The organism is Bradyrhizobium sp., from assembly GCF_035935975.1.
Taxonomy (GTDB): domain Bacteria; phylum Pseudomonadota; class Alphaproteobacteria; order Rhizobiales; family Xanthobacteraceae; genus Bradyrhizobium.
Genome location: NZ_DASYWN010000037.1, coordinates 1 through 57,671, shown reverse-complemented (window position 1 = coordinate 57,671; position 57,671 = coordinate 1). Strand labels below are relative to the sequence as shown.

Here is a 57,671-nt window from a genome sequence, read left to right as displayed (position 1 = left end):
GGCCACGGCAGGAGATGGCAGCCGGAGCAGAAGGTTAACTAACAACGGAACTTATCATTACCGTGACTGATCGAGATGGTGCGCGAGGCTGGGGGCGGCGTTTGCAGCGCTATTTCTGGATACGCCGTTCTTCGACATTCCTTCGACCGAGCCACCACGCGACGCCGCGATCAATCATCAGACCGACGCGTGATGGCCCCATGGTGTTTCGCTCGATGATCACGTCGCGGACGCCGGGGGAGGTGACTTCAAAACCTTTTACTTCGATGTGGGCGTCTTGATCGAGCCGATTGCCTCGAACGATCACCGCCTGCACCATTGGCGGTCGCCCTGAAGCCCTGGCGGTCTGGTTCGCCTGGACGAGAATTGAGGCCTCGTTGGAGAAGATGCTCCGTTCGGGTCCCGCCCGGTAGACATTGCCCTCGAGTATGTGATTGTCGAGGATCTGAATCCGCCAGCCGGGCTGGAAACTGTCGTATGATAGTCCGAACACGGCAAAACCGCTGGTCCTGTTGGATCGATTGCCGGCGATGACATGGCCCAACGCCGTTCCGTACGTCTGCGCGGCGACGCCCGTGTCTTCGAAGAAGTTGTCGATGATCAGGTAGTTTTGCTGCGCCTGGGTGATCGTGATCTCCGAATCCCGGTCCAGGGCCACCTCGAGCGGTCGGTCGAGCACCACCGACGAGCCGGACAGCTTCTTCTCGAATGCTTTGACCCTGGCGTATTGACCGGCACCGCGCCCGTTGACCACCATAACGGCAGCGCCCGTCCAGTCCGTGCCGGCCGGATACGGATTGGCGGCATCCAGCAACAACAACCGATCCGGCCCGGCGTTGTCTGCGTGACCGAAATAATATCCGCCCGGTCCGTCCGACGTCATAGCTTCACGATCCCAACCATAAATGGCCTTGAACGTGTTGCCGCCGATGAAAATGTTCTCGGATGCGCTGACCCATTTCGACAGCGTCGATATTCCTCCGCCGGTTCCCTGGAGGTCGGCAGCAGTCACGGTATTTCCTTCAAAGACAACCTGACGCGATCCCACGATCGCGTAGGAGCCATAGCGGCCGTTGGTCAGGATATTGCGGGCCACAATCGCGTTGGTCGCCTTGAAGAGGCGAAGCGAATGCCCGGATCCGAGAATGTCGCAATCGGACACTTCGATTCTGTTTCCGGTCAATCGAATGGTGTCGGGGGATCCGTCGGGATAAATCCGATGGAAGTCATTCATTCGCTGTACGGTGGCTTCAGCCTTCATGAGGCCCCGAAAGGCCGAACCACGAATGCGGACATGTCGGATGGCGATATCGGCCGCGTCAGGAACCGGGGCGTCGCCGAACTGAAAGCCTCCCGATATGATGTGCGGGTGGTTTGATGCGTATATTGTGAGGTCTTCGACCGAAAACTGCGACCTTCCCTGTATCAGCGCGACTGGGGGTGTTGCCAGATCCGGCCACACCAGATTGACCAGATCGATGCGTTCTCCCTGCAATGTGACGCGAGGCGGAATGACGATCATGTCCGAAATCAGATAGCGCCCGCGCGGGAAGTACACGGTTCCGCCTCCGGCCTGGCTCGCCGCTTCGATGGCGGCCCTGACGGCGCGCGTGCAATCAAACCTGCCGTCGCCGTTTGCGCCATATGCCCGTACGTCGAAGGATTGCACAGCGTTCGGCTCGACGGAGCGCACGACGATGCTGCCCGCATCGACCCATTCGCCGTCGCCGCCATCTCCATTGGAGAGCCGTAGCCTGTAGCGGCCGGGTGAAACCTGATCAGGGATGCGAAACGTACCGCGCCACAGGTCGCCTTTGGTCAGAATGGCTTTCGTCGGTGTATTTCCGACCTCGGGCAGTAGCAACAATTGCGCTCGGCTTGCTTGACGGACGATGTTGCGACCGAACACCTGGAGCCAGCCCGCAGGCGAGACCTCGTCGCCGCGGTTTCCCTGTGTCCAGTAGATTGTCGGCAGATTGATGCGGCCGCTGAGAGCGCCGTGGGCATGGGTCAGGTTGAAGCGGTAGATGCCGGGGGTGAAGTGCTCTGGGATCGTGAATTTGAGGGAGAGGGGATTGGCTTGGAGGATCGGAACGGATGTTTCCTGTCCGGTCTCGCGGGTCGGTCCGTCGCCCATTCGGGCAATCGTCACGGACGTAATTTTGTCGAGCTCGGCGCCGGTGACGAGCACTGTTTCGTCCGGACCGACGGGATCGTTGAACCAGAACATCGCGGACTGAGCGGTTGCCTCCGCCATCCAAAGGAACTGAAACAGGGCAACGATGGCTGCGCCACTACGCGTCATGTACCGCGCCCATCGAGACCATTTTGGCGTTCGAGTGCATGTCGATCAGAGTTCGATGACGAGGCCGGTCAGGCGTCGGAGCTCCGCGCGCATTTCCGCCGGATCTTTGAGATGAGCGATGGCGGCTTCCAGCTCTTCCACTTTTGCGCCGACCAGGAAGCGATACCAGAGACCCTGCAGCCCGTGATAAACAAGGCCTTCCTTGCCGTCGAGAAATCCGAGCTGGATGATCAGGCGAAACAGGAAATAGGCCGGCGCGCTGATTTGATAAGGGATACGGTTGTACAGTCGTTCCTTGATCCAGCGCTTGATGGCCGCCTGGCGCGAGCCTTCTTCCGTTATCAGGTCGACATCGCGCCCGAACAGACGATGACGCGCGTTGATCACGTCGATCGCCTCGCGCGTAGCGTACTTGTTGTGCTTGTCGGTGAAGAACGTCAGATCGTTGAGATTGTGATCGGCGAACCCGCCGTCGAATGTAACGGTCTGGCCGCCCCATAAAATCATGTGCTCGTCCATCCAGCGGTCTTCAATGCGGCCGTGGCCGCGGCGCCAGATCCGCAAGAGGAGAAGCGGGTAGCGACCACCGTGGCGGATCCAGCGGCCAAGGAAGATGTGCTTGCGCTTGAGGTTTATCCCGACGATCTCGTTGCCGAGGCGCGGCAGTTCATCGCGAATTCTGGCGCCGAGATCGGCTTCGATGACCTCGTCTGCATCGAGCCGCATGATCCACGAAGCGGTGATCGGGGCATTCTCGAGCGCCCACTGGAACTGCTTCGCGTAGTTGACGAACCGGTTCTGCAATACGGTCGCGCCCTGGGCGCGCGCCAACTCGACGGTTCGATCGCTCGAGAAGCTGTCGACAACAAAAACCTCGGTTGCAATCGTGGCAACCGAGGCGAGAGCCCGCAAGATGTGGCGCTCTTCGTTGTGCGTCAGGATGATGACGGCCAGGCCCATAACCTACTCACTGCCGGGATGTCGCGGGATTTGGCAGACGGGCAGGCGCTATCTGACGTTGGAGCTTTCCTTGTCTGCCTTATGACCCTGGTCCGGGCGCTCGATCTTCGCCTCGGCGCGCACTTTATCCACGAGTTCGATCTGTGCCGCCGAGGCGACCATCGCGGCCAGGCGGTCGCGGATCTTGTCGTAGTCGGCCGGTTTGCGAGGGCGCGTATCCTCAAGTTTGAGGATATGCCAGCCGACCGCAGTCTTGAACGGCTGTGACACCTCGCCCTTCTTCAGTTTGGCAGCCACGTCGGCGTATTCCTTGCCCATTTCGCCGCGCTGCCGCCAATCGTAGTCGCCACCTCTCGCTTTGGTGACGGGGTCCTCGGACAGTTCGGCAACGACTGCCGCGAAGTCTTCGCCCTTGTTGATCCTGTCCATCGCCGCCTTGGCTTTTTGTTCGGCCGCCTTGACCGCGGCATCGTCCGCGGACGGGCCGATCATGAAGATGAGGTGGCGCAGGTGCAGTTCGGGCTCGGTTGTCACCCCGTTGAGAACGACCTCCTGATACGCCTTGCGCATTGCGTCCTCGGTCACTGCCTGCTGGCCTACGACTGTCAGAAGATGGTTGGTGAGGCCCTGATTGCGCGCGAAAGCGGCGCGGCGCTGAAGATCGGCCTGGTCTTCTATGTGTCGATCCGTCGCCACCTTCGCGAGCAGCACGGCGTCGGTCACCATCTTCAGGAGGGTTTCGCGTCTCTCGACGGGATCCTGGACCAGCAGATTTCGGCCGATGATTTCGTCTGCCAACTCCAGCTCGCTCTCATGGATCGGGCTTCCGTTGACGACAGCGACGACGGGATCGGTCGAGGGCGATTGGCCGAATGCCGGCGCTGCGGCCCCGAGCATGACGGCCAGCCAGACGGTAGCTACGCCGGCACGTGCCGTCGTTACGCGAGAGGGCATGCGGAAACCGGGCAGGGCGTTCATTTCGTCGATCCTTCTTGCTGTTCCGATCCGCGCAGCACCCGCATGACGGCGAACGACAAAGATATGGTGCGAGATATCATGTGCGGCGCGGTCGGCTTGCCGGGGTGCCTTTTAACGATGCGACATTAACGGTGATGTGATGTCGATAAGACAGGTCCGTGAAAGCGGGCGAGGGCTGTCGACGTTCGTTCACGGCACGTCGTGAAAGAGATCATCGATCTCGGCTCTTTCATTTTTCGAAGCAGTTTGGTGTCGGGTCGCTGTGGATAACATTCGGCGCAGGCGGAGGGTCTGTGCTTCTGCTTGCGAAATCCAGAGCTTGTCGCGCTGTGCGGGCGAGGGTCGATAACATCACGAGTGAGATGATTATCATAATTCACAAAATGACAATCAAAGTCTCACATACCGCCGCTAGCTTCCGCCTCGCTCCGGGACCCGGCTGCTGATCGTAGCAGGCTTGGGGTATCCAAACAGGGAGACTGAGGTTATGCGAAACTTGAAGACTTTACTCTTGGGATCGGTTGCGTTCGCCGCGATGGGCGTTGCTTCCGAATCCGCTCAGGCGCAGTCGGTTGCGTTTGGTGCGGGCGCGACGTTCCCGCAGATCGTCTATCGGCAGTTGATGGACTGCATCTACACCCAGGCCCAGGGCAGCACCGGCAAGCCGGGTCCGATGGCGAAGGCTGCGAGCTGCGGTGGCTTCAACACCAGCGGCATCGGCGGCGCGATTCTCTACGCCGCGACCGGTTCGGGCAACGGCAAGACCGTGCTGCGCACCAACGACAAGACCCAGATCGGAACGCCTTCGTCTTCCGCTCCCGCCTACACCAGCAGCAACTTCGGCATCAACAACATCACCGACTATGACGGCGTGCAGTTCATCGGCAGCGACGACGTCGTCAACGCGGCCGACATGACCGCCTGGAACACGGGCGGCGCTTCCAGCCCGCAGTCGAAGTTCGGCAATCTCATCCAGATTCCGGCGGTCGTCGGCGCCGTCGCGTTTGGTCTGAACGGCAAGGACGGCGCTGGCGCCGCCCTGAACATTCTGCCGGCGACCCCGGCCGGCGGCAGCAGCGGCCTCAACCTGTCGCGTAACGCGTTCTGCGGCATCGCGTCGGGCCACATCACCAAGTGGAACAACGCGATCCTGACCACGCTCAACGGTGGCACGCTCGGCACCGGCAACATCACCTTCGTGCATCGTCAGGACGGCAGCGGCACCACCTTCCTGCTCTCCAACGCGCTGGTTGAGCAGTGCCGCTACGAGTTCGGACCGAACAGCGAAACCGACGCGACCGTCGTGTCGTACGCTTTCCCCTGGACCGATCGTTCGCAGGCCTGCACCACCCCGCTTCTCGCGCGCGGTGCGAACCAGCTGAACTGGCCGGATCAGTTCCCGACCGACCAGTGCGGCAACGCGGTGACCAGCCCCGGCACCTTCGCCAACGCCTCGGGCAGCGGCGCCCTCGTCACCCTCGTCACCTCGACGAACGGCGCGATCGGCTACGCCTCCCAGGACTTCTGGCTGCCCGTCAAGGCCGGTGGCCTGAAGACTGCCAACCTCCAGTCGCAGTGGGACATCACCGGCGCGACCGGCAAGTTCCAGCCGCCGACCTTCCAGGGTGCCCAGAAGGCGATGGCGACCGCCATTCCGCAGTTCGACAGCGTCAGCCGTCCGAACCCGTTGACCTGGAGCTTGCAGGGTGTTGCGCCGAACCCGGTGGTTGCCGGTTCGTATCCGATCTCCGGCTTCTCCTGGTTCGAAATGTACCAGTGCTACCAGACGCACACGAACGGCAACAACGCGTTCATCTGGTTCAAGACCTTCCTCGACTACGTCTACGGCAGCGGCTCGGCTGCGATCATGAACGACAACGGCTTCGCTCAGGTTCCGGCGGTCTGGCAGGGCGAAATCTACACGCTCCTCAACGACCCGGCCAACGGCCTGAACGGCAGCTCCTGCTCCGGCAAGGTCGGCGCTTACTGATCGCTGTCAGGTCTCAGCCTGATCGACGATCGACAAACTCTGTGCACCCGGCATTTTTACCGGGTGCATTTTTTTGAATCGCGCCAGGTTTGATCCGCGCTCGTGTGCCGTCGCCGCGAACGCGGGCGATATCGGTGGAGACATGATAGGCAGCTCCGATGATGGCAGCCTCTCGGAAGAGGGCGCTGATGTCGCCATGACCTGCGATCTCGCGCGCCGCGCTTGACCCATCGGATCTCCTCTCGCAAATGTCACATCATTGATAACCATCAACGTTATCGCTCGGGTCCGATCAGGGACGGCCAGTGCCATGTCGATGCGCCTATTCGTTGCTTTGCTCGCTGGCGTCCTTGTCATGGGGAGCGGCCGGGCGTTTGCCGTCAGCGCGTCGGGGTCGATGGATTCTCCCGCCGCCGAGTCGCGCGACGATCTGTTTGCGACGAAGCCCGCCAGCCCGGATCCGGCTCCCGTCGTCGCACCGGCGGCCGCGACGGTCGAACGGCCGCCAGCGCCTCCGCCGGCACAACGCGTGCTCAGTGATAATCCGCTGTGGGCTATCCCGCTCGTGCGTTTGACCGCGAGCCGGGAGCGGCCGCTGTTCGCACCGACGCGACGGCCGCCAGCGCCTGCACCGGTTGCCATGCCGGCGCCCGTGCAAGTCGCTCCGCCGCCGCCGGCCGAACCCGAGAAGCCGCAACTCTCCCTGCTTGGCACCATCGTCGGCAGCGAAAAGATCGGCTTGTTCGTTGATTCAGCCAGCAAGTCCGTGGTGCGGCTGAAAGCGGGCGACAATCACAAGGGATGGACCCTTCGAGCGGTTGAGCGGCGTCAGGTGGAGTTCGCGCGAGGGCTCGATATTGCCGTGCTGGACATCCCGTCGCCCGACATGAAGGCCGGAGCGGCACCGGGCGGGCCGATGCTTGCAGGGCCACCGCCCGTTCCGGTCGCCATGCCGGTCCCGCCGCCGCAAGGCGCGGCAGCCCCACCGTCCTACGTCCATCCCGGTGCCAGCAAGAGCCTGACGATCAACAAGAACGCGCAGCCGGCGAATTTCAAGCTGCCGCCGGGTCTCCTGAGCCCGTTTGCGACCCAGGGGCAGCGCTAGTGACGCTGTGGCCAGGCCGCCGTTCGCTTCGGTCATGATACCGCATTGATAACAAATAATAACATGATGAATCGGCGCGGCCCGGTTGCCGGTGATTAAGGCGATTTTGCCGTGTTTTGCTTGCCCGGAACACAGCGTCGCAGATGGTCCATCGTGCGGCCAATGCTACAAATCTGACATATGAATGTTAGTAAACGATAAGTAAATGCGGGCCGCGAATGCGCCTGCATCGGCGGCGTGCTCGACTGGAACTTGCAATCGGAAAGTGCCGCAGCGTGCCCCATCGCGATATCCTTGTTTCTCCCCCCGGGATGCGGCGTGCGTTTGAGCGGACGCTGCTTTGTGGCGTCAGCCTGCTGGCGCTGTCGGTCGCGGGTGGCTTCGGCCACGCGCGCAGCCTCACGCCCGGTGGCAACACGGTGGTGCCCACTGCGGCCGCGCAGCAGGCGGCGATCCAGGCCGCGCAGCAGGCTGCCGGCGCGGCGAACCAGGCCCAGGCCTCGCTTGCCCGCGCGGCCGCGGCGCTTGCCGCCGCGCGTAACCTCCAGTCGGATGCTGCCGCTGCCGCCCAGGCTGCGGCCTCGTCCGTTCCGAATGGACTGACTCCGGGCGGGTTGATGCCGTTCGGCGGCACCGCGGGCGATCCATTGGCGGGCATCAAGGCCGATGCGTCCAAATGGCTTGGCGCGAATTTGCCGAAGCAGACGACGAGCGGCTCGAAGGTCTCGGTCGTTATCCAGCAGACCCAGAAGAAGAGCATCCTTTACTGGGACACGTTCAACGTCGGTGCCAACACCACGGTCAATTTCAGCCAGTCCGCGTCCGACTGGATCGCGCTGAACCGGGTGCAGGATCCCAGCGCCTCGCCGAGCCGCATTCTTGGCCAGATCAATGCCATCGGCGGCGTCTACCTGATCAACCGCAACGGCATCGTCTTCGGCGCCGGCTCGCAGGTCAACGTTCACACGCTGATCGCGTCCAGCCTCGATGTCGGCAAGCTCGGCAGCGATCTGGCGACACGCGACCAGTCTTTTCTCAACAACGGCATCGCCGATCTCAACTCGTTCTCGATCTATGACAAGGACGGCGGCGCAGCGACCAAGCTGATCGCCGGCGATATCAAGGTCGAGCGCGGCGCGTCCATCACCGGCAATATCCTCTCGGACCAGGTTTCGCTTGGCTCGCCCGGCTCGGTCTACCTGTTCGGCGCCAACGTCTACAATTCCGGATACATCACGGCGCTGGGCGGCGAGGTCGCCATGGTGGCGGCGCGAACGATCGATGTCGTTCCGAACGGCTATTCGGTGCTGCCGGACAGCGTGCTGGGCAAGGACGACAAGGGTAACACCATCCAGTTCCGCGGCACCGAATTCAGGCTGTCGCAGTTTGCGTCGTCGTACTACGACGCCGCAACGGCTGATTCATCGAGACCCCTCGGCTATCCAACCGCGACCAGTGGCACTTATCTGGCCGGCACAGGCGCGGTCAAACATGACGGCTTGATCGACGCCTCTCGCGGCATCGTGGTGATGAACGGCGATACCGTTGCGATCGGCAATCCCACGGATGCAAGCGGTCACGCTCTGACCGACAGCGCCGGAAAACTGATCCAGGGCGTGATCTCGGCCGATACCAGCATCGACCGCAACAGCTTCGTGCTGCTCCGTGCGGCGACCAGCGTCACCATGAACGGCGTGATCTCGAGCCAGCCGCTTGACGACGGTGCGGCGGGACTGCCGAGCACGCAGAGCTTCACGCCGGCCTATATCGAGGCGTCGGCGCAAACCAACGTAACCGTCGAATCGAGCGGGCTGATCTCGGCGCCCGCAGCACAAGTCTCGCTCCGTGCAATCGACTTGGGTAGCCAAAACGCGTCAACGCTGTACCAGAAGACCGGCGCCGCGCCGGACGGAGCAGTAGTTTACGGCCAGCACCTGTTCAATCAAGGTTCAGTAGGCAACGCCGGAGGGAATACTGCGGAGGTCAGGTCCAATTCCAGCGATCCGCAGAGCGTCCTGCTTTCGCCGGGTGCAACGATCGACGTTGCCGGGCTCCAGAACGTCGAGCTGCCGGCGAGCTACAACATCATCTCGTTCCAGCCGCGCGCCGAGTTCGCCGACATGCCGTTGCAGCGTAACGGCGCGCTGTACGGCCAGACGATGTACATCGACATCCGTAACTCCGGCATCCGCAGCGACGGCACCACTTGGGTGGGAACGCCGCTCGCGGACGCCAGCGGCTATGTGGCCAAGGTCCCGCGCAGCATCTACCAGTTGATGACCGTCGGCGGCAGCGTGTCTCTCGCGACGGACCTCTCCACCAGCAACGGTGCTGCTGGCGTCAAGACCGACGGCTCGATCATGAATGTCGCGGGCGGCAGCGTGAAGTTCCTGCCCGGCATGGTGAACACCACGCGTCTGCTCGGCAGCGACGGCCGCATCTATAGCATGACCAACGCCGATCCGAACATGACCTATCTCGGGATCGCCGGTCAGTTCACCGTCAAGCATGCGCGCTGGGGCGTCACGGAAACCTGGTCCACGCAGACCCAGATCTATTCGGCAGGCTTCACCGAGGGGCATGACGCCGGACGCGTAAGCGTCGTGACGGTCAATCCGGCGCTGCTTGGGACGATGTATTTCGGCTCGACAGCCGGCGAACGCCAGATCAGCGGTGGGCAGTTGCCGTTGCAGGGCTCACTCGAGCTGACCACGCCGTCGAGCGTGCAGATCGGCGCGACGGCATCGGCCAATTTCACGACGCAAAGCAAGTATACGACGAATTTGTCGGCCGACATCCTGTCGAACTATGGCCTCAGCTCGCTGACGGTGAAGGCAAACGATTTCGTGCTGTCGAGCGGCAGCACGCTCAATCTCGCCGCTGGCGGCAGCCTTTCCGTCACGGCGGGTGGTGCGATTGACATTGCCGGAACGGTGTCGGCGGCTGGAGGCAGTGTTAGCCTCATTACCGACCGGGGTTCTGTCAGCGGCAGTTTCACCACATCGCTCTTCAAGGCGCCCAACGACTCCTCGGGCACTTCGATTGCCGCCAATGTCTTCGTCGAGGGCACAATCGACGTCAGCGGCCGGTTTGTTAATGACACCGGGCGCATAGCTGGCGTCGATGCGGCTGGCCCTGCCTTCACCAATGGCGGCACGATTTCGATTCGCACGACCAAGGACAGCACAAGTGTCACAGGCGGCAACCTGGACGCGACCGGAAGCATATTGTTGGCAAACGGCAGCCTTCTTGATGTATCCAGTGGCGGTTATATCTCGCCGCAGGGCAGGGCCAAAACCGCAGCCACGGGCGTCATGGCCGGCAAGGCAGGCAGCATCTCGCTCGCCCTGTACGCGGGCGGACTGTGGGATCCTGTCGGTGGTCCGCATCCTCCGACACCAAATCTAGCGACGCCGGCTGTCATCGCGCTCGACGGCACCCTGCGCGGCTACGGCTTCGAGAGCAACGGCAGCTTGAGGCTCGCTGCGGCCGGCACCATCCGCATCGGCGGCGCGCTTCAAAGGGATGAGACATCGTCGATCCGTATCGGCGGCGAAGCCACAACGTTGCCCGTCTCGTTGCTGACGGGCGGCGGCTTCGGCTCCTACATCATTGAGTCAGTGACGGACGACTGGTCCGGCGCGAAAGCTCAAATCATCGTCTCGGCCGGGACGAGTCTGACTCTCAAGCAGCAGAACCTGGCGAGCCTGGCTGACTACGCGGCGACACCGACCGGCACCAAGCTCGGCCAACAGGCTGCGCCGCAACTGGCGCTGCTTCCGGACGACCAACGCAAGCCGGTCAATCTCACGCTCAAGGCCGACTCTATCAAGCTCGATACCGGCTCGACGATCATCACCGATCCGAAGGCCAGCATCACCATGGCCGCGGTTGTCAAGGATCGCAGCACAATCAAGCCAAGCGATCCAACCTGGAACGTGCCAGCGCAGTCGGTCGAGCTGCTCGGCACCATCGTCGATCACGGTGGCACCGTCTTCATCAACGCGCTGCAGACGCATCTTTCGTCGCAAGCGAAGGTCGATCTGTCCGGGACGTTCGTCGCCGACTCGCAGTTCGGCACGATCAAGGGCCCGGCGATCAGCGGCACCTACATCGGCGGCGGCACGTTCGCGGTCGAAGCCGGGGCGATCGCGCTGAACCAGACGGGGACGTCCTACGCCTATTCTCCGCCCAGCGGCTTCAACTACCTCGTCGCCGATGCCGGCGCGCTGGTCGACGTCTCCGGCGCGGCCGGCAATATCCAGGTGGCCGGCGCGCGCGGCGCGACGACGTCGCAATGGTCCTGGAGCGACGCCGGCAAGGTGAGCGCAGACGTCAGCGGATTTTCCTGGGGCGGCAGTTTCGCCGCGGCCGGCGGCCGATATGTCGGCGGCGATGGCACCGTGCGCACCGACTCGCGCGCTAATGGCGGGACCATCCTGCTCGGCGGCGGCAACATATTCCTGCAGCAGGGCGCCGCCGGCGTCATCAATGCGCCGACGGCGCTCACCGTTTCGGCCGATCAGCTCGCGCCGTTCGACAACGTCTATCTCTACGCAGCCGCGGCACAGGGCGGCGCCGCGCGCATCTTCACCGACCTGCCCGGCAACATCTACGGCAACAACGATCCGTTATGGGGAACGCTCACGATTTCCGGTTCGCTGGACTGGACCGTGACCAACCGCCTGCACATTGCGGCAGGCGTCATCAGCGCGCCGGCATCCGGCTCGGTTGATGCACACATTGCGGCGTCCTACGTCGCGCTCACCGGTTCCGGTCGCAATCCGGCGGCCGGCACCAGCACGTTGACGGTGAATGCGCAGACGATCGATCTGGAGAGTGGAAGGCCGTCCAATTTCAAGCCGGGCGACGCTCAGCCGGGCCTCGACTTCTCGGGCTTCAGCCAGGTCAACCTGATCGCGAGCGGCGACCTTCGCCTCGGCACGCTCAAGGTTGTGGACGGTTTCAAGACCGATTCGACGCAGACCGTCCCGACCGAGCAGTCGAGTTTCACCGGCAAGCTGGTCTCGACCGGAGATCTTCTGCTCTCGGCCCAGCGAATCTATCCGGTATCGGCCGTCGACTTCACGATCGAGACGCCGGGGAACGTCAAGTTCGCCGCGCCCGCGAACAGCTTCACCGGAATTCCGCTGTCAGCCGGCGGCGGCATCACCGTGATCGCAAACACCATCGATCAGGCGGGCAATCTGTTCGCGCCGCTCGGCAAGATCGCGCTCGGCAATACCGACAGCGCGGTGTCCAAGATCATCACGCAGTCGGTGGTGCTGGAGCCCGGGAGCCTCACCTCGGTGTCGCTGGCCGACACGACCGTTCCCTACGGCGCGACGGCCGACGGCACCAACTGGTACTACAACGCCAGCCTCAATCCGCTGTCGCAGCCGCCGTCGAAGGGTTTGATCCTCGCCGGATCGAGCGTGACGCGCGCCGACGGCTCGACGATCGACCTGCGTGGCGGCGGCGACATCCAGGCCATGGAGTGGATTGCGGGCAAGGGCGGATCGCGCGATAGCCTGACCACGACGCCTTCAGGCCAGACCGTCTACGCGCTGCTGCCTTCGCAGACCGATCCGATCGCCGCGTATGACATTCACTTTGCGACCGCGCGCAGCGCCGATGCGGGCAAGACCGTCACCGCCGGCGACACCGTGCCGCTCGCGGGCACCCAGATCACGATCGACGGCGGCAACGGCATCCCGGCGGGGACCTATACACTTTATCCGGCGCACTACGCGACGCTGCCCGGCGCAATGCGTGTCGTGGTCTACTCCAGCGACAATACCGGCAAGAACATCGCCACGGGAACCAAACTGCCTGATGGCACCGTTCTGGTGACCGGTCATTACACGCAGTCGACCGCCGCCGGAAAGCAGTCGTCCGGCCAGACGTTGTTCGCGGTGCAGACAAGCGCGGTCTGGCAGCAATACAGCGAGTACAGCTTCAACGGCGCCAACACCTATTATGCTCAACTGGCGGCCAAGAACAATGTCACGGCGCCGCGGCTGCCGATGGATGCGGGACGGCTTTCGGTCTCCGCGCTGCAGTCGATCGTGCTGAACGGCATGGCGCTGACGCGGCCGGGGCAGGACAGCAGCGGCAATATGGGCCGCGGCAGTGAGCTTGACATCAGCGCTCCCAAGCTGGCCGTGCTCGGCCATGCCGCATACGCCAACAATGACATCCCGGCCGGCTATGTCGGCCTCGATCTCACCCAGCTCAGCGGCTTCGAGAGCATACTCATCGGCGGCAGCCGCAGCGATATCCCCACGGGCACGCTGATCATGCCGACCGCCAGCAACGTCGTCGTGGATACGCGCGGCGAGACGTTCAGTGCGCCGGAGATCCTGCTCGTCGCCCAGCAGGTCGGCCAATGGCAGGAAATCCAGCAAACGGTGACGGTCGGCTCGCAGTCCGTCTTTCTGGATCTTCCGGTCTATGTCCCGGAGACCGGCAGCGGCACGGTGACCATCAATTCCGGCAGCATCGTCGAAACCACCGGTGTCGTTCATGCCAAGCTCGGGCGGCATTACATCGTTGCGGCGGACGGGCAGGCGCCTGTCACGCCCGAGAGCCTCGCCGCGGCGCTGGGCGGGACGCTCTCCGGAACGGAGATCGTGGGTGCCGATCTTGCAAAACTCCTCGATCCCCAAAGCCCTGCTCGGTTGGCTCTCGGTTACTACGCGAACGGCGGTGCGCAACAGCCGGGGCGTGGCGCCTTGTTCGTGGCGAGCAACGACCCGACGCTGCAACTGACGGGGCCGACCGCGACCGGAGTTTCGGCGTCGGCGCTCACGATCAAATTCAAGGATGTCGGGACCGCAACGGCCACGCTGCCGGCCGGGCCGGTGACCGGAAGCCTGACATTGGCGGGCGGCGGCACCTCTGACAGCGGCAAAGTGGTGATCGCGGACGGCGCCAAGATCTCGACGAACACGCTGACGCTGCAAGCGACCGCGTCCAACAACGCGATCGTCCTCAAGACGACTGACTTGCACGCCAATCTGGTCAACCTGATCGCGCCGACCATCGGCGTCGGAGCGGCCTCGGCGGTTGCCGGCAAGAGCCTGGTGCTGCCGGCCAACAGCACCCAGTTCGCCGATGTGCAAACACTGGCCCTGCGCGCGCTGTCTGGTCCGGTTACGGTATATGGCGATTTCAATTCCGGTGCGGGCAGTCTGTCGTTGGACGCCAGCGGCATCGCGCTCGGCAGCGAGGTGCTCGATCCCGGCACGAGCCTGAATCTACGTGCGGGATCGGTGCTGGCGTTTTCCTCCTCTGCGACGGTCCAGTTCAGCGTCGGCGTCACGGTCACGTCCGCCGCGGGCGTCGCCACGACCTACGCCGCCAATACCCAGATCGCGCTCGATCCCAACAGCAAGGTTAGCGTTGCGTCCGCCGGAACGATGACCGTGGCGGGTTCGAGTGGCACCACCCTGACGCGGGACGGCCTGATCTCGGCGAGCAACACCATCACGCTCAAGAACACCGGGGCCAGTACGTCCTTCAGCGCTCCGGCGGCGAACGGCAACAGCCTCGAACTGGCCGCAAAGGAAATCGACCTGGGCAGCGGCCCGGTGAATGGGAACGTCGTCAACGGCAAGTTCACCATTGCCGGTTTCTCCACGGTCAAATGGTCGGCCGACGACAGCGTGGTCGTCAAAGGCCCCGGCACGATGACGCTCGGTGCGAACGGCGACAAGGTCGACCTCGCCGTCAGTACGCCGCGCATTCTGGTCACCGGCGCGACCGCGGCGACGCCTCAGGGTTTTGCCCTGACGGCGTCGGGCGATATCTCCATCGTCGATCCGGTGACGCGCGGCTCGGCCGCAGCCGCCCCGGTCGACAGCGACGAGACCGGCGGCATTCTCACGGTTACGGGGGCGAACATTGCCGTCAGCAGCACCATTCAGGCGCAAGCCGGCACCATAACGCTCGGTGCGATCGCGGGGAACGTCACCCTCAATCCCGGCGCTTATATCTCGGCGCGCGGCTACAAGAAGACGCTGGTCGACGTCGACACCTATCTGTCAGGCGGCAAGGTCGTGCTTTATGCCGACATCGGGTCGAACGCCACGGGCGGAGGCCAGGTCATCACCGACGCCAGCAGCACCATCGATGTCGCGACGACGAGCGGTGGTCAGGGCTATGGCGGGACGATCGAGGTGGACGCGCTTCGCGGCGGCGTAACGCTGGCCGGCCAACTGCTCGGCGCCGGCGGTCCCGGCCTCGGCGGCCGGTTCAAGCTTGATACCAACGGTGCGGCCGACCTGACGGCGCTTGCGGACATTCTGCTCGCGGGCGGCCTGACTGGCGCGATCGACATCCACACGCGTAGCGGCAATCTCGAATTGGCGGCAGGGCATACGCTGAAGGCCAATGTCATTACGCTGACGGCCGACGATCCGACCTGGATTCCGATCTTCGCCGAGAAGCAACTGGGCCAGGTTATCATCGCAGGCACGCTGGACGCCGATGGCTATTTCGGAAAGACCGCCGATGGGACCGGGCAGGCGGGCGGGCAGATCGGTCTGTTCGGCCGCAACGCGGTGGTGCTCAAGAGCACCGCGCAGCTTCTCGCCCGGACGACGCATGCCGACGAGCGCGGCGGCGACGTCCTGATCGGCACGGCGTGGTCCGCGGCCGGCAAGATCGATCTGCAATCCGGCTCGCTCATCGACGTCTCCGGGGGCACGAAGGGCGGATTGTCAGGCGGCACGGTGACGCTGCGGGCACCGCTCGACGGCAACGACGATGTCAAGATCAAGGGCCTCGACGCCACCATCATCGGCGCGCGCGCGGTGAACGTTCAGGCGTTCCTGACCATCAATACCGACAAGAGCCCGAACAACGTCAACGGAATCGACGGCAGCCAGCTCAAGACGAAGAACGGCACCGCGGCGGTCTGGGACGGCTATGTCGATCCGAAGGGATCGGTGACGTCGGACGGCCAGCTTATCGACTTTGGGGCTTGGACCAACGTCGCCGGCGTGGCGCTGAATGTGCTGCCGGGCTCCGGCTACCAAACCGTTCCGGCAATATCGGTCGTGAGCAGCGGTAGCAGGATCGACGGCGCCGTCTATGTCGATCCGTCGACGGGCGGGGTCTACAACGAGGTCACGGATCCCGTGACCGGCACGACATTCCGGTCCAGTCTACAGGTTTCGTCGATCAAGATCGACAATGGCGGCATATACACGAGTACGCCGACCGTCATAGTGACTGCATCCGGCAAAGATCTGCCGTCCTGGGGCGGCAAGGCTGTCGCCACGGCCGTGATGAAATACAACGATATCAGCATCACGGGGGTCGCGGTCGACGATTCGTTCAACGGCAGAAACATGCAATTGCTCGATGGGACGGGCAAGTCCATCGCCTCGGGTACGGCTATCGTCGAAAACGGAATGCTGACGAAGGTGACCGTGACGTCCGGAACGACCGGCACCGGCGCCCTTGCGTCGATCCGCTTCGGCGGATTTGGCACCAAACCGCCGGATATCACGTCCGATCATTTTTCCGGCGTGACGCTCAGCGTGGCGGCGGTGACGCTGGCAGCAGGCGGAAGCGGCTATGACAGCGGCGTCAGCATCAGCTTCTCCGGCGGTGGTGCGTCCGTGAGTGCGGCCGCGACCGCCACAATGGGGGCCGCGGTCTCGATCACCGGCGTGACCAAGGGCTACACGGCGGGCAAACTTCCGTCCCTGATCATCACGGGCAACGGCAGCGGCAGCGGTGCGATTGCTTCATTCGCAACTCAGCCGACAGTTTCCAGCGGAGCGACGGACAGCAGTCACGTATTCGTCCCAAGCCCAGGTGCGAACTTCATACCGATAGCCACCAGCAAGCTTTTCGATGGTACCTCTGACAATGCGTCCCTGACCATTGTGCCGAACTACGATCATCAGTTGCTCTATTCCGACGTCCTCGCTGATTTCGTCCAGGGCAACGGCATCCAGGGGGTCGGCCTGACCGGCAGCTACCGCTTCAGCGGCCTGTTCGACAGGCTTCAGAACGGCCTTGTCAAGCAGCTTGGTGCCGATGTCGTGCACGTCCAGCCCGGTATCGAATTGGTCAATACCAATTCCACGAAGAACTCGGGGAACATCACGGTTGCAAGCAACTGGAATCTGGCGGCCGGCACCGCGGGCAATCTGCAAAGCGTCTCCGTGCCGACCAGCGGAGGGCCAGTCACTATCAACGTTTTCGACCCCGCGTCGAGCTACGTGAACTTCACCTATCGTCTGGCGACGCCCTGGGGCGGGCTCGACGCCGGCGCACTGACGCTGCGCACCGCCGGAAACATCAATGTCAACGCCTCGATCTCCGACGGCTTCTTCCAGTTCGGGAATTACCTCGACAAGTCTTACGCTGACGCTGTCAGGTCTTACATCACCTCACGTACGATCGATCCCTCCACGCTCACATACTACCTGAACGACTACACCAGCAGCCAACTCCCGGTCGCCCCGTATCAACTTGGCGATGTCGGCAACAGCATCAGCCCGAAATCGGAAGACCTCGCCAGTGCGGACCTATTCCCGCACGCCTTGCGCGTCTGCACCACCGACTGCAGCCCGGCAAACATCAAGACGGTGATCGCTCCGTCCTCCTGGTCGTATACCCTGACCGCCGGCTCCGACGTCTCGAGTGCCAATCCGACCGCTAGAATTCCGCTCGCGAACGGCGGGGGAGACGTGATCGTCGACAAGCACGGGACCTATTCCCAGCCGCTCAAGACCAGCACCACTCCGGTCCTGGTCAACATTCCGACCATGGTGCGGACCGGCACCGGCAGCATCACCATCGCCGCCGCGCGCGATGTGATTTTGCAGGACACGGTTGCTCCCGGTGTGATCTATGCAGCCGGCGTCAGCACCGAAAAGCTGGCCGATCCGTATAGCCTTCAGACGGTCAATGGCGAGTCGAGACTCGTCGTCTCCAATCCAGACGGCTTCTTCGAGCCAAGGGTTCTGGGTTATGGCGGCGCGGCCGCCAAGGCAGCTCCAGAGCTCTACTATGGGCCACCGACCGCGGCGGCATTTCCGGAAAAGGGCGGAGACGTCGTCGTCGACGCGCAGCGGGACGTCAAGGGCTATAGCGGCAGCGGCAACAAGGTGCTGCAATATTACCAGCCCTGGCTGCTCTCCGATGTGGACGTGACGCCTGGCGCCAACATCTCAGCCTTGGGCGCCGGCGCTTTCGCCCCCTCATCGGCGCAGATCGCGTCGCAAGCGGCGTGGTGGATCCAGTATGGCAGCTTCCAGCAAGGTTTCCTCAGCGCCGGCGGCAACGTGAACGTTCTGGCCGGGCGCGATCTCATCGATGTGTCTGTGTCCCTGCCGACGACCGGCCGGGTCAGCGGCGGCCTGTCGGCCGACAGCCTGCCCGTCACGCACCTCTACGGTAGCGGCAACATGGTCGTTCGCGCCGGCGGCGACATCCGGGGCGGCTCGTTCTACGAAGGATCCGGCCATGCCAGCATCGTAGCCGGCGGTAACATCGGCAAGAACGACACAGTCTCCAAATACCAGTCGAGCACGCTCAAGGCCGACGACGTTCCCTTGCTCGCGGTCGATACCGGACGGATCGCGATGACGGCGAACGGAGCGATCACTATGGCCGGAGTGGTCAACCCTGCCGCGCTGCATGCTCAGCAACCGAGCAGCGCAAATTCCCTGGAGACGACCACCAGCCCGACCACTCCGCTCTACATGGATACTTACGGTCCCGACAGCGGCGTGAGGTTGGTGGCGCAGTCGGGCGACCTGACCATCACCATCGCGCTCCCCACGATCGGCGTGAGTGATGAGTTCAGCCGGGCAGCCGCGGGAACATATCCCGCGAACCTCGAAGCCATCTCTCTGCAGGGCGATCTGATAACGACCGGGATCAGCACGAGCATGAAGGCCGCGGGCGTTACGATTCCGACACCGGGAATCGTATTGAGCCCGTCCGAACATGGCGTGTTCAATCTGCTGGCACAGGGCAGCATCGACCTGACGTTCGGTTACCCGGCGGGCAAGTCGGCGCTGCAATCGATCTCTCGTCCGCTGATTTCCGCCGGGCCATCGTTGATCGATGCGGCTTTCGATCCATTCCGTCCCAACAGCGGCAATGACGATCGCTTCAGCCGTGCGATCCTGGCGCATGAGGACGATGTGGCCGACGGTCTCGATACGACCGCGCGGATCTACGCCGTGACCGGTGACATCACAGCAACCGGCAGCTACGGAAGGAGGAACTTGAACTCTCCGGCGGACGAAAGAGTCTATCAGCACATTGAAATCAACCGCCCGACCAAGGTTTATGCGGGCCGCGACCTCATCGATCTCAACATCATCGTCCAGAATATTCATACCAGCGATGTGAGTTCGATCGAGGCTGGCCGGAACATCACCTACACCGGCTTCAACAATGGCGGCGGCCTGCAGGTGGCGGGACCTGGCTTCCTTGTGGTGCAGGCGGGCGGAGATATCGGCCCGTTCATCCCGGCAGCGCATGACAACGCGACCGATGCTCCCGTGCAGGAAGGCATCGTGTCGGTCGGGAATTCCAGCCTGACACCCGTCGGAAATGCCTATGTCTATAATAGCACGGGAGGCGGTTCGGTCGGCATCTACAACCAGTCGCTGCTCGGCCCGGCGAATAATCCGCGGCGCAATGCGGCGCTGACGGACGCTGCCGGCACGAAGCAGGGTGCCGATATCATCACGATGTTCGGCACCAAGTTTGGTGTTGATTACGCCGCCGTGACGAAGTCCTATATCGATCCGGGAAACGCCGGCGGCATCAATCATAACTATATGTCCGACCTGCGCTCGTTCTTGAGCCGGATCGGCAAGCCGGTAAGCGACGGTGACACCGATGCCAGCGTGTTCGCGGCCTTCCAGGCCTTGCCCGCCGACCTCCAGCATGTCTTCGTCGATCAGGTCTTCTTCGCTGAGCTCAAAGCCGTCGGCATCGCCCAGAAGGGGGGCACGTCGTCAGACACCCAGCGCGGCTACCGCATGATCGAGACCATGTTCCCGGCGCGCCTGGGCTACACGGCAAATGTGCTCGGCAGCGGGAGCAACGGCGCCAGCCAGCTGGACAAGACCGGCGACATGGACCTGCTGCATGCCACGGTCCAGACCAAGCTCGGTGGCGATATCTCGGTCTTCGGACCGGGCGGCAATATCATCGTCGGCTCGCTCGCGGCCGAACCCAATTCGGCCCTGAAGTTGCGGGATATCGGCATCCTCACGCTGGGCGGCGGCGCGATCAACACCTTCACGGATGAGAGTGTGCTGGTGAATTCGAGCCGCGTGCTCACGACCCAGGGCGGCGACGTCCTGATGTGGAGCTCCAACGGCAATCTCGACGCCGGCCGCGGCTCCAAGACGACTTTGTCGGCACCGGCGCTGCAAGTGCTGTATGATCAGGACGATTACCAGTCGATTGATCTTGGTGGCTTTGTGACCGGCGCGGGTATCGGCACGCTGCAGGTGTCGTCCGCGGCAGTCGCGTCCCAGCTCTATCTTCTCGCACCGCGCGGTACGATCGATTTCGGCACCGCCGGCGTGCGCGCCTCGGGCAGCGCAGTCTTCGTCGCACCCGTTATCGCCAATGCCAGCAATTTCCAGGTGCAGGGGAGCACGACCGGAATACCGACCGTATCCGTTCCCAATATCGGCGCGCTCACGGCAGGCTCGAATACGGCCGGCGCGGCCGCCAAGACGGCGGAAACGCCAACCGCATCCGGGGCCCGCAGGCCGGCCTCGATCTGGATCGTCGAGGTGATCGGTTATGGCGGCGACGGTCAAGATGACCAGGCGACGAACAAGAAGGAGTCTGATGCGACGTCATCGGGCAACGACAAGCAATGATGGTCCGCGCGTTCAACTCGAGATTGTTTGGCTTGCGGTCGCGGCAGGCAACTGCGTGCTGCCGTGCCAGCCATCATGATTGAACGAGATACGGGACAAGTTGAGCGCGCCTGCCACCGAATGAACGCATTCCGTCCAGAAATCTGACTTTTTGTTTAGGATCGGTCACAGCAACGATAAGAAACATACCTACAAGGTCGGCAACAGGCTTTTGGGAGACGGGCAGTGGGCTGCTGTCCGTCCCATTTCGGCGACGGCCTGTCTGTAATTTTGTTTTGGGGGTTGAAATGCGCGCGACAAATCCGACCGAACCGGTCTGCTCCGAGTCCGCGCTGCCCAGGTCGAAGGCCAACGTCTACGATCTCGGGCTGAAACAGGATGAAGGCGGCCGGCTTCGCCGCATCAGAGATCTCGAGCACGAGAATGCGTTGTTGATGCGCATGGTCTCCGAAACCCAGATCGAGATCGCGCGCCTGCGCGAGCTGTTGTCCTCGAACTGACGTGATCCGGTGGCCTTCGTTCGACGGCCGGGTCTCTTCCTTGCTGATAAGAGCAACCAATGAACCCGGGCGAATGCGCCGGGGCGTTGACGCGCTTGGCTGACCGATTCCGTCGGATTCGCCGGCAGCACGCGAGACGCGCGGTGGCATCCGTGGGATTTGCGACCAGGAATTCCCGTCGGACGTCGTGTTCGTTTTCGCAACCGCGTGACGCAGAGCGTCTACTCAGCAGGAACCGCACATCGCCTGCGCCGGTGGCGCGGGAGGCATGCACCGCCGCGAGGCGTAAGGCAGGCCGGTCCGGATGTGGGTCAGCTTGGTGTGAAACGAACGGTCATGCGATTTGTTAAGTTCTTGTCGATCGCATGCTGCCTGATCTCGTCGGCCTTGGTCGGCGGCTGTGGGTTCATTCCGATGTCAGGGCCGGCAAGCCTCGACATCAGGAACGAGAACACGGCGACGCTGCCGTTCGCCGTCGTCAAGCTCAATCCCGAGGTGCTGCAGGTGCTCGAGAAATTCGAGCCCAACGGACTGTCCGGAAATCTTGGGGATACGCGGCCGCCCTCGAGTATCAAGTTCGGCATCGGTGACGTCATCAGCGTCACGATCTTCGAGGCCTCCGCAGGCGGGCTCTACGTGCCGCTGGAAGCCGGCGTACGGCCGGGTAATTTTGTGAACCTGCCCGATCAGGCCGTCGACAACGACGGGAACATCACGGTGCCCTACGCCGGTCGGATCCGCGCCGCGGGGCGCACCAATGTGCAGGTTCAGGAGGACATCCTTGCACAGATCAAGAAACGTGCGATCGATCCGCAGGTCGTGGTGACCTCCAGCCAGCAGCGCTCCTCGCTCGTCAGCGTATTCGGCGAGGTCAGGACGCCGGTGCGATTCCCCATGCCGTCGGCCGGCGCGCAGGACCGCATCACCGACGCGATCACGCGCGCGGGAGGCATTAGCGGCGCGGGCTGGGAGACGTGGGTCGTCCTGGAGCGCAGCGGAAAGCGCGCCACAGTGCCGTTCGGCAATCTCGTCTACTTCCCGGCGAGTAACGTCTTCGTGCAGCCCGGAGACCGCCTTTATCTCTATCGTGAGCCGATGAAATTCATCGCCTTCGGCGCCACCGGCCAGCAGGGCGAGTTCAATTTCGATGCCTGGCGGATCAATCTGACGCAAGCGGTCGCGAAGGCGCGCGGCCTGCTCGACCTCCAGGCCGATCCGGCATCCGTCTTCCTCTATCGCCGCGAGCCGCGTGAGGTGGCGCAGCGGCTCGGCGTCGACTGCTCGAAGTTCGACGGCGATTCCGTGCCGATCGTCTTCAACGTCAATTTCCAGGATCCGGCCGGATATTTCATTGCGACCAAGCTATCGATGCGTCCGTTCGACGTACTCTACGCCGCCAACGCAGCGCAAGTGGATGTCACGAAGGTCCTGACCTTCATCAACACGGCGCTTGTGACCGCAGAGAGCGGAGTGAGCCTCGTCAACAATATCCGCTTCCCGGGGCCGACATCCTCGACGACCACCGTCGTGCAGTGAGGCCGCGCCTGACGTCACGACGACAGAGGCGTGGAGACGTCTTGACGGTGGGGCCGCAATTGTTACTCATCGTACGGGAGCGGGTCTGCCGGTATCGAATTATGTTAGTGTTCGCCCACGGCTGATCAAAGAACCTGCCCGCTGGTGGAGGAATAGGCTATGCGCCGAGTTTTGCATTGGTCCGGACGCACCGCCGGCCGCGCTCTCGCGGCCGGTCTCGTCGCGCTCGCGACGGCCGGGGGTGCGGCGGCCCAATCTGCGGGTCCAGGCAATCCGCCGCTCGAGCGGCAGGGTACAATCATTGGCGGGCAGGCGGCAAAGCCGACGTACGAACGCTGTGTCGATGTGCAGATCGGAAACGAGAGCGCGTTCGGTTGCATCAATCAGCAGCTCAAACGCGAGGTTAACAAGGTCAATCCTTCATTTAACCTGCCACCGGTCGATGCGCGCTCGTCCGACGTGCGGGTGGGCAACGCGAACGAGGCGGCCGTTCGCCAGCAATATGGCTCCAACTACGGTCGTTCGGCCACTCCCTTTCGGCCACCCGCTCCCACCATCACCCTGCCGCACCGCTGATGTTTGAAGCTCCACCACATGAGCGGGGCAGTCGGGGTATGCGCCTGTCGTGGAGGATCGCGGTGCTGTGCCTGCTGATCGTCGCGAACGGCGAGGGACGTGCCCAGGAGCATGAAGAGAGCAAGGTCGAAACCGGCAGCGCGGCCTCTGCGGACGATGTCGATGATGGCGCCGTGAAGCCTCTGGCGCTGGAGCCGTTTGCACCGCGTGCGCTCACGGCCGCCGATTTCCCTCCCGCAAATCCGCTGCTCGCCAATTACACGTACCGCACGAGCGCCATGTTCGGCCGCGACTGGCGCGCCGGCCGTGCCGAATACCGGCAACTCGTCGAACGTGAATCGCTGACTTTCGGCCTGCCGCCCGCACTTGTCGATGCCGTCATGGCGGTCGAGAGCCGATACAATCCCGCAGTGGTCGGCATGGATGGCGAAGTCGGATTGATGCAGGTGATGCTGCCGACCGCACGGATGATGGGCTTTGCCGGGACGCCGGCGGAGCTGGCTTCGCCCGAGGTCAACGTGCACTACGGCGTGCGATATCTCGCCGGTGCCTGGCGCCGGGCCAACGGTGATCTCTGTACGACCGCGATGAAATACCGCGCCGGCCATGGCGAGACGCGATTTTCCTATTTGTCGGTCGAGTACTGCACACGCGTTCGCGCGCACCTGACGGCTAACGGCGTTGCCGTCGCGGGCAGCGTTCCACAACCGACGTTCGGACGGACTTCGGCGGGCGGCGCACCGGCACGTGGTCGCGTCGTGACGGCAGGCAGCACGATCAATTTCGCTGCGCTCAACACGCGCCTGCGCAGCGTCGCCGAGCGCAAGACACCATCCGATCTGCGTTGACAGGCTACTGGAAGAAGCGGCTGGGGCCCGCAATTTGGGCCGGACGCATCATGCGCGCGCTTTGCTCTTGGGGGCGCGCCGCCGCCGGCTTGCCGGCGCGGGACGGCTGGTTGCAAGCGCCTGGCCGATGGCGCGCCAGCACTTTACTGCATCGCGGAAAGCGCTTTCATGCGCGGCACTTCGGCCGCGCCAGTCGATGAGTTGTTCGGCATCCGCAAGCGTCGCCTCGCCCGACTTGAGGCGCGTGATCCATGAAAGGGCTTCACGGATTAAGGGATCCAACTGATCGACCTGATGGCTTCGCTTCGTCACGATCCGGCGCTTTCCCGCAGACGCCGACCGTGAGCGGATGCTCGCGATCGGCATATCTATGTAGGTAAGACGAAGCGGGACGCTGAAAACCGAATTTGCCGCGGGGTCGTTTGAGACGATCGGCGCAATGTTCCACAGCTTGCTTGAGATCGGTCTCGACCGTGCGGACGGTGACGCCGAGCAGAGCTGCGATCTCGCGGTTCGGCATGCCGTCGATGCGCGAGAGCATCAGTACGCGCCGGCGGCGCTCGGGCAGCTCGGCGATCGCGTGCCGGAGGAGATTGACCTCCGAACGATCTTCGATCACGCGCGCGGCGTCGGGCCGGTCGTCGGGAATCTCGAGCAGGGCGTCGACCTCATCAGAGGTGAGGCGGCGCTTCTCGGCGCGGCGGCGGTCGGCGGCGATGTTGAGCGCGATGCGGAACAGATAGGCCTTCGGGCTGCGCACGGGCCCGAGCTCGCGCATGCCTTCCAGGCGAAGGTAGGTCTCGTTGAGCGCTTCGGAAGCGAGGTCCGGCGAGCCGAGGCGGCGCGTCAACCGTCGATCGAAGTCGACATACTCCGCCAGCAGAAGAGTCCGCAAGCTGCTGATGCTGTCGATGGTCATGCTACGCCCCACTTCACTCAGTCCCCATTTGACGGCGGGACGGTAGTTAGGCCGCACAACGGTAATGTGACGAACTGTTAGTGAATAACAAGTGCTTCACAGTAGTCGCGTTATGTTGCGCAGAATCATCACATCGATGTCGAGCGGTCGTGAAAAAAGTTTTCGCTGCGGCTGCGTACGCAACGTCTACCGCATAAGGCCCCGCAGACCGCGCGTTTCGGTCGGTTCGGGGTGTCCGAAGGATACTGCGGACCGTGCGCGAGCCGGCCGTAATGCGAGAATGATATCGAGGCCGAGGTGGATTCGCGTGGTCTGTATCATAAGGGCGCGCGTCGCCTTGCGCCGCTGCTGCGCTCGTTGCGGAGAAGCCGCGCCGACGCCGCGTGCGCTTCACGCCTTGCCGTCTGCGGCCTGATCGTCTGCGCGATCTGCACCAGACCTGCGGCTGCGAAATCGGAGGCTGATACGGCCAGCCCGAACGCGAAGCCAGCCGCCGCTGCGCCCGCAGGCGCGAAGCCGGCCAAAGGGGGGGCGGATAAGGGGACTGCGGACAAGAGCGGTGCAGGTAAGGGTGCGGCGGACGCCGCCAAGCCGGCGGCGCCGGAAGCCCACTTCGATATCGACGAGTATCGTGTCGAGGGTGCGGACAATCTGCCGCAGATCGAGGTCGAGGCTGCGGTCTATCCCTTCCTTGGTCCGGACAAGAGTTCGCAGGATGTCGAGAAGGCCCGTGCCGCGGTGGAGAAGGCTTATCACGACAAGGGCCTTCAGACCGTCAGCGTGGCCGTGCCGCAGCAGGATGCGCAGCGTGGCTTCGTCGTGCTCAAGGTCACCGAGAACCGGGTCGGACGCCTGCGCGTCAAGGGCTCGCGCTATTTCGACCTCGACAACGTCAAGAGCGGCGCGCCGTCCCTCAAGGAAGGAACGCTGCCGAACTTTCAGGACGTGACGAAGGACATCGTCGCACTGAACCGCTGGCCCGACCGGCGCGTCACACCGGCGCTGCGAGCGGGCGTCGCGCCCGGCACCGTCGATGTCGATCTCAACATCGAGGACACGTTTCCGCTCCACGGAAGCATCGAGCTGAACAACAAGCAGAGCCCGAGTACCACGCCGCTGCGCACCAGCATATCCATGCGTTACGACAATCTCTGGCAGCTCGGTCACTCCATGACCTGGACATATCAGGTCTCGCCGATGAACCCGAAGGATGCCATGGTCGTGTCGGGTTCGTATCTTGCGCGGACCGAAATCGACTGGCTCAGCGTTCTCGTCTACGGCCTGTCCTCGGACAGCTCGGTTGCGACCGTCGGCGGCTCGAACGTCGTTGGTCCCGGTCAGGTGGTCGGTGGACGCGCGGTGCTGACGCTGCCGTCCAGGGGAGAGTTGTTCCACACGCTGTCTCTCGGCGTCGACTACAAGGATTTCAAGCAGTCGCTCAAGCTCGGCTCCGATGCCTTCGACTCGCCCGTGACCTATGTGCCGCTCGTCGGCACTTACGGCGCGACCTGGCAGGGCGAGGGGCGGCTGACGCAACTCAACGCCACGATCACCGCTGGTCTGCGCGGCATCGGCTCCAGCCGCGACGAGTTCGACGCCAAGCGATTCGACGCGACCGCGAGCTTCATCACGCTACACGCCGACATCTCGCACACCCAGGACTTCGCCGGCGGCTTTCAGCTCTACGCGAAGCTCCAGGGACAGGCGGCCGATCAGCCGTTGGTGTCGAGCGAGCAGTTCAGCCTCGGCGGACAGGACACGGTGCGCGGCTATCTCGAATCCGAGGTGCTCGGCGACTACGGCGTCGCGGGAACGCTGGAACTGCGTACGCCCAATCTCGCGCAATATCTCGAACAGAAGCTGCCCAATCCGCTCGGCGAGCCCATCAAGTACAACGCCTTCGACGACTGGCGGTTCTTCGCCTTCGTCGACGGCGGCAATGTCAGGATTCACGAGCCGCTGGTCGATCAGCAGTCGCATTTCGACCTCGCGAGCTACGGTGTCGGCATGCGTATGAAGACGCTTCGCTATCTCAACAGCGTCGTATTCGTCGGCGTGCCGCTGATCAGCCAGCAGGTCACCATCGCCAATCATCCACGTTTGGGCTTTCGGGTCTGGGGAGAATTCTAGATGTCGCTCCTTCGCTTTGGATCACGTCCCGGATTTCGCCTGAGCGCGCCGGCGATGCTTGCTCTCTTGTTCCTCGTGGCGTTGTGGCCGAGTCCGGCATCGGCGTGGTGGAACGACCAGTGGACGTTGCGCAAGAAGATCACGATCGACACCGGACCGTCCGGCGCGGGCATCAGCGACGCGATCGGCTCGACGCCGATCCTGGTGCGCCTGCATGTCGGCAATTTCCGCTTCGGTGCGGCCAAGGAAGATGGCGGCGATCTTCGCTTCGTCGCCGCCGACGACAAGACGCCGCTCAAGCATCATGTCGAGAAATACGACTCGCTGCTCGGTGAAGCCCTGGTCTGGGTCGGCGTTCCCGATCTGAAGCCGGGCGCCAAGAACGACATCTGGCTCTACTATGGAAACCAGAAGGCGCCCACGGCGGTCGATGCCAAGGGCACTTACGATCCCGACACGCTGCTGGTCTATCATTTCAACGATCGCTCGACGCCGGCGCAGGACGTTACGGCCTGGGCGAACACTGCACAGAATGCGGTGCCGGGTGCGGATGGCGCCATCATCGGCCAGGGCGCACGCCTCGATGGCCAGATCGCACTGATGCTTCCGGGCTCGCCCTCGCTGGTGGTCGCCGAGAACGGCGAGATCACCTGGTCGCTCTGGGTCAAGATGACCGCGCTTCAGCCCGGCGCCGTGCTGTTCTCGCGCAGCGAAGGCGCGAACGACCTCACGGTCGGATTGGATAACGGCATTGCGTTCGTGGAGGTCGCCAATGGCGGCAACACGCAGCGCAGCGCCGGCGGCGCGGCGATCGCGGCGGGGACCTGGCACCAGATCGCCTTCACGGCGAAGGGTGCCCAGATCACGCTTTACGTCGACGGCAACCAGGCTGCGACGCTCGCCGCCGGCCTGCCCACCATGACCGGCGCTGCGCAGCTCGGCCGTGCCGTATCCGCGGCGGCTTCGGCCGCGGATGCAGCCGCGCCTGCGGCTGACGCGGCGACGCCGGCCGCAGCTGCGCCGGCCAGTGCTGCGCCCGGCTTTGCCGGCGACATCGACGAATTCCAGATCGCCAAGGTGGCGCGCCCGGCCGGCTTCATCAAGCTCGGTGCGATCGGGCAGGGGCCGGACCAGGCAAAGCTGATCGCGTTCAGCGTCGACGAGGAGAACGCGGGCTGGTTCAGCGGCGGCTATTTCGGCGTGATCCTGCGTTCGGTGACGCTCGACGGCTGGGTCGTCATCGGCCTGCTCGCGATCATGGCCTTCATCAGCTGGTACGTGATGGTCGATCGCGTCTCCTATCTGAACCGCGTCTCGGCCGGCAACACCATCTTCCTCAAGCATTTCCGCGAGACCTCGACCGACATCGGCGGCCTGCTTCAGCTCGACAGCCAGGAGAACGATCCGAGCTTCGGCGGCGAGCTCGGCAAGAAGCAGCGCAAGGCGGTCCATGCCGCACCGCTCTACCGCCTCTTCGCGGCCGGCGCCCAGGAGATCCGGCGCCGCTTCGCAGGCGGCGGTTACCGCCGGTTGTCGCCGCAGGCGATCCAGTCGATCCGCGCGGTCCTCGACAGCGGCTTCGTGCGGGAGAGCCAGCGCCTCAATCGCCTGATGGTGATGTTGACCATCGCAATCTCGGGCGGCCCGTTCCTCGGCCTGCTCGGTACCGTCGTCGGCGTCATGATCACCTTCGCGGCGATCGCGGCCTCTGGCGACGTCAACGTCAACGCGATCGCGCCCGGCATCGCGGCGGCGCTGGTCGCGACCGTCGCCGGCCTCGGCGTCGCGATCCCCTCGCTGTTTGCCTACAACTACCTGACGATCCGCATCAAGGACGTCTCGAGCGAGATGCAGGTCTTCGTCGACGAGTTCATCACCCGGATCGCGGAATCCTACGAGCTTCCGGACGAGCCGGTGAAGCAGGCGGCGGAGTGAACCGATGCAAGTCCAGTCCGAAAGCAAGCCGTACGACGACATCAACATCACGCCGATGCTCGATCTCGCCTATGTGCTGCTGGTGATCTTCATCATCATGACCACGGCGACCGTGCAGGGCATGAAGGTGAACCTGCCGAAGGCGAGCGCGGCGCCGAGCCTGGCGCAGCAGACCACCAAGGCCATCACGGTCGCCAACGACGGCAAGCTGTTCCTGGACACCATCCCCGTGACGCTGCCCGAGCTCGAGCAGCGCCTCGTACAGCAGCGCGCGCTGACGCCGGAGTTTCCAATCGTTGTGCGCGGCGACAGCCAGACCCCGTACCAGAACGTGGTCGACGTGCTCGATCTGCTCGGCCGCCTCAACTTCACCCAGGTCGGCATGGCGACCAAGCCGTCGGCGCGATGAGACGCAGCGATGGCGCTTTCCGACGACAGCAACGACGACGACGGCACGCCGGCATGGCGGCGCTATCTGCTGCTCGGCGGCTCGGCGCTCGTCGTGGTTGCGCTGACGGTCGGTCTCGTCATCATGGTGATGAGCGGCGACAAGGATCCGCCGCGCAAGGTGAATGAGCTGCAGGTGACGATGGTGCTGCCACCGCCGCCGCCTCCGCCACCACCGCCACCTCCGCCGGAGCAGCAGCCGGAACAGCAGCCCGAGCAGAAGGTGATGGAGCAGACGCCGGTCAAGGATGTCGTCGAGGAGAAACCGGTCGACATCCCGAAGGACGCGCCGCCCGATGCCGGACCGGATGCGACGCCGGGGCCGCCGGATCTCGGTCTCGGCACCGGGCCGGGCAGCGGGGGCTTTGCGCAGGGCAAGGGGCGTGGTGGCGGCGGAGGTGGCGGCGCCGGTCGTTTCGGCTGGTATGCGAGCATCCTTCAGACGCAGATCGCGGCTGCGCTTCAGACAAATGAAAAAACTCGCGAAGCAACGGCGCAGACCGTCATCAGAGTATGGCTCGACAACTCGGGGCGTGTCACGCGCGTGACGTTGTCGCCATCGACGGGAGACAGCGCGCTTGATGCGGCCATTCGCGACCAGGTCGTGAGCGGCATGCGCGTGCGCGAACCGCCGCCGAAGGATATGCCGATGCCGATCCAAACCCGGCTCACGGGTCGAAATCCGACCTGAGCGCGATGAGACGAGTAACTGTGCGCAAGTTGAAAGTAAGAAGAGGTGACGTCATGTGGCGCGAAATGAAGACGCGAGAGCTGGCAGCGACGGCTTTGATGCTGATCGCGTGTGCGGCCCCCGCCGCGGCGCAGGACGACGGGATGCCGCAGGGCAAGCGTCCGACCGTGTCGCGCGATGCACCTCCATCGTCGAATGCGACGGTCAATCTGATCAATCTGCTGGTGAAGCAGGGGACGCTCAGCGAGGAACAGGCGGCTGTGCTGGTCAAGCAGGCCGACGACGAAGCCTATGTCGCCCGTCAGGCCACGCGCGACGCGACGGCGAAGGCGGAAGGCGCGGAGAAGAAAGCAACCAGCGCCGCCGATGCGACCTCGCCGCCCGGCACCAAGCGCGTCACCTACGTGCCCGAGATCGTGCGGAAACAGCTCCGCGAGGAGATCCGGGCCGAGGTGATGGACCGCGCCCACAAGGAGGGCTGGGCCTCGCCAGGTGCGTATCCCGAATGGGCGCAGCGCATCAGGTTCTACGGCGACATCCGCGCGCGGTATGAGGGGATCCACTATCCGGCCGGCAACTATGGTTTCTACGAGAACTTCAACGCCATCAACACCGGAAATCCATTTCTTGAAGACAGCACCAACGCATTCAATCAGTACTTCTTCCCGACTTACAACGCCACGCAGGATCGCAATCGGTTTCGCTTCCGCGCCCGGCTCGGTGCCGACGTCGATCTGTATGATGGATTCACGGCGGGTTTGAGAATTGCGACCGGCGACAGCAGTTCTCCCGTCTCCACAAATCAGACGTTCGGCGGCAACGGCGGCAATTTCTCGAAATACGCGCTCTGGCTTGACCGCGCCTTCATCAAATACCAGCCGGTGCAGGATCTCGTTGCCTCGGTCGGCCGGTTCGACAACCCGTTTTGGTCGCCGACGGATTTGGTCTGGTACAAGGATCTCGGCTTCGACGGTTTCGCAATTCAGGCCAGGCACGAAGTCGCCGATGGATTCACGCCCTTCTTCGCCGGCGGCGCTTTCCCCGTATTCAACACCGAGCTGAACGCGGGCCTCAACACGGCCGACCTGACTGGGCCGGTCAAGCTCGCCAGCCGGGATAGATGGCTGTTCGGTGCGCAGGGCGGCTTCGGCGCGCGGATCGATCCCGAAACGACGCTCACGCTGGCCTTCGCTTACTATGACTTCGCAAATATACGCGGCAAGCTGTCGAGTCCGTGCGTCGTCTACACGGCAAGCGATGTATGTGACACGGATCTGCTTCGTCCGTTGTTTGCGCAAAAGGGCAACACCTATATGCGGCTGCGCGACGTCCCCGTCGTCTTGCCGACCGTCGGATTCCCCAGTGGATCACTGAACTATCAATACTATGGTCTTGCGAGCGACTTCCGGCCGTTCGTCGCGAGCGCCCAGCTTGATCTCGCGCAGTTCAATCCGGTTCACGTCATTCTCGACGCCGAATACGTCTGGAACACGGCATTCGACCGGAGCGCCGTTGCCGCTGTCGCCGTGTTTCCGAACAACTTCGCTGGAACCACGGACGGCAGCCCGGGCCCGTACAACGGCGGCAACCAGGGTTGGCTTGCGCGCATGACCGTCGGCAACAAGGAGATCAAGCATCTCTGGGACTGGAACGCGCATGTCGGGTACAAGTATCTCGAGTCCGACGCGATGGTGGATGCGTTCGTCGATTCCGACTTCGGCCTCGGCGGCACCAACCTCAAGGGTTATTTCATCGGCGGCAACGTCGGCCTCGGCGAGAACATCTGGGGCTCGGTGCGCTGGATGAGCGCGAACAATATCGCCGGCCTGCCGTACAAGGTCGACATCGTCCAGCTCGATCTCAGCGCGAGGTTCTGATCATGCGGCTGTTGCGTCTGTCGTCCCTTGCCGTAGTGGCGCTGCTCGTCTCGCCGGCCGCGCATGCGGATCAGGAAAGCGATCGTCTGCGCGAGGCGCTGCGCAGCGCCACCGCGCAGGCCCGTGCCGCCGAAGACCAGCGCGCCGCGGTTCAGGCCAAGCTGACCGCGGCCGAGCAGGAGCGCGACCGCCTGCGCAAGCAGAACGAGGCCTATCGCGCCCAGGTCAAGGAAGCCGAGCAAGCCTATCGGCAGGCCGTGAAGGATTTCAACGAGCGGATCGCCGAGCGCGACGATTCCCTGGAGAAGTGGAAGGCCGCTTATGGCGAGGCGGCGAGCGTGGCGCGGACCAAGGATTCCGAACGCTCCAAGTTCGAGGGCGAGGCGACGACATGGAAGGCGAGCGCCAAGGCCTGCGAGGCCAAGAACGTCCGCCTCGTCAAGATCGCGGACGACGTCGTCAAGCAATACGAGAACATGGATCCGCTGGAGAAGGTGATCCACCACGATCCCGTGTTCGGACTGAAGCGGGTCGAGCATCAGAACGCCGCCCAGGATGTTCGCGACCAGATCATCGAACAGAAAGCCAAGCCATGACCGGGAATGTTTTCAAGCTCGCGCTGCTGGCCGGCGCGCTGAGCGCCGCCGCGTCGTCGTCGGCACTGGCGCAGACGCGCAATCCGCCCCAGCCCGCAGCTCCGCGCGCGACACCCGCGCCGGCGGTCGTTCCCGCTGCGGCCCAGCCGGTTCCCGCAGCGCAAGACAGTGCGCCCGTGAAGGGCGGTGAGATCATTGCGCGGGTCGGCGACAGTGACGTCACTGCCGAAGAAGTGCGCGCCACCATCCAGCTTCTGGATGCCCGTCAGCAGGCGGCGATGGCGCGCGATCCGGCGCTGCTGAGCCAGACCGTGCGCGCGATCCTCGCCAACCGCCTGGTGCTCAAGGAGGCCACGGCCAAGAAGTGGGATCAGCAGCCGGCCGTGGTGACGCAGCTCGCGCGCGCCCGCGACACCTTGATTGTCGAGACCTATCTGCAATCGGTCACGGCGCTTGGCGACAGCTATCCGAGCGACGCTGACATCAAGAGCGTCTACGAGGCGAATGCCAGCGCATTCCTCGTTCCCCGCCGCTTTCGCCTGGGCCAGATCGTGGTCAACCTCGCCAAGGACGCCGACAGGGCCGCCGAGGATATTGCGCGCAAGAAGCTCGATGACGTCGTGCGGAAGATCAAGCAGCCCGGCGCGGAGTTCGGTTCGATCGCGCGCGCCTCGTCTGACGATGCGGCGACCGCGGGGCGGGAAGGGGAGATCGGCTGGGTCGCCGAGCCGGATATGCGCACCGAAATCCGTGGACAGGTCACCGGCCTGCCGAAGTCGGGCATCACTGATCCGATCCGGCTGGAGGACGGCTGGCACATCCTGAAGCTTCTCGACACCGAGGCATCGCATACGCGGCCGCTGGCGGACGTGCGGGAGGCCCTCGTGCAGCGCATGCGGGCCGAGCGGATCGAGGCCAACCGCCGCGCCTATGTGGCGGAGCTCTTGAAGCAGACCCCTCCCGTGGTCAACGAGATCGCGCTGTCCAGATTGCTTGAGGTCAAATCCGACGCGAAGTCGGACGGCGCACCGCCGCGCTAGATGACGATTAGATGACGGCGTCGATGCGCCGTCATGTGTCGACGATTCGTTGGTTAATCGTCAGTAAAAGTATCATAATTATGGTACAATGCGCGTGATATCGGGATCGCGACATCGACCCCGGGGGCGACATGACCGACCTGACCAATGCGGGTGAATCGGCAGCGGCATTCGAAGGCCGATCACGCGTCCGTCTGGCCATTCCTTTCAGCCTGATTGAGCCCCTGTTCGCTGTGCTCGACTGCTCGATCATCGTCGCGGCGGGGGCAATCGGCGGCATTGCGTATCAGCGCGCCGTCGGCGGCTCGGCCGAAGATGCCTCCTTCTATGCCGGGCTGGGGCTGGTGGCGAGCCTTGCCTATGTGCTGGTCGCGCACTTCCTCGGCCTCTACCGGCTGAACCAGCTATTGGATGACGAGTTCGACGGCGGACGGGTCTGGGCAGGCTGGTGTCTTGCCGCGCTCATCCTCGCCGTCGTGTTGTTCCTTTTCAAATCGGGCGGGGACGCATCGCGCGGCTCGGTCGTCTGCTTCTTCGCGATGGGGAGTGCGGGCCTTCTCGGGGCGCGCTGGCTCGGCAAGCGCCAGCTTCGGTCGGCACTCGTCGCCGGTACGATCCGCGGCCGGCATGCAGTGGTCATCGGGACGCAGGGCGAGCTCGCGCAGTTCGGAAGAGGCGATCTGCTCGCCAGATTTGGCCTGCATGAGGTCGATCGCATCACCTTGCCGTGGGGCGAAGCGCCAAAACTCAGCGCGTCAGGTTCCGTGCTGCAGGACGATGCGCTGACGAAGCGCATCCGGGACGCTTCGGCCGAAGAGATCGTGCTGGCGCTGTCCTGGTCCGGTCCGCAGGACATCGAAGCCTTGCTCGACCGGTTGCGCGTCGTTCCGCTCCCGGTGCGCCTGTTGCCCGATCGCGCGGTGTCGACCGTGCTGCGCCACCAGAGCTCGATGCCGCAACGGCTCTACATGGTGGAGGTGCAGCCGGCGCCGCTGTCGGTTTTCGATCGCCTGACCAAGCGGCTGCTCGACGTGATCGTCGCGGCGACGTCGCTGGCGCTCCTGACACCTCTGCTGATCGTCGTCGCGGTCGCGATCAAGCTGGAGTCGAGGGGGCCGGTGATCTTCCGGCAGCGCCGTCACGGCTTCAACGGCAAGCCGTTCATCATCTACAAGCTGCGCAGCATGAGCGTCCAGGAGGACGGCGGCACGGTCGTGCAGGCGACCAAGCAGGATCCGCGCGTGACCCGCGTCGGACGCCTGATCCGCCAGACCAGCATCGACGAGCTGCCGCAACTGCTCAACGTGATCCAGGGGCACATGTCGATCGTCGGGCCGCGCCCGCACGCGCTGGTGCACGACTACGAGTACGGCAGCATGATCGCGAACTACGCGTTCCGCCATCACGTCAAGCCGGGAATGACCGGCTGGGCGCAGGTCCAGGGCTATCGCGGGGGCACGCCGCGGCTCGAGCTCATGGAGCGGAGAGTTGCACTCGATTTATGGTATATTGATAATTGGAGCCTGATATTGGATGTCCATATCATGCTGAAGACGGCGTTCGAATTGATCCGGTCGCGCAACGCATATTGACGAGATCCTTCCGGTCGCGATTGACCTCGAAGCGGCGGCGTCGCAAAAGTTAACATTGGTACATCCGGGAATGATTCATTGACGTGACCAATTGGAGCAGAGGAGTACCACATCTGTGATGTCTCGTCGCATCGGCGGTCACATGCGCTGGTGGGGGCCGCCGGCCGATAGCCGTCCAGGATTTCTCGCTGGCCTATTGAAAACGTTCACGATTTGCGCTTACTAAGTCCGGACTGGCGAGATTCTGGCCGGAGAGGACCCATTATGGTTGGCAAGAGGCATGCCTCGGGGGAGATTTCGGCCAAGCTGGCGCAGGCCAACGAACTTGCGGCCAAGGGGAAAACCCAGCGTGAGATCTCGAAGGCGCTTGGCGTCAGCATCATGACCTACCACCGCTGGAAGAAGATGCCCGGTTCTTCAGCACCGCTTGATGATCGGGGCAGGGAGAGCGGTGACCGGCCATCCAGTCCGGGCGACGCAAGCACTGTGGACACAATCAAGCGGTTAGAGCTCGAGAACGCGCAATTGCGACGTCTCGTGACGGACATGCTCTTGGAAAAGCTGAAATACGAAGAGGAGCTTCGGGCGCGCCAGGGGACGCGGTTTCGGCGCCCCGACGGCGGTTAGCGCCAGAACCGGCCCTTCCGGTCTGCTCTATCGCCTTCACTCGTTTAGCTCGAAACTTGAGACGGTTGGACGTGCCGCGGCCGGATGGTCCGACAGGTACGCCACATATGCACGCCTCACGCCATCCTCGAGCGAGGTCGTCGCGCGCCAGCCGAGCTTTGCGAGACGACTGACGTCGAGCAGCTTGCGCGGCGTTCCATCGGGACGCGTCGTGTCGAAACTGATCTCGCCGCGATAACCGACGATCTCGGCCACGACGCGCGCGAACTCGGCGATGGTGATGTCCTCGCCGGTGCCGATGTTGATCAGCTCGGCGCCCGAATAGGTCTTCATCAGGTGCACGCAGGCATCTGCCATGTCGTCGACATAAAGGAACTCGCGCCGCGGCGTGCCGGTGCCCCACACGACGACGTTTTCAGCACCGGACAGCTTCGCCTCGTGGAAACGCCGGATCAGCGCGGCGACGACGTGGCTCAGTTCAGGATGATAATTGTCACCGGGGCCGTAGAGATTGGTCGGCATCACGCTGATGAAATCGCATGCATACTGGCTGCGATAGGCCTCCGCCATCTTGATGCCCGCGATCTTGGCGATCGCATAGGGCTCGTTGGTCGGCTCCAGCGGGCCGGTCAAGACCGAATCCTCGCGCAGCGGCTGCGGCGCCAGTTTCGGATAGATGCAGGAGGAGCCCAAAAACATCAGCTTCTCGGCGCCGTTCCGATGGGCGGCCTCAATCACATTCGCCGCGATCGCGATGTTGTCGTAGATGAACTCGGCGCGCAGCGTGTTGTTGGCGACGATGCCGCCGACTTTGGCGGCGGCAAGGAAGATCACCTGCGGCCGCGTCCTCGCGAACCAGTCGAACACCGCGGCCTGGTTGCGCAGATCGACCTCACCCCGCTCCACGATGACGAGCCTGACGTCCTCCGTCGCGAGCCGGCGCGCGATCGCGCTGCCGACCATGCCGCGATGGCCGGCGACGTAGACGCTCTTGCCTCTCAGCTCAAAGGTTGCGTTGGCCACGGCCGGCGTCCTGTTTTGCCTCGGCCAGATCGCTCGTCATCATCTCCTCGACGAGCTGCGCAAAGCTTCGCGTCGGCTTCCAGCCAAGGACCTGACGGGCCTTGCTGGCATCGCCGATCAGGAGATCGACCTCAGTCGGGCGGAAGTAGGTCGGATCGACCTTCACGACCGTCTTGCCGCTGGTCTCGTCGATCCCGGTCTCCTCGACACCCGCGCCGCGCCATGCGATGCGGCGGCCGACATGGGCAAAGGACAGCTCGACCAGCTGACGCACCGAATGCATCTCGCCGGTTGCGAGCACGAAATCGTCAGGCTTGTCGGCCTGCAGGATCCTGTGCATGCCCTCGACGTAGTCCTTCGCATGACCCCAGTCGCGCCTGGCGTCGAGATTGCCGAGATAGAGCGTCTGCTCCAGGCCGACCTCGATCCGCGATACGCCGCGCGTGATCTTGCGGGTGACGAAGGTCTCGCCGCGGATCGGGCTCTCATGGTTGAACAGGATGCCGTTAGAGGCAAACATGCCGTAGGCTTCGCGGTAGTTCACCGTGATCCAGTAGCCGTAGAGCTTGGCCACGCCATAGGGCGAACGCGGATAGAACGGCGTCGTCTCCTTCTGCGGGATCTCCTGCACCAGGCCATAGAGCTCGGAGGTCGAGGCCTGGTAGAACCGCGTCTCCTTCTCCATGCCGAGGATGCGGATCGCCTCCAGCAGGCGCAGCACGCCGATGGCGTCGGCGTTGGCGGTGTATTCCGGGCTCTCGAAGCTGACGGCGACGTGGCTTTGGGCGGCGAGATTGTAGATTTCGGTCGGCCGGATCTGCTGCACCAGGCGGATCAGATTGGTCGAATCCGTCATGTCGCCATAGTGCATCAGGAACGGCACGTTGCCGACATGCGGGTCCTGGTAGAGGTGATCGACCCGCGCGGTGTTGAACGAGGACGAGCGCCGCTTGATGCCGTGCACGACATAGCCGAGCGACAGCAGATATTCGGCGAGATAGGCGCCGTCCTGGCCGGTGATACCGGTGATCAGAGCGATAGGTTTATTCATCCCAAGCTCGCTCCCGCCGAAGCGAGGATCCGGCGCAGCGCCTTTCAAGCGCTCGATCGACGGCATCTCTAGCCGCCATTTCTGTAGTATCCATTCTGATAAACACCCGGCTGCTCAAATCTTTCGAGAACTCTCAGATCGGCCTTGTTCAGCACCACGCCCAGCAGGCGATCGTGAAGGTCCGGGTCGGCCAACAGATGGCGGCGCACCGCCTTGATCCTGGTGCTTCCCCATTCCACCACGAATACCAGGGAGTCGATCACCGGGACGATCGCTCGCACGTCGACGACAGGTGCGATCGGCGGAAGATCGACGATGACATAATCATAGCTTTCGCGCAGTCGATCGAGGAGGGACCGAAATCCCTGCGACGCCAGCACTTCGTCGGAATGGACCGGCGCTTCGGTCAGCAGCAGAGGGAGCAGCGCCAGCCCCGTGGCTGCCTCTCGGCCCGTTGCCTGTGCGAGATCTATCCTGCCATTCAGCACCTCCAGCCATCCGACAGACGGCCGTGGGGTGAGCGAGCGGGCAAGCGTCGGATTACGAAGGTCCGCGTCGATCAGAACCACGCGTCTGCCGGCGTCGGCCAACAGCAGCGCGAGGTTGGAGGCAATCGTGGACTTGCCTTCGCCGGCGACGGTCGAGGTGATGCCGATCAACCTGTTCTCGCGGATGGTCGACTCCAGCCATGCGCTCATTTTGATTGCGCGAAACGCTTCGGTGAATACCGAAATCGGATCGTCGACCGCGCGTCGCTTCAATGGATCGATGAATGAGAAATGGAGTGCATCCGCCGTCATGTTCTCCACGGCTTGCGGCGGCGGGCTCGGTCGACCGATGTCTGCATCGGATCCGGTCGCGATCGACCGGGGAAGCGACGGTGCAGGGGGGGCCTGTCCAGTCGCAAGCGGAATCACCGAAAGACAGCGGACGCCCAATTCCTGTTCGGCCTGTCGTGCCGTGCGGAAGACACTGTCCACCGCTTCGCGCCAGGTCGCAATTCCAAAGCTCGCCATCAGCCCCATGGTGAGCGCGATGGCGAGGACCAATGACGCTACCGGTTTGCTTCTCTTCTTCGGCGCGACGGCCGGACTGATCACGCGCGCATCGGTGATCGGAAACGACTGCTGCTGTATCGCCTCCATGTAGCGCTGCAGGAAAGTATCGTAGAGCGTGTGATATACCTTGGCGGAGCTTTCGAGTTCGGCCAGTCCAAGCCGGTCGCGGTTTGTGAGCTGGCCCTCCGATACCAGACTGGCCAGCGATCGCTCCAAACTCTCTTCGCGCGTCTTGGCGATTTCATAATCGCTCTTGTAGCTTCCAGCGATCCGTCCGAGCTCCCCGCGGATGTTCCGGCGCGTTTCCTCCATCTGGTTGCGCAGATTGATCGCGGCCGAATGGTCATCACCATATTTCGTCGAGATGTTGGCCTCGCGCGCGGACAGGTCGACATACTGGTTACGAAGCCGCGTAATGACCTCGTTTTTCAGGATATCTGCGACCGCGCCCTCGCTGACGTCCATTTTCCGGACTTGCTCGATCCGGTCGAGCCGGGCTTTGGCCTCGCTGGTGGCGCCGCGCGCGGTGGCGAGCTGGCTGTTCAGTTCGAACAGCTGCTGTTCGCCGATAAGCCGGCTCGAAGCGCCGGCCGATACGTTCGGTCCGCCGAGATCGACAATGTTGTTCTTTTCCTTGAATTCCAGCACGGCGCGATCGGCCGTCGTTGCCTTCGACTTCAGCTCGTTGATCCGGTCCTGGAGCCAGGCGCCTGCGCGTGTGACTGTCTGGTATTTCGCGCCGAGCTGGTCGTCGATATAGGCTTCGGCGATCGCGTTGGCGACCCTGGCGGCGGTCGCGGGGCTCCGCGACGTGTACGAGATGTTCAGTGCATAGGTTTTGTCGCCACGCGCGATGAAGCGGTGGGTGAGAAACTCGTCGAGCGCCCTCTGCTCACGGTCTTCCACCGTGTCGGAGGTGACGACCGGGCGCGAGAACAGGCTCCAGCCACCCGCGAATTCCGGATCGTCGGCGAGCTTCAGGCTCCTTACGACGTCGAGTCCCAGCTTGCGCGACGCGAGAATTTCGACCTGCGAGCCCACCTGAAGCGTGTCGAGTGGAATATCCCCCTGCGGCTGCAATTGGTTCTGCAGGACACGCAGCGTACTGCTGTCGATCAGAAGCGTAGCGGTCGCGGTGTATTGCGAGGGGATGACGAGCAGATACAGCAGGCCGATGGCTATTGCCACGGCAGGCACGGTGAGAATGATCCAATATTGCCGCCGGGCCAGTCCGGACAGCTGGTCGATCAAGGCCGATATCGAGGACGAAGCATCGCCCCGCCCATCGCTATAGTCGACACGGGTTCTGTGCGACGGCATATCCATCGTCGATCACATCCTGGGCGAGTGGGCTGCTGCCTGGAGCGAAAAGGTGCTATCGCGACGGCAGGCAGGTCCCACCTGACCGAGGCATCTTGCCCTCTCTGGTTCCAAAGGCAGCGGGAGGGGCATTGATCGTCGCATAACTCTACCGGCTAGGAGTATCTCGGCTCTTGGTCTTGCCACGACCAAGCACCGCCCGCTGAGCCGTGACGCCAGCCCCCGTAACGTTGATTGCCCTCTCTAGCGAACAAGTAATACACATTTGCAACAGTTTGATATGAAGTGATGCAGGTGCATCGTCCGGTATGTTGTGCGTTATCGTAATGGATGACGCTAGATATCACGCGCCGTCCGTCGCCGCGCCAAACGCGACGCATTTATCGGAATGCGCGGAGCACTCGGCTTGAGCCCGTATGAATGGATCACAGGCGGAGCCAGCCTGTGGGGCGTTTGGTTGCGGTCCTCAACCGACCCCCAAACCGAGCGCACCACCTTCATCCCTTATCGTTGTCTGGGCTGGATTTCGGCGGCCGCTTCGTGCGCCGCCCGTTGATCTGACCGGTCATGCGCGCAGCCGCCCACAGGGACGTCCGGCGGGAAGATGCTGTCGTAGATCGCGCGCGCCTCACGGATGAGGCGCTGCCGCTCGAGCTCGGATTTCGGGACGAAGCGGACGACGTTGCTCATTCGTGCACCGCAGCTTCGTTGGCGCGTCGCCAGACCGGAAACGGGTCTGCGAGCTTGGCCCATTCCGTGACGTTCATGGCCGGCTTGCCCGGGACGAGGCAACCGTCCAGGCGTGCGCGCAGCGCGCTCTCGTCCATGCCTGCGCCGATGAACACGATTTCCTGGCGACGATCGCCATAGATTTCGTTCCAGTTCGCCCGCAATCGCTTGCGCCAGAACGGATCGTCCGGCCAGCGTTCCGCAGGCACGCTCGCCCACCAGAATCCAAGGGCCTCCGTGCGCGTGATGGAACCTGCCTGGCTGATCTCGCCAAGCCATTGCGGGCGCGTCGCCAGCCAGAAATGTCCCTTGGCACGAATGACACCGGGCCAGGGTTCCTTCACGAACTTGTCGAACGTTTCGGGATCGAACGGCCGGCGCGCGCGATAGACGAAGCTGGTCACGCCGTATTCCTCCGTCTCCGGCACGTGATCGGCAAAGCCGTAGAGCTCCTTGAACCAGAGCGGATGTGCTTGTGCCTTCTCGAAGTCGAACCGGCCGGTGTCGAGAATGCGGTCGAAAGCGACCCGGCTGTGGTTGGCTTCGATCAGCTCTGCTTCCGGATTGAGCGCCCGGATGATTTTTCGCGCGGCCTCGCGTTGTGCCGGCGAGGCGTCATCGACCTTGTTGAGCACGATCACGTCGGCAAATTCGATCTGCTCGACGAGGAGATCGACCAGCGTGCGCTTGTCGTTCGCCAGCGCTTCGCCGCGCTGGTCGAGAAAATCCGTCGATGAATAATCCCTCAGCAGGTTCACCGCGTCGACCACGGTGACCATGGTGTCGAGGCGTGCGACGTCGGAGAGGCTTTCGCCGTCCTCCGAACGGAATTCGAAGGTCGCCGCAACCGGCAGCGGCTCGGAGATGCCGGTGGATTCGATCAGCAGGTAATCGAAGCGGCCGTTTTCGGCGAGGGCGCGCACCTCCTTCAGGAGGTCGTCGCGCAGCGTGCAGCAGATGCACCCATTCGTCATCTCGACGAGCTTCTCGTCAGTCCGGGACAGGTTCGCACCGCCATCTCGGACCAGATCCGCATCGATGTTCACCTCGCTCATGTCGTTGACGATCACCGCGACCTTCAGGCCGTGCCGGTTGTTCAGGACGTGGTTCAGCAAAGTGGTCTTTCCAGCCCCGAGGAAGCCGGACAAGACGGTGACGGGGAGTTTGCGCATGGAGATCGAAGAGCCTTTTCAAGGGGATAGGACGACGGCGAGGGGGATTGGGCATTGGGACCGGATATGTAATGTTATAACATTACATATGCTGTCGACGCCGACGTCAAGTCGCTTGGCGGCTCAGCCGAAGCGGATCGAGGTCGGGGAAGGACCGGCGAAATCCATCAAGCCGCTGTTTGGTCACGAGAGGGGGGAGGCGTAGCCCAGCGCTGTATCGAACTGCACGCCAGGCAGGTTGCCGATCACTGCGGCAAGACCACCAGCAGCCAGGCGCCCGCGGCCACACATGCGATGCCGGCAGCGCGCGCGATCCATCGTCCGACCGGCGTAAGTTTCTCCAAAAGGACAAGCAGTGACAAAAGTGCAATCCAAAGCACGTTCATCACCCCGCCTACGAATAAGAGCGCCATCAAAACCCAGCAGCAGCCGACACAATAGCCTCCGTGTCGAAGCCCCAGCAGCAGGCAGCCGCGCGGGTGGCTCTGAAAGCCGCCGTGGCGCATCAGGAACAGAAACGGCGACTGGCATTGGGCGAGACAGACGTCCTTCAGCGGCGTCCATTGATAGACGCCCGCCGCGATCAGCACGATTGCGCCGAGAAGGCTGCTGGCGATCGCCATCCGGGAATCCAGCAAGGCGGCCCGCTCGATCACCCATTGGAGAAAGGTGGCGGCCAGCGAAAAGCCGCTCCACGCGATGAGATAACCGGCCGCAAACCAGCCGGTCGCGGCGAACGGCTTGCCCTGCGCTTTGCCCTGCCGGCCCACGCGGGCATACATGAGGATCATGGGCGCTGCCGAGGGGGCCATCATTCCGATCATCATCACCGCCCACATCAGCAACACGTACGCGAACTCGATCGCTCGCCACGGCTCGTTGGCCGGCAGCATGATGCCGATCCCGGCCGGGATCATGCGGAACCCGGTCATGTCCATGCCGCCCATGTCCATGTCGTTGGCGAGCCAGAGCACATAGCTCCATGCCAGCGCGACAATGACGCCGATCGCGCCGCCGACGACCCAGCGGTCGCGCCGCAGCACGGTTTCCAGGGCGCTGTCGGTCATTTGCGATTGACGTTGCCGGCCTCGTCGCAGGGCCGGCATCTGGAGTTGCATCAAGCCTGGTTCGACCAGCGGATCGGCGCATAGAGGCCGTTCTTGCCGGAATTATCCCAGTGCATGCCGTGATCGCTGAACGTATTGCCGGGGGCGCCGACCGCCATGACCATGGCGTCCGGGCTCACCGGATGGCCGATGTTCGCCCACATTTCACCGCTCGGATGCATGGTCGGCAACGGATCAACGGACATGTGCAGAATATCAGGGATTTCCGCGGACCGCGTCTTGCCGTCGATCCGGAATGTGATCGGGACCTTGCGAACCCCCAGGTTCTTGCTGATCAGCGGTGTGAACGCAGCCATCGGACCACCGGCGGCGCCGGTGAAGATCGCAGCTAGAGCCTCGGTCTGCTGATCGTCGGCGCGCTGATCGATATAGGCGGCGACCGACCAATCTCCGTCTGCCATGACCCCAGGTGCGTGGAGGATAACAAGCACATTGAGTCCATCGAGCGCGATGTCACCATAGCGTCCGCTTTCGACGTGGAAGATCAGCGGTACGTTGCAGAAGCCCTCGGTCGGTCGTGCGGTCAGCGGGGGAGCCGCCGACACGAGGCAGGGACACACGATGCTGCAACTGCAATTTTCGAAATAGTCACCGGAAAGGTGCCATGGGACATCTGCCATCGCTCGCTCCCGCTAGGCCGAACCCGATAGATTGCTTTCGAATGAGCTACGTGTAGTTGAAAGCTACGCCGCGCGGCGAAGTCCCGCAATGGGCTCGGCCGATTTACTGGAAAAGATCCCCGATCAGCCGGAAATGCACCTAAACTCTTTGCCCATCTCCGCAAGCCATTGAAATTTCGACAAATGCGACTGCCCTCCGGGCGCGCCACCTTTGATCGCCTGCTGTGGTGAGAGCCGAGCCGCAGTCGAGCCCCCGGTTTCCCTCACGCGCTCCGGGCCGAGCGTCGCAGCGACTGCGGCGGGTGGCCGAAGGCGCGGATGAAGGCGCGGCGCATCCGCTCGGGATCGCGAAAGCCGGTGGATTGCGCGACGCGCTCGATCGCCTCGCCGGAGGACTGCACCCGCTCGCGCGCCACCTCGACCCGCAAGCGCTCGACGGCCTTGGTCGGCGTCGATCCGGTTTCGGCGATGAAGGAGCGCACGAAATGCCGCGCGCTCAATCCGGCGCGCTCGGCAAGCGCGTCGACGGTGAGCTGCGCATCCAGATTTTCACGCACCCAGGACAGCAGGCTGGCGAAGCGGCCGTTCGGCGTCTTGAGTTCGAGCAGGGTGGAGAACTGCGACTGCCCGCCGCCGCGGCGCTGATAGAGCACGAGCTGCCGCGCGGCGGCTTGCGAGATCTCCTCGCCGTGATCCTCGGCGATCATGGCAAGCGCGAGATCAATTCCGGCGGTGATGCCCGCCGACGTCCACACGTGACCGTCGCGGGTGAAGATCTGGTCCGGCTCGAGCCGGATGTTCGGGTAACGTCCGGTGAAGTCGCGCGTGCAGGACCAGTGCGTGGTTGCACAGCGGCCCTCCAGCAGTCCCGCCTCGGCGAGCAGATAGGCGCCGGAGCAGACGCTCGCCATGCGCACGCCGCGCCGCGCCAGTCTCTGGATGAAGGCCATCGTCGTCTTGCAGCGCGCCGCAGCCGCGACGCCTTCGCCGCCTGCGACGAACAGCGTCGTGACCCCGCTTGCCGATCGCAGGCTGCGCGCCAGCATCTCGGTGCCCGACGAGCTGCGCACCGCGCCGGCCTTGGCCGCGACCGTGATCACGCGCGGTGCATGCGGCACATGACGTCTCGCGATCTCGAATACCGAGATCGGGCCCGCTGCGTCCAGCAACTGGAATTCGGGAAAGATCAGGAAGCCGATCATGACGCGTCCAAAAATGAGGGAATTACGCCGTTTCCGATCTCAAGGCCAACATGGCAGGCTGCCATCGTCAAGCGCGATGTCGAGGTTGGTTATGTCGGGTCCGTTGCAGATCGGTCTTCTGGTTTTTCCCCGTGTCACCCAGCTCGACCTGACCGGTCCGGCGCAGGTCTTCTCCAGTCTGCCCGACGTGAACGTGCATCTGATCTGGAAGCGCATCGAGCCGGTGCCGAGCGATTCAGTCATCCTGCTGACGCCGACCGTCACCTTTGCCGATTGTCCGCAGCTCGACGTGATCTGCGTGCCCGGCGGCTATGGCACCGACGAGCTGATGGTCGACGAGGAGGTTCTCGCATTTCTCCGTGAGCAGGAGAGGGGCGCCAAATACGTCACGTCGGTCTGCACGGGCTCGCTGGTGCTGGGCGCTGCCGGCCTGCTGCAGGGATATCGCGCGGCGACCCACTGGACCGCCATAGATGCCTTGCCGTTCTTCGGCGCCACGGTGTCGCGGGAGCGGGTGTGCATCGATCGCAACCGCATCACGGGCGGCGGCATCACGGCCGGGATCGATTTCGCGCTCACGCTGGTCTCGATGCTGCGTGGCCGCGCCGCCGCCGAGATGATCCAGCTCCGCATGGAATACAATCCCGCGCCACCGTTCGAGGCCGGCTCGCCGGATACGGCGCCGGCCGCGATCGTCGCGGCGATGAAGGAGCGCGTTGCGCCGTCGCAGGCGCGGCGGCTGGAGTTCGTCAGGAAGGCCGTGGGTCAACGGGGATAGCGCGGGGTCGTCATCGCCGACATGCGTCGCGATGCCAGAACGGAGGGGGCAATGGCGCCTTGTCATGTTGGAGAGTTGCGGTCGTGGCAGCGGCGGCTTGGCCGGTTGAGCTTTGGCCTTGTGCTGGCGCTGGGGCCGGTCGCGCTCATTGAGCCAGGCGCGGCCGCCGACTTCTCCGGCGGGGTGATTAGGATCGGCATCGTCAATGATCAGGCCGGACCATTGTCCGACCTTGCTGGACCCGGCTCGGTCGTCGCCGCAAAGCTCGCCGTCGAGGATTTCCAGAAGGCATCGCCGGGGGTGAAGGTCGACATCGTCGTTGCCGACCATCAGAACAAGCCGGATATCGGCGCCCAGATCGTGCGCAAATGGTTCGACGTCGACGGCGTCGACATGGTGGCCGATGTCGGCAACTCCGCGGTGGCGCTCGCGATCCAGTCGATTGCGCGCGACAAGAACAGGATCGTCATCTATTCGGCGGTCGGGACCACCGATATCGGCGGCAAGCAATGTTCGCGCACCGGCCTGATGTGGCTGCACGACAATTACAATCTGGTCGCGGGGTCGGTGCGCAGGCTGGTGTCGCAAGGCTACGATAGCTGGTTCTTTATCGCGGCCGATTATGCGTTCGGACGCAACATGGTGGAGGTGTCGCAGCGCGTGCTGGCTGCGACCGGCGCCAAGTCGCTCGGCGCGGTGTTTCACCCGCTCGGCAACGCCGACTACAGCTCGTTCCTGCTGCAGGCCCAGGCCTCGAAGGCCAAGGTGGTTGCCTTCGCCAATGCCGGCGAGCAGCTCGTGACCTCAATGAAGCAGTGGAACGAGTTCGGAATGAATGCCGGGCCGCAGAAGCCGGTCGCCGAGCTGATGTTCCTGACCGACGTGCACGCCATGGGCGTCGAAACCGCAAAGGGGCTGACCACGGTCACGGCCTGGTACTGGAATCTGAACGAGGAGACGCGCGCCTTCGCCGAGCGGTTTTTCAAGCTGCACAAGGCGATGCCGACCGCGCCGCAGGCCGCCGTCTACTCCGCCGTGCTGCAATATCTGAGGGCGGCGGCCGCGGCCGGAACGGACGAGACGAGCGCCGTGCTGGAGAAGATGCGCGCGATGCCGGTCGACGATTTCTATGCGCGGGGAGCGCAGCTGCGTGCCGACAACAAGCTCGTGCACGATTTCTACCTGGTCGAGGTCAAGCAGCCCGCCGACGTCAAAATCCCCTGGGACTACTACAAGGTCGTTGAGACGATCCCCGCCGAGGACGCCTTTCTTCCCCTGAGCCAGAGCGAGTGTCCGCTGCTCAAGCTGTCGGGAAACTAGCGGTGACCGGAGGCCGATGAGGGAACCTGGGTCGGGCTGGCAGGCGGCTGCTTCCCCTCAGCCATATTCATCGCCGATGCCGTATTCCTTGTAGATCTCGAGCGGGTCCGACTCCGGAAACAGGCGGCATTTGGCCTGGGCGAGGTGCAGGCTCACCGCCGACGGCTCCTTGCCGTTCGCCAGCATCTTGCGGATGTCGTCCATATGCGCGCTCGGCTGGTGTTTTGGTTCGAGCTGCTCCAGCGCGACCAGCGCGGTCGCGAGCGCCTCGGTCAGAACCCATTCGTCGTGGCCCGTGATTCCCTTCTTCGGCATCGGCAGACCCCACATGTGGCGGCTGTGCCAGTGTACCGCAGCTTGCCCGGAATCTCCATCGAGCTGGCTGGCAACCTCGCGTTTACGTGGAACACATCGGCCTCTGTACTCTCGCTTGCATTATGACGACGCGCGGCTACAAGGCAGCCGGGACGGGCGTTTCTCTGCTGAAATAAAGTTGGCGTAGACGGCGCTGGGGCGGCATTCGCGCCGGCCGTTCGGTCTGCAACCCCTGATACCGCCGAGTTCGCGAAGCCCAACGGTCGCACCGCTCAAGGCTGGAGCCAGCATGGTTGTTCTTAGCTTCGTCTACCGCTTCTTCACCAATTTCGCGTTCCTGGCGGTGGTCTATTTCAGCCTGAACTTCATGGAGAAGTATCCGAACCGGGCGATCCTGGCGATCCTGGTGCTGGTCTATGCCGGCATGCGCGCGGCCTCGACGCTGCGGGCGTTCTACTTCTTCCAGAAGATCGAGAAGCTGGAAGCCGAGACGAAGCGCCTGCAGGCCCCGATCAACGACGGCTCGGGCGGAACCAACGCGCGCAAGCAGATCGTGGCCGACGTGGCGCGGCTGCGCCGCGACGGCGAGATGAAGTCCTATATGGACCTGTTCTTCCTGGCGCTGATCGTGCTGCTCTGCGTCGCCGCCATCATGCGGCAGTGACGGCTTAGGCGCGCTTCTTCACGCTGGTCGCAACGCGGGTCGACGTACCCTTCGCCTGGCCCTTGGCTTGCGCGGTATGCTTAGGCGCGCCGTGGGCAGCGTGTGCGGTCCGGGCGCCGTTGGCCTTGCTGCCGGCCTTGCCTTTGGCCCCACGGGGCGTCTCGGCCGCCATCGCCAGCCGCGTCGCAGCGCGCCGCGACAGGGTCGTGGACAGCAGTACCTCGACCGAGCCTTCCGGGACGGCAAAGAGATCGCGGTCGGGCACGGGCAGGGTGGATGCGACATCCGTCTGCGCCTTGGTCCGACGCGGCAGCAGCGGCTGATGGGTGGCTTGCGCATTGAGATCGGCCAGCGCGGGCGCCGGCATCGTCTGGGTCTGCGCGAACACGAAGTTCGGGACGGATGGCCAGCGCGCGATCGGCGTCGTCTCGGTCGGCGGATGCAGCAGCCACTCGACCGGTGTGGTCGGCGTCGCCGGACGGTCCGCGGTCGCGGGCACCACATGCACAATGCGATAGCCGCGCGCCTTGAGGTCGCGGATGATCTTGGGCAGCGCCGCAACCGTCCGCGCCTGGATGTCGTGCAGCAGCAGGATGCCCTTGCCCTTGGCCTCCAGCCGCTGCATCGCGAGCTGGTAGACGCGGTCGGACGACACATGGCGCCAGTCGTCGGCGGGGAAGTCGGCGCTCCAGACCTGGATGCCGCGCGAGATCAGATAGTTCTCGACGCCCTCGGCGCGCATCAGGCCGGGAATGCGGAAGAACGGCGCGAGCTTGGTCGGATCGGTCATCGCGGCCGAGGTCCACTGGATGCCGCCGTTGATCTCGGGCTCGTATTTCTCGATCGGCATGCGGTCGAACGTCAGCGGATGGTTCATGCTGTGGGTGCCGACGGTGTGGCCCGCAGCGACCAGCTTGCGCACGCCTTCGGGGTTCGCCTTGGCCTGCTGACCGATGATGAAGAAGGTCGCCTTGATGCACTCGTCGTCGAGCATCTTGAGGACCTGGTTGGAATATTTCGGCAACGGACCGTCGTCGAAGGTCAGGACGACCTCGTGGTCCTTCAGCGGCAGCGTCTCGCGGTACTGCATGGTGCCGATGCGCGGATGCTCGTGCGGATCGACGACGAGGGTACGGGAGGTGCCGAGCGCGTCCGGATGGCCGGGACAGTCGCCCGCGAAGGCCGCCGGCGTACCAACGCTCAGCAGCCCGAGACACAGGACGATCCACGATCGCGTCCGAAAAACAACGCTACTTCCGATCATGAACTCCGTCTGCCCTCATACGCGATTGCCGCCATAGTAGGTCGGAGACGCACCGAAACGGTTCAGGCGCAATACCCCTTCCATCTTTGCATGGCGTATCATGAACAGAGTGTTAATAGGGCCAAAATCACCCCATTTTGCACCGCCGTGACATTCCGGCATCAGCGCGAATCAGCGCTCTTTTGTGTCGTCCCCGCCGGAACCACGTGGACCACGCGATACCCGTTCTCCCTCAGATACCGCAGGAAGGCTGGCATGATCGCGGCCGTGCGCGCCTTGGGGTCGTGGAAGAGGATGATGCCCTTGCCGGCCGCGGCGAGGCGCTCGGTGACGAGCTTCAGTTCCTGCTCCGGCGTCATCTCGTTCCAGTCGCTGGCCCAGAGATCCGCCCCGAACACGACGATACCGCGCGATTGCAGCAGGTCGAGCTGTCCTTGCGTCGCCTCGAAGTAGGGGAAGCGGAAGAACGGCGTCGAGGGCGTCGTTGTCGAGACCCCGTGCAGCGCCATCTCGTCGGCGGCGATGCCGCGGTCGATCTCGCTCTTCGCCTTCTCGAACGGGATCCGCGCCATGAACGGATGCGAGAAGGTGTGGTGGCCGATGGTGTGGCCCTCCCGCGCGATGCGCTTGACCATCTCGGGGTGCTCGGCGGCATGCTGGCCGATCAGGAAGAAGGTCGCGCGCACGCATTCCTGCGCCAGCGCCGCCAGCACCTTCGACGTCGTCGGCGGATTCGGGCCGTCGTCGAAGGTCAGCACGACCTCGTGATCGGCGAGCGCCAGCGTCTGCGGAAAGCTCTTCAATCCCACGCGCGGCGTGGTCTTGGCATCGACGCTCAGGATGCGCGAGGTGCCGAGCGCGTCCTTGCGCGGGCACTCGGCGGCCTCCGCAGAGGCGATGCCGGTGAGGGCCGCGAGCACTGCGCCCAGCGACATCGAGGTCCATTTCAGCCGAAGCATCTTTGTCATTGCGCTCGGAGTTGCCTTGTGGGTATTGCCTGAACCATCAGCCCGGACCACACGTTCCAACCTGTCAAACGGCGAGGCGCACCATGGATGAACATATGGACGGTGCTCCATCCGCTACGGATTCGGTACTCGACCACGTGCCGATGCGCAATGAAGACGGCGATATCAGGCACGAATTCGTCGAGGAAATCGCCCATGCGATCGAGGCCGGCGACAGCGCCGCGCTGCGCGCCTGTGTCGCGGAGCTGCACGAGGCCGACCTCGGCGACCTTATCGGTGCGCTCCAACCCGACGACCGCGTCCGCCTGGTCGAGCTGACGGGGCGCGACTTCGACTTCTCGGCGCTGAACGAGGTCGACGAGAGCGTCCGCGAGGAGATCCTCGACGAGCTGCCGCCGGAGACCGTGGCCGAGGGCGTCCGTGAGCTCGAATCCGACGACGCGGTCGAGCTCCTGGAGACCCTCGACGAGGCGGAGCAGGAGGAGATCCTCGAGAAGCTGCCGCTGCAGGAGCGCGTCGCGCTCGAGCGCAGCCTGCTGTATCCGGAAAACTCCGCCGGCCGCCGCATGCAGACCGAGTTCATCGCGGTGCCCCAGGATTTCACCGTGGGCCAGGCGATCGACTATATGCGCGAGACGCCGGATCTGCCGGACCGCTTCTACGAGATCTACGTCGTCGACAAGGACCAGCACTGGCAGGGTGCCGTGCCGCTCGACGTGCTGCTGCGCGCGCGCCGCCCGGTGCCGCTCACCGAGCTCACAGACGAGGACCGCCGCCGCGTCTCCGTCCTGGAGGACCAGGAGGAGGTGGCGCGCATGTTCGGCAAGTACAATCTGGTCGCGGCCCCCGTGCTCGACACCCAGGACCGCCTCGTCGGCGTCATCACGGTCGACGACGTCGTCGACGTCATCGAGGAGGAGGCCGACGAGGACCTCAAGGCGCTCGGCGGCGTCACCAGCGACGAAGAGCTGTCGGACACCTTTCTCACCATCGCCCGCGGCCGCTTCAACTGGCTGCTGATCAATCTCGCCACCGCATTCCTGGCGTCCTCCGTGCTCGGCCTGTTCGAGGGCCAGCTCGAGAAGATGGTGGCGCTCGCCGTGCTGGCGCCGATCGTGGCGAGCCAGGGCGGCAACGCCGCGACCCAGACCATGACGGTCGCGGTGCGGGCGCTCGCCACCCGCGAGCTCGGCTCCTCCAACGCCTGGCGCGTGGTCGTTCGCGAAACGCTGGTCGGCCTCATCAACGGCGTCGCCTTTGCCGTGATCACGGGGATCGCCGCAGTCGCCTGGTTCAAGATCCCGGGCCTCGGTATCGTCATCGGGCTCGCGATGATCTGCAACCTCATCGCCGGCGCGCTCGGCGGCATCCTGATCCCGATGGCGCTCGAGCGGGTCAGGGCCGATCCGGCGGTGGCGTCGGGCACCTTCGTCACCACGGTGACGGACGTGGTCGGCTTCTTCTCGTTCCTCGGCATCGCGACGTTGTGGTTCGGGTTGAGGTAGCGGCCTCGCCCTCGTGTCCCGGGCGCGCTGCAGCGCGTAGCGCTGCTGCGCAGAACCGGGACCCAGAAAGCGGCACGGTCGGCTGCGGCAACATCGGCCCCGGCTCTGCAGCGCACCGCGAAGACGCGCTGCGCCGCGTCCGGGGCACGGGACCCTCATCTTTAATCCGAACTTAAGCGACCTGTCGCATCATCGCCCTCGCTTGGGGGAATGGACATGCGGTTGCGGCTGAAGGCGGACGGACGGATCGTCGAGTTGCGGGACGGACAGGAAATTCCGGTCCAGCCGGCGGCCAATGCAGCACCAGACGATTCAGCACATGGCGATACCAGCTCGCTCGCGGTGCGCGATCTGCGTCGCCGCGCCTGCCTGACCCAGATGCAGTTCGCCGCCAAGCTCGGCGTTCCCGTCGAGACCATCCGCAACTGGGAGCAGGGCAAGCGCGCCCCGCGGGGACCCGCCCGCGCGCTGCTCGCCGTCATCGCGCATGCGCCGGACACCGTATTCCAGGCGCTCGCCAAAGCCTGACACGAACCTCCTGTTAGCATTGCGCTGAAGATCCGGCCGGGCGTCCGTTGCACTTGGTTGCGCTTGGGCGGACCGGGTCCATAATGACGTTTGGGGCTGCCGCAACAGAGAGGATTCCTCATGCTGTTCGTCGAGGCCAGTGGCGCGAAAATCCCGGCGATCGGGCTCGGGACCTGGGAGTTGAGCGGGCGCACCTGCGCGCGCGTGGTCGAGCAGGCGCTCCGGCTCGGCTATCGCCACATCGATACGGCGCAGGTCTACGAAAACGAACGCGAGGTCGGCGACGGCCTGCGCGCCTCCGGTGTGCGCCGCGACGACATCTTCCTCACCACCAAGGTCTGGACCAACCATTTCGCCCCGAACGACCTCGAGCGCTCGGTCAAAGAGAGCCTGGCGCGCATGCGGCTTCCCTCCGTCGATCTGTTGCTGCTGCACTGGCCCAATCCCCACGTGCCGCTGGCGGAGACGCTGGGCGCGCTGTCGCATGCGAAGCGCATGGGCCTTGCCCGTCACATCGGCGTCTCCAACTTCACGGTGGCGCTGATCGAGCAGGCGGTCGCGCTGTCGGCGGAGCCGCTCGCCTGCAACCAGGTCGAATACCATCCCTATCTCGACCAGACCAAGGTGAGGGCGGCCTGCGACCGGCACGGCCTCGCGCTGGTCGCCTACAGTCCCATCGCCAAGGGCCGCATCAAGTCCGACCAGACGCTCGCAGCCATCGGCCGCGTCCATCGCAAGTCGCCGGCGCAGATCTGCCTGCGCTGGCTCGTGCAACAGAATGTTGCTGCGATCCCGCGCACCTCGCGCGTCGAACGCCTGTCGGAAAACATCGATATCTTCGATTTCGAGCTCTCGGATGACGAGATGGCGCAGGTTGCCGCGCTGGCCAGTCCGAAGGGCCGCCTGACCGATTTCGGCTTCGCGCCGAAATGGGATTGAGGGGCTGTTCCGGCAAGCATGATCCGGAAAAGTGCGAAGCGGTTTTCCGATAAGATCATGCCCAAAGAGGCCTGAAACGCGATGACGGTTGATCCCAACCGCGTCGCGTTTTAGGAGCAGGGCGGCAACCCAAGATCGGGCGATGGAACTGCGGACAATCATACGGGCGGACATTGCAGCGTCGGCGATCGCGCATCTGACGCTGGTGGCGCTGATCATCGTGATCAGCGAAGTCCATCCGTTCCGCAGCCAGGCGCCGGAAACCGTGGCGGTCGACATCGTCACGCCGGAGCAGGTGAAGGAGCAGGAGACCAAGGCGGAGGAGGCCGCAAAGGAGAAGTTGCCGGAGCCGATGCCGACCCCTGAGCTGAGGCTGCCGAAGCTGGATTTCTCCGACAAGGACAAGGCGGAGGCCGCGCAGAAGCCGGCCGCACCGCCATCCTCGCAGCAGAAATCCTCGCCCGAACCGCAACAGCCAGCGCAGCAGAAACAGCCGCAGCCGCAACCTTCACAAGCGCCGAAGCAGCGCGAGGCCGCCGCACAGTCGCAGCCGCCGCACCCGCAGGCTCCGCAGCAACAGCCTCCGCAGCCCCAGCCGCAGCCATCGCAATTTCCGCCGCAACAGCCACAGCCGCAGTCGCAGGCCCAGCCCGCGCCGCAGCCGCCACCAGCGACGCCGGAGCCGCAGGCTGCGCCTCCCGCCTATCTGCCCCCCGAGCCCGACGTCACCGTCAAATATGGCGTCATGCTGGGACTGCCGCCTGAATTGCCCCCCGAGCCGAAAGACGCGCCCAAGGACGACGGCGGCGACGCCAAGGACACGGTGTCAGCCAAGCTGCCGGCCGAGGTTATCGCCGCGCTTCGCCGCCATTTGAGAAGCTGCTCAAAACTGCCGGCCGGGGTCGATCCGGCCGACACCGTCCGCATCAAGCTGCGCACGGTGTTCGCCACCGACGGGACGCTGGCGCGCCCGCCGATCCTGATCGAAGCCCCGCCGTCGGCGAAGGGCGTGGCCATCATGAAATCCGCGATGAGCGCGCTGCAGGCCTGCCAGCCCTACAAGATGCTGCCGCCCAACCTGTACGAGGAATGGAAGGTGCTGGACCTGGCATTCAGCCCGCGGGATTTCGGGTCGTAGTTCGTAGCCCGGATGGAGCGAAGCGCAATCCGGGGCGGCTCGAGCTTGTGGCAAGAACCCCGGATTGCGCTGCGCTCCATCCGGGCTACAAGCTATGCTTCGCCCGCGAGCCAGGTGAAAGCGGCCAAAATTCCCGGCAGATTCAAATCGTGGCGAAGCTTGCCCGACGCCGGCAGGAGACGGTGATCCACGGTGACGCCGACGCCGCGCAGTGCCTCGACATAAGCGGTCTGCACCGAGGCCGAGACGCGCTGGTCGTGCGGGTCGGTCAGCACGATGATCTCTCGCGGGGGATGGCGCGCCACATCAGTGACATGGTCGATCGGATCGAGGAAGTCGCTGTGGCCGGTGATGTCGGCGGTCCAGCCGTTCTCGCGATTGCGCTGCGCCACCGCCGTGTTGCCCGAGGTGATCACCGCGCAACCGATGTCGTCGCGCCGCGCGATCAGCGCAGCCACGAGATGGCCGCCGCCGGACTGCCCGACGAGATTGAGGCGGCGCCAGCCGAAATGCGCCTTGAGCCGGGTCAGCGCCGCATCGACCAGCGCGACCTCCCGCGGCCGCCGCCGGTCGAGATGGTGCCCCGTCGAACCCAGGATGCCGGGACGCGCCAGATGGACATAGGGGCGATGGAAAGTGGCGCTGAACTGTTCGGTCAGCGCCTGCACGTCGTAAGCCGTCGTGGCGACGTACCACTCGTTGGCCACGACCGTGTCGTCGCGCTTCTCCACGGCATCTCCGCGCAGGAAGATGACGGGATCGGCCGGCGCACCTTCGGGCGCGGCACCATAAAAGGCGAGAACGTCGGGCTTGCCGTCCACCTCGACCCGAACGCGCCCCGGACCGTCGCCATCGGATGCGGTGCACTCGACGCCGCGAACGACGTCAGCGCCGGAGAAGGGCGTCGTCGGCAATTCTGCAAGGACTGGAAAGCTGATCATGCCTCCAGTTGCGCCCGATCTCTCCTTCAATGTCAAGTAACGCCCGCGAAATCCGGAGCGCCGCACGCAGCGGCGCGTCATGCGAGCGTCATCGCCTTAGGAGCGTCCGGTCCGTGGCTTCAGCCATGCCATGATCACGCCATACGGCGTTCGCCGGCTGCGCGGCAGGCTGTGTCGTTCGGTTGCGCTTCGTGCAAAGGCGTGCGCCTGCTCTGCAGACCGTCTCCGCTCCGGCGCAAGCGACATCCACTCGCGAATGACGGCACGTCGTATCTTCGATGTCAGCATGATCGGCTCCTCGAGGCGTTATGACTCACGCGGCCTGCTGGACGGGGAGGGCCTGCGAGCGTCGCGCCAGCAGTACGCTGCCGCAGGGATGCTCGGTGCCATGCAGAACCACGAAGCCGCGCTTCGTCACCGCGGCACGCAGGGCTTCCTTCGCCGCCGCCTTTTGAGCATCGAGCCAGATCACCAGCACGGCGCGGGGGCTGAGGAAGTCGTCGAGCCAATGCATCGTTGCCTCGAGCGCGTGAAGCGTGCGCCGTCGCCAATCCACGAGCGCAACGTCATACTGACCGGCGGGGAGGCCGCAATTGCCGGCGGACGCCGCCAGCAGATATCCGCGACGGTGCAGCTCCACCATCAATTCCATGCTCTTTGTCCCGACCACGACGATGTGCTGCCGCGTCGAGCAGTTTGCGATGGCCATCATCGGATCGATGATCCTGTCGCTGACCCCTGAGTTCGACATCATTCCACCAGTTCGCTACGCCGCGCGAGTTTGCGCTGGCGGAGCGGATATGGTGCCGGATGCCGTAGGATTTCGAGATTGGCGCGGTCGCGATGGCATAGGATCGGCATAGGGCCGGCTTCGACGGTGCGCTCCCGGCAACTTATGGCGCGCCTAGAAACAGGTGATGCGATCCCCATCGAATTCAAATGCCGTCGGCGCCATTGTTCAGGTCCGCGCTTGCTATCGCGCCTTGCCTGGAGACTCCAGATGTCCGCCTATCGTGCATTGATCGTGGGAGTACATGATCGTCCGATCAGAATGATTCACATGGATTGCGCCGACGACGAGGCCGCGATCGTCTCGGCGGAGAGGCTCGTCGACGGCCACGACGTGGAGCTCTGGCAGATGGACCGGCCAGTGGCCAGGTTCGATTGCCGGTCAGGGACGATGCGCAGGAAGTAGGCCGGGATATCGCGCGCAGCGAAACCCGTCAGACGGTTTCCATCCGGGCTACGGGGCCCCAATCCGCCCGACGGGCAAAACACCTGCCTGGCCTGTCAATCCATCCGCGCAAAAACATTCCACTTTACCGAAATTCGGATTTGTCGTATCCATCGCCCATCCCGGCTCATCCTTGAGGGGCGATCATGTTGTCGTCACGATGCGCGAGCCGGGCTTGCGGTGGACGCGGCAGCGTCGGGCGCGAGAGGTTAAGGGCAGGGCGGATGCTCTCCGTGGGCCCAA

Annotated in this window: 42 protein-coding genes; 24 read left to right on the top strand and 18 right to left on the bottom strand. The window is 63.9% G+C overall.

From position 1 onward, the window contains the following. Positions 1-109: 109 nt before the first annotated feature. From VGR99_RS20165 to VGR99_RS20155, 3 genes are read right to left on the bottom strand one after another with little or no spacing between them, the layout of a single operon-like run. Complete coding sequence (locus VGR99_RS20165; RefSeq protein WP_326900723.1) at positions 110-2,305, bottom strand: glycosyl hydrolase family 28-related protein; 2,196 nt, start codon at positions 2,303-2,305, stop codon at positions 110-112. Positions 2,306-2,350: 45 nt separating this feature from the next. After that, positions 2,351-3,265: a glycosyltransferase family 2 protein gene (locus tag VGR99_RS20160; RefSeq protein ID WP_326900722.1), complete on the bottom strand. Its 915-nt coding sequence runs from the start codon at positions 3,263-3,265 to the stop codon at positions 2,351-2,353. 48 nt (positions 3,266-3,313) lie between these two features. Continuing rightward, on the bottom strand, positions 3,314-4,243 hold the full coding sequence (locus VGR99_RS20155) for a peptidylprolyl isomerase (RefSeq protein ID WP_326900721.1): 930 nt from the start codon (positions 4,241-4,243) through the stop codon (positions 3,314-3,316). Positions 4,244-4,730: 487 nt separating this feature from the next. Between VGR99_RS20155 and VGR99_RS20150 the strand changes: the two genes are divergently transcribed. From VGR99_RS20150 to VGR99_RS20120, 7 genes are all read left to right on the top strand, one after another. After that, complete coding sequence (locus VGR99_RS20150; RefSeq protein WP_326900720.1) at positions 4,731-6,233, top strand: substrate-binding domain-containing protein; 1,503 nt, start codon at positions 4,731-4,733, stop codon at positions 6,231-6,233. Between the two features lie 397 nt (positions 6,234-6,630). Beyond that, positions 6,631-7,338, top strand: a complete 708-nt coding sequence (locus VGR99_RS20145) for a hypothetical protein (protein WP_326900719.1) — start codon at positions 6,631-6,633, stop codon at positions 7,336-7,338. Positions 7,339-7,649: 311 nt separating this feature from the next. Further along, the gene (locus VGR99_RS20140) at positions 7,650-21,218 is read left to right on the top strand and encodes a filamentous haemagglutinin family protein (RefSeq protein ID WP_326900718.1); all 13,569 of its coding nucleotides are present in this window, start codon (positions 7,650-7,652) and stop codon (positions 21,216-21,218) included. Positions 21,219-21,505: 287 nt separating this feature from the next. Then, positions 21,506-21,718, top strand: coding sequence for a hypothetical protein (locus VGR99_RS20135; RefSeq protein WP_326900717.1), 213 nt, complete (start codon positions 21,506-21,508; stop codon positions 21,716-21,718). A gap of 336 nt (positions 21,719-22,054) precedes the next feature. Then, complete coding sequence (locus VGR99_RS20130; protein WP_326900716.1) at positions 22,055-23,254, top strand: polysaccharide biosynthesis/export family protein; 1,200 nt, start codon at positions 22,055-22,057, stop codon at positions 23,252-23,254. A gap of 159 nt (positions 23,255-23,413) precedes the next feature. Next, entirely contained in the window at positions 23,414-23,830 is a 417-nt protein-coding gene (locus VGR99_RS20125) for a hypothetical protein (protein WP_326900715.1), read from the top strand. 38 nt (positions 23,831-23,868) lie between these two features. Further along, on the top strand, positions 23,869-24,678 hold the full coding sequence (locus VGR99_RS20120; protein WP_326900714.1) for a lytic transglycosylase domain-containing protein: 810 nt from the start codon (positions 23,869-23,871) through the stop codon (positions 24,676-24,678). Positions 24,679-24,726: 48 nt separating this feature from the next. On the opposite strand, the gene VGR99_RS40105 is transcribed toward VGR99_RS20120, so the two are convergent. Together VGR99_RS40105 and VGR99_RS20115 are read right to left on the bottom strand one after the other, a co-directional pair. After that, the gene (locus VGR99_RS40105) at positions 24,727-25,044 is read right to left on the bottom strand and encodes a FecR/PupR family sigma factor regulator (protein ID WP_414645142.1); all 318 of its coding nucleotides are present in this window, start codon (positions 25,042-25,044) and stop codon (positions 24,727-24,729) included. Further along, positions 24,941-25,597: an RNA polymerase sigma factor gene (locus VGR99_RS20115; RefSeq protein ID WP_326900713.1), complete on the bottom strand. Its 657-nt coding sequence runs from the start codon at positions 25,595-25,597 to the stop codon at positions 24,941-24,943. The genes VGR99_RS40105 and VGR99_RS20115 overlap by 104 nt, the downstream gene beginning before the upstream one ends. Before the next feature lie 297 nt (positions 25,598-25,894). On the opposite strand from VGR99_RS20115, the gene VGR99_RS20110 reads away from it, so the two are divergent. The 9 genes from VGR99_RS20110 (at position 25,895) to VGR99_RS20070 (ending at position 36,532) form a co-directional block, all read left to right on the top strand. Next, positions 25,895-27,727, top strand: coding sequence for a ShlB/FhaC/HecB family hemolysin secretion/activation protein (locus VGR99_RS20110; RefSeq protein WP_326900712.1), 1,833 nt, complete (start codon positions 25,895-25,897; stop codon positions 27,725-27,727). Beyond that, positions 27,728-29,662, top strand: coding sequence for a DUF2341 domain-containing protein (locus tag VGR99_RS20105; RefSeq protein ID WP_326900711.1), 1,935 nt, complete (start codon positions 27,728-27,730; stop codon positions 29,660-29,662). A 4-nt stretch (positions 29,663-29,666) separates the two neighbouring features. Further along, positions 29,667-30,071, top strand: coding sequence for an ExbD/TolR family protein (locus VGR99_RS20100; RefSeq protein WP_129274617.1), 405 nt, complete (start codon positions 29,667-29,669; stop codon positions 30,069-30,071). 9 nt (positions 30,072-30,080) lie between these two features. Beyond that, on the top strand, positions 30,081-30,800 hold the full coding sequence (locus VGR99_RS20095) for an energy transducer TonB (RefSeq protein ID WP_326900710.1): 720 nt from the start codon (positions 30,081-30,083) through the stop codon (positions 30,798-30,800). A gap of 53 nt (positions 30,801-30,853) precedes the next feature. Next, positions 30,854-32,677 (top strand): putative porin, encoded by a 1,824-nt coding sequence (locus tag VGR99_RS20090; protein ID WP_326900709.1) that lies wholly within the window; start codon positions 30,854-30,856, stop codon positions 32,675-32,677. A 2-nt stretch (positions 32,678-32,679) separates the two neighbouring features. After that, entirely contained in the window at positions 32,680-33,273 is a 594-nt protein-coding gene (locus tag VGR99_RS20085) for a hypothetical protein (RefSeq protein WP_326900708.1), read from the top strand. Further along, positions 33,270-34,313, top strand: a complete 1,044-nt coding sequence (locus tag VGR99_RS20080; RefSeq protein ID WP_326900707.1) for a peptidylprolyl isomerase — start codon at positions 33,270-33,272, stop codon at positions 34,311-34,313. Before VGR99_RS20085 ends, VGR99_RS20080 begins: the two co-directional genes overlap by 4 nt. A 131-nt stretch (positions 34,314-34,444) precedes the next feature. Further along, entirely contained in the window at positions 34,445-35,905 is a 1,461-nt protein-coding gene (locus tag VGR99_RS20075) for an undecaprenyl-phosphate glucose phosphotransferase (protein ID WP_326900706.1), read from the top strand. A gap of 264 nt (positions 35,906-36,169) precedes the next feature. Beyond that, positions 36,170-36,532 carry a helix-turn-helix domain-containing protein gene (locus VGR99_RS20070; RefSeq protein WP_326900705.1) on the top strand — a complete coding sequence of 121 codons (363 nt, stop codon included), beginning with the start codon at positions 36,170-36,172 and terminating at the stop codon, positions 36,530-36,532. 36 nt (positions 36,533-36,568) lie between these two features. On the opposite strand, the gene fcl is transcribed toward VGR99_RS20070, so the two are convergent. The 8 genes from fcl to VGR99_RS20030 form a co-directional block, all read right to left on the bottom strand. Continuing rightward, complete coding sequence (gene fcl, locus VGR99_RS20065; protein WP_326900704.1) at positions 36,569-37,555, bottom strand: GDP-L-fucose synthase; 987 nt, start codon at positions 37,553-37,555, stop codon at positions 36,569-36,571. Further along, entirely contained in the window at positions 37,536-38,606 is a 1,071-nt protein-coding gene (gene gmd / locus VGR99_RS20060) for a GDP-mannose 4,6-dehydratase (RefSeq protein ID WP_326900703.1), read from the bottom strand. The genes fcl and gmd overlap by 20 nt, the downstream gene beginning before the upstream one ends. 68 nt (positions 38,607-38,674) lie before the next feature. Next, on the bottom strand, positions 38,675-40,915 hold the full coding sequence (locus VGR99_RS20055) for an AAA family ATPase (RefSeq protein ID WP_326900702.1): 2,241 nt from the start codon (positions 40,913-40,915) through the stop codon (positions 38,675-38,677). Between the two features lie 573 nt (positions 40,916-41,488). Beyond that, complete coding sequence (locus VGR99_RS20050) at positions 41,489-41,674, bottom strand: hypothetical protein (RefSeq protein ID WP_326900701.1); 186 nt, start codon at positions 41,672-41,674, stop codon at positions 41,489-41,491. Continuing rightward, the gene (zigA, locus tag VGR99_RS20045) at positions 41,671-42,885 is read right to left on the bottom strand and encodes a zinc metallochaperone GTPase ZigA (RefSeq protein WP_326900700.1); all 1,215 of its coding nucleotides are present in this window, start codon (positions 42,883-42,885) and stop codon (positions 41,671-41,673) included. Before zigA ends, VGR99_RS20050 begins: the two co-directional genes overlap by 4 nt. Positions 42,886-43,130: 245 nt before the next feature. Beyond that, positions 43,131-43,952 carry a DUF2182 domain-containing protein gene (locus tag VGR99_RS20040; protein WP_326900699.1) on the bottom strand — a complete coding sequence of 274 codons (822 nt, stop codon included), beginning with the start codon at positions 43,950-43,952 and terminating at the stop codon, positions 43,131-43,133. 50 nt (positions 43,953-44,002) lie between these two features. Beyond that, entirely contained in the window at positions 44,003-44,632 is a 630-nt protein-coding gene (locus VGR99_RS20035; RefSeq protein ID WP_326900698.1) for a DUF1326 domain-containing protein, read from the bottom strand. Positions 44,633-44,895: 263 nt separating this feature from the next. Then, positions 44,896-45,834, bottom strand: coding sequence for a GlxA family transcriptional regulator (locus VGR99_RS20030; protein ID WP_326900697.1), 939 nt, complete (start codon positions 45,832-45,834; stop codon positions 44,896-44,898). Positions 45,835-45,925: 91 nt separating this feature from the next. Here VGR99_RS20030 and VGR99_RS20025 point away from each other — a divergent pair, with 91 nt between their 5' ends. Together VGR99_RS20025 and VGR99_RS20020 are read left to right on the top strand one after the other, a co-directional pair. Further along, positions 45,926-46,612, top strand: a complete 687-nt coding sequence (locus tag VGR99_RS20025) for a DJ-1/PfpI family protein (protein WP_326900696.1) — start codon at positions 45,926-45,928, stop codon at positions 46,610-46,612. Between the two features lie 105 nt (positions 46,613-46,717). After that, positions 46,718-47,932 (top strand): ABC transporter substrate-binding protein, encoded by a 1,215-nt coding sequence (locus VGR99_RS20020; protein WP_326900695.1) that lies wholly within the window; start codon positions 46,718-46,720, stop codon positions 47,930-47,932. A gap of 57 nt (positions 47,933-47,989) precedes the next feature. Here the strand turns inward: VGR99_RS20020 and VGR99_RS20015 are convergent, their stop codons facing one another. After that, a complete protein-coding gene (locus VGR99_RS20015; RefSeq protein ID WP_326900694.1) occupies positions 47,990-48,247 on the bottom strand; it encodes a hypothetical protein in 258 nt (85 codons plus the stop codon). Positions 48,248-48,536: 289 nt separating this feature from the next. On the opposite strand from VGR99_RS20015, the gene VGR99_RS20010 reads away from it, so the two are divergent. Next, positions 48,537-48,911: a hypothetical protein gene (locus tag VGR99_RS20010; protein WP_326900693.1), complete on the top strand. Its 375-nt coding sequence runs from the start codon at positions 48,537-48,539 to the stop codon at positions 48,909-48,911. Positions 48,912-48,915: 4 nt separating this feature from the next. On the opposite strand, the gene VGR99_RS20005 is transcribed toward VGR99_RS20010, so the two are convergent. Both VGR99_RS20005 and VGR99_RS20000 read right to left on the bottom strand, forming a co-directional pair. Further along, positions 48,916-50,175 carry a polysaccharide deacetylase family protein gene (locus VGR99_RS20005; RefSeq protein ID WP_326900692.1) on the bottom strand — a complete coding sequence of 420 codons (1,260 nt, stop codon included), beginning with the start codon at positions 50,173-50,175 and terminating at the stop codon, positions 48,916-48,918. 161 nt (positions 50,176-50,336) lie between these two features. Beyond that, on the bottom strand, positions 50,337-51,143 hold the full coding sequence (locus VGR99_RS20000; RefSeq protein WP_414645141.1) for a polysaccharide deacetylase family protein: 807 nt from the start codon (positions 51,141-51,143) through the stop codon (positions 50,337-50,339). Positions 51,144-51,226: 83 nt separating this feature from the next. Here VGR99_RS20000 and mgtE point away from each other — a divergent pair, with 83 nt between their 5' ends. The 4 genes from mgtE (at position 51,227) to VGR99_RS19980 (ending at position 55,253) form a co-directional block, all read left to right on the top strand. Next, the gene (gene mgtE / locus VGR99_RS19995) at positions 51,227-52,648 is read left to right on the top strand and encodes a magnesium transporter (protein ID WP_326900691.1); all 1,422 of its coding nucleotides are present in this window, start codon (positions 51,227-51,229) and stop codon (positions 52,646-52,648) included. Between the two features lie 210 nt (positions 52,649-52,858). Next, positions 52,859-53,176, top strand: coding sequence for a helix-turn-helix domain-containing protein (locus VGR99_RS19990; RefSeq protein WP_326900690.1), 318 nt, complete (start codon positions 52,859-52,861; stop codon positions 53,174-53,176). 120 nt (positions 53,177-53,296) lie between these two features. Next, positions 53,297-54,115 (top strand): aldo/keto reductase, encoded by an 819-nt coding sequence (locus VGR99_RS19985; protein ID WP_326900689.1) that lies wholly within the window; start codon positions 53,297-53,299, stop codon positions 54,113-54,115. 142 nt (positions 54,116-54,257) lie between these two features. Next, on the top strand, positions 54,258-55,253 hold the full coding sequence (locus tag VGR99_RS19980) for a hypothetical protein (protein WP_326900688.1): 996 nt from the start codon (positions 54,258-54,260) through the stop codon (positions 55,251-55,253). A 92-nt stretch (positions 55,254-55,345) separates the two neighbouring features. Here the strand turns inward: VGR99_RS19980 and VGR99_RS19975 are convergent, their stop codons facing one another. Together VGR99_RS19975 and VGR99_RS19970 are read right to left on the bottom strand one after the other, a co-directional pair. After that, positions 55,346-56,194 carry a hypothetical protein gene (locus VGR99_RS19975; protein ID WP_326900687.1) on the bottom strand — a complete coding sequence of 283 codons (849 nt, stop codon included), beginning with the start codon at positions 56,192-56,194 and terminating at the stop codon, positions 55,346-55,348. Between the two features lie 313 nt (positions 56,195-56,507). Beyond that, positions 56,508-56,948, bottom strand: a complete 441-nt coding sequence (locus VGR99_RS19970; RefSeq protein WP_326900686.1) for a hypothetical protein — start codon at positions 56,946-56,948, stop codon at positions 56,508-56,510. A gap of 246 nt (positions 56,949-57,194) precedes the next feature. Between VGR99_RS19970 and VGR99_RS19965 the strand changes: the two genes are divergently transcribed. Further along, a complete protein-coding gene (locus VGR99_RS19965; RefSeq protein ID WP_326900685.1) occupies positions 57,195-57,389 on the top strand; it encodes a hypothetical protein in 195 nt (64 codons plus the stop codon). The last annotated feature ends 282 nt before the right edge of the window (positions 57,390-57,671 follow it).

What these genes read in the sequence shown, in the direction of transcription:
- VGR99_RS20165 (WP_326900723.1), bottom strand. Translation starts at nt 2,305, where the DNA reads ATGACGCGTAGTGGCGCAGCCATCGTTGCCCTGTTTCAGTTCCTTTGG.
- VGR99_RS20160 (WP_326900722.1), bottom strand. Translation starts at nt 3,265, where the DNA reads ATGGGCCTGGCCGTCATCATCCTGACGCACAACGAAGAGCGCCACATC.
- VGR99_RS20155 (WP_326900721.1), bottom strand. Translation starts at nt 4,243, where the DNA reads ATGAACGCCCTGCCCGGTTTCCGCATGCCCTCTCGCGTAACGACGGCA.
- VGR99_RS20150 (WP_326900720.1), top strand. Translation starts at nt 4,731, where the DNA reads ATGCGAAACTTGAAGACTTTACTCTTGGGATCGGTTGCGTTCGCCGCG.
- VGR99_RS20145 (WP_326900719.1), top strand. Translation starts at nt 6,631, where the DNA reads ATGGATTCTCCCGCCGCCGAGTCGCGCGACGATCTGTTTGCGACGAAG.
- VGR99_RS20140 (WP_326900718.1), top strand. Translation starts at nt 7,650, where the DNA reads ATGCGGCGTGCGTTTGAGCGGACGCTGCTTTGTGGCGTCAGCCTGCTG.
- VGR99_RS20135 (WP_326900717.1), top strand. Translation starts at nt 21,506, where the DNA reads ATGCGCGCGACAAATCCGACCGAACCGGTCTGCTCCGAGTCCGCGCTG.
- VGR99_RS20130 (WP_326900716.1), top strand. Translation starts at nt 22,055, where the DNA reads ATGCGATTTGTTAAGTTCTTGTCGATCGCATGCTGCCTGATCTCGTCG.
- VGR99_RS20125 (WP_326900715.1), top strand. Translation starts at nt 23,414, where the DNA reads ATGCGCCGAGTTTTGCATTGGTCCGGACGCACCGCCGGCCGCGCTCTC.
- VGR99_RS20120 (WP_326900714.1), top strand. Translation starts at nt 23,869, where the DNA reads ATGCGCCTGTCGTGGAGGATCGCGGTGCTGTGCCTGCTGATCGTCGCG.
- VGR99_RS40105 (WP_414645142.1), bottom strand. Translation starts at nt 25,044, where the DNA reads ATGCCGATCGCGAGCATCCGCTCACGGTCGGCGTCTGCGGGAAAGCGC.
- VGR99_RS20115 (WP_326900713.1), bottom strand. Translation starts at nt 25,597, where the DNA reads ATGACCATCGACAGCATCAGCAGCTTGCGGACTCTTCTGCTGGCGGAG.
- VGR99_RS20105 (WP_326900711.1), top strand. Translation starts at nt 27,728, where the DNA reads ATGTCGCTCCTTCGCTTTGGATCACGTCCCGGATTTCGCCTGAGCGCG.
- VGR99_RS20100 (WP_129274617.1), top strand. Translation starts at nt 29,667, where the DNA reads ATGCAAGTCCAGTCCGAAAGCAAGCCGTACGACGACATCAACATCACG.
- VGR99_RS20095 (WP_326900710.1), top strand. Translation starts at nt 30,081, where the DNA reads ATGGCGCTTTCCGACGACAGCAACGACGACGACGGCACGCCGGCATGG.
- VGR99_RS20090 (WP_326900709.1), top strand. Translation starts at nt 30,854, where the DNA reads ATGTGGCGCGAAATGAAGACGCGAGAGCTGGCAGCGACGGCTTTGATG.
- VGR99_RS20085 (WP_326900708.1), top strand. Translation starts at nt 32,680, where the DNA reads ATGCGGCTGTTGCGTCTGTCGTCCCTTGCCGTAGTGGCGCTGCTCGTC.
- VGR99_RS20080 (WP_326900707.1), top strand. Translation starts at nt 33,270, where the DNA reads ATGACCGGGAATGTTTTCAAGCTCGCGCTGCTGGCCGGCGCGCTGAGC.
- VGR99_RS20075 (WP_326900706.1), top strand. Translation starts at nt 34,445, where the DNA reads ATGACCGACCTGACCAATGCGGGTGAATCGGCAGCGGCATTCGAAGGC.
- VGR99_RS20070 (WP_326900705.1), top strand. Translation starts at nt 36,170, where the DNA reads ATGGTTGGCAAGAGGCATGCCTCGGGGGAGATTTCGGCCAAGCTGGCG.
- gmd (WP_326900703.1), bottom strand. Translation starts at nt 38,606, where the DNA reads ATGAATAAACCTATCGCTCTGATCACCGGTATCACCGGCCAGGACGGC.
- VGR99_RS20050 (WP_326900701.1), bottom strand. Translation starts at nt 41,674, where the DNA reads ATGAGCAACGTCGTCCGCTTCGTCCCGAAATCCGAGCTCGAGCGGCAG.
- zigA (WP_326900700.1), bottom strand. Translation starts at nt 42,885, where the DNA reads ATGCGCAAACTCCCCGTCACCGTCTTGTCCGGCTTCCTCGGGGCTGGA.
- VGR99_RS20040 (WP_326900699.1), bottom strand. Translation starts at nt 43,952, where the DNA reads ATGACCGACAGCGCCCTGGAAACCGTGCTGCGGCGCGACCGCTGGGTC.
- VGR99_RS20035 (WP_326900698.1), bottom strand. Translation starts at nt 44,632, where the DNA reads ATGGCAGATGTCCCATGGCACCTTTCCGGTGACTATTTCGAAAATTGC.
- VGR99_RS20030 (WP_326900697.1), bottom strand. Translation starts at nt 45,834, where the DNA reads ATGATCGGCTTCCTGATCTTTCCCGAATTCCAGTTGCTGGACGCAGCG.
- VGR99_RS20025 (WP_326900696.1), top strand. Translation starts at nt 45,926, where the DNA reads ATGTCGGGTCCGTTGCAGATCGGTCTTCTGGTTTTTCCCCGTGTCACC.
- VGR99_RS20015 (WP_326900694.1), bottom strand. Translation starts at nt 48,247, where the DNA reads ATGCCGAAGAAGGGAATCACGGGCCACGACGAATGGGTTCTGACCGAG.
- VGR99_RS20010 (WP_326900693.1), top strand. Translation starts at nt 48,537, where the DNA reads ATGGTTGTTCTTAGCTTCGTCTACCGCTTCTTCACCAATTTCGCGTTC.
- VGR99_RS20005 (WP_326900692.1), bottom strand. Translation starts at nt 50,175, where the DNA reads ATGATCGGAAGTAGCGTTGTTTTTCGGACGCGATCGTGGATCGTCCTG.
- VGR99_RS20000 (WP_414645141.1), bottom strand. Translation starts at nt 51,143, where the DNA reads ATGACAAAGATGCTTCGGCTGAAATGGACCTCGATGTCGCTGGGCGCA.
- mgtE (WP_326900691.1), top strand. Translation starts at nt 51,227, where the DNA reads ATGGATGAACATATGGACGGTGCTCCATCCGCTACGGATTCGGTACTC.
- VGR99_RS19990 (WP_326900690.1), top strand. Translation starts at nt 52,859, where the DNA reads ATGGACATGCGGTTGCGGCTGAAGGCGGACGGACGGATCGTCGAGTTG.
- VGR99_RS19985 (WP_326900689.1), top strand. Translation starts at nt 53,297, where the DNA reads ATGCTGTTCGTCGAGGCCAGTGGCGCGAAAATCCCGGCGATCGGGCTC.
- VGR99_RS19980 (WP_326900688.1), top strand. Translation starts at nt 54,258, where the DNA reads ATGGAACTGCGGACAATCATACGGGCGGACATTGCAGCGTCGGCGATC.
- VGR99_RS19975 (WP_326900687.1), bottom strand. Translation starts at nt 56,194, where the DNA reads ATGATCAGCTTTCCAGTCCTTGCAGAATTGCCGACGACGCCCTTCTCC.
- VGR99_RS19970 (WP_326900686.1), bottom strand. Translation starts at nt 56,948, where the DNA reads ATGATGTCGAACTCAGGGGTCAGCGACAGGATCATCGATCCGATGATG.
- VGR99_RS19965 (WP_326900685.1), top strand. Translation starts at nt 57,195, where the DNA reads ATGTCCGCCTATCGTGCATTGATCGTGGGAGTACATGATCGTCCGATC.